This is a genomic window from Phenylobacterium glaciei, from assembly GCF_016772415.1.
GTDB lineage: Bacteria > Pseudomonadota > Alphaproteobacteria > Caulobacterales > Caulobacteraceae > Phenylobacterium > Phenylobacterium glaciei.
Genome location: NZ_JAGSGD010000001.1, coordinates 3,078,018 through 3,131,757, shown reverse-complemented (window position 1 = coordinate 3,131,757; position 53,740 = coordinate 3,078,018). Strand labels below are relative to the sequence as shown.

The 53,740-nt window shown below is 67.4% G+C and carries 58 protein-coding genes (2 of these 58 only partly in view); 26 read left to right on the top strand and 32 right to left on the bottom strand.

What is annotated here, in order from left to right; translation table 11 throughout:
- From JKL49_RS15435 to JKL49_RS15425, 3 genes are all read right to left on the bottom strand, one after another.
- Nucleotides 1–338, bottom strand: the beginning of a protein-coding gene (locus JKL49_RS15435) for a BaiN/RdsA family NAD(P)/FAD-dependent oxidoreductase (protein WP_215341510.1). 841 nt of this gene lie to the left of the window's left edge; 338 of the gene's 1,179 nt are visible here — the first part of the coding sequence; its start codon is at nt 336–338; the stop codon falls past the left edge of the window.
- A 2-nt stretch (nt 339–340) separates the two neighbouring features.
- Nucleotides 341–979: a DsbA family protein gene (locus JKL49_RS15430; protein WP_215341509.1), complete on the bottom strand. Its 639-nt coding sequence runs from the start codon at nt 977–979 to the stop codon at nt 341–343.
- A 216-nt stretch (nt 980–1,195) separates the two neighbouring features.
- Entirely contained in the window at nt 1,196–2,257 is a 1,062-nt protein-coding gene (locus JKL49_RS15425) for a S41 family peptidase (protein WP_215341508.1), read from the bottom strand.
- A gap of 174 nt (nt 2,258–2,431) precedes the next feature.
- Between JKL49_RS15425 and JKL49_RS15420 the strand changes: the two genes are divergently transcribed.
- Nucleotides 2,432–3,652 (top strand): glutamate carboxypeptidase, encoded by a 1,221-nt coding sequence (locus JKL49_RS15420; RefSeq protein WP_215341507.1) that lies wholly within the window; start codon nt 2,432–2,434, stop codon nt 3,650–3,652.
- 149 nt (nt 3,653–3,801) lie between these two features.
- Here the strand turns inward: JKL49_RS15420 and JKL49_RS15415 are convergent, their stop codons facing one another.
- Nucleotides 3,802–4,752 (bottom strand): cation diffusion facilitator family transporter, encoded by a 951-nt coding sequence (locus JKL49_RS15415; protein WP_215341506.1) that lies wholly within the window; start codon nt 4,750–4,752, stop codon nt 3,802–3,804.
- 188 nt (nt 4,753–4,940) lie between these two features.
- Between JKL49_RS15415 and JKL49_RS15410 the strand changes: the two genes are divergently transcribed.
- The gene (locus tag JKL49_RS15410; protein ID WP_215341505.1) at nt 4,941–5,360 is read left to right on the top strand and encodes a GNAT family N-acetyltransferase; all 420 of its coding nucleotides are present in this window, start codon (nt 4,941–4,943) and stop codon (nt 5,358–5,360) included.
- Nucleotides 5,361–5,495: 135 nt separating this feature from the next.
- On the opposite strand, the gene JKL49_RS15405 is transcribed toward JKL49_RS15410, so the two are convergent.
- Nucleotides 5,496–6,113: a hypothetical protein gene (locus tag JKL49_RS15405; protein WP_215341504.1), complete on the bottom strand. Its 618-nt coding sequence runs from the start codon at nt 6,111–6,113 to the stop codon at nt 5,496–5,498.
- 29 nt (nt 6,114–6,142) lie between these two features.
- On the bottom strand, nt 6,143–9,745 hold the full coding sequence (locus JKL49_RS15400) for a hydantoinase B/oxoprolinase family protein (RefSeq protein ID WP_215341503.1): 3,603 nt from the start codon (nt 9,743–9,745) through the stop codon (nt 6,143–6,145).
- Between the two features lie 71 nt (nt 9,746–9,816).
- Here JKL49_RS15400 and JKL49_RS15395 point away from each other — a divergent pair, with 71 nt between their 5' ends.
- The 5 genes from JKL49_RS15395 to JKL49_RS15375 all read left to right on the top strand — a co-directional run bounded on the left by JKL49_RS15395 (nt 9,817) and on the right by JKL49_RS15375 (nt 13,790).
- Nucleotides 9,817–10,515, top strand: a complete 699-nt coding sequence (locus JKL49_RS15395; RefSeq protein ID WP_215341502.1) for a J domain-containing protein — start codon at nt 9,817–9,819, stop codon at nt 10,513–10,515.
- Between the two features lie 102 nt (nt 10,516–10,617).
- Nucleotides 10,618–10,905, top strand: coding sequence for a hypothetical protein (locus tag JKL49_RS15390; protein ID WP_215341501.1), 288 nt, complete (start codon nt 10,618–10,620; stop codon nt 10,903–10,905).
- Nucleotides 10,906–11,123: 218 nt separating this feature from the next.
- Nucleotides 11,124–11,411, top strand: a complete 288-nt coding sequence (locus JKL49_RS15385; protein WP_215341500.1) for a putative quinol monooxygenase — start codon at nt 11,124–11,126, stop codon at nt 11,409–11,411.
- Nucleotides 11,412–11,421: 10 nt separating this feature from the next.
- Entirely contained in the window at nt 11,422–12,645 is a 1,224-nt protein-coding gene (locus tag JKL49_RS15380; protein ID WP_215341499.1) for an acyl-CoA dehydrogenase family protein, read from the top strand.
- The gene (locus JKL49_RS15375) at nt 12,642–13,790 is read left to right on the top strand and encodes a serine hydrolase domain-containing protein (RefSeq protein WP_215341498.1); all 1,149 of its coding nucleotides are present in this window, start codon (nt 12,642–12,644) and stop codon (nt 13,788–13,790) included. Before JKL49_RS15380 ends, JKL49_RS15375 begins: the two co-directional genes overlap by 4 nt.
- Before the next feature lie 32 nt (nt 13,791–13,822).
- Here the strand turns inward: JKL49_RS15375 and JKL49_RS15370 are convergent, their stop codons facing one another.
- Together JKL49_RS15370 and JKL49_RS15365 are read right to left on the bottom strand one after the other, a co-directional pair.
- Entirely contained in the window at nt 13,823–15,046 is a 1,224-nt protein-coding gene (locus JKL49_RS15370) for an aminotransferase-like domain-containing protein (protein WP_215341497.1), read from the bottom strand.
- 261 nt (nt 15,047–15,307) lie between these two features.
- On the bottom strand, nt 15,308–16,585 hold the full coding sequence (locus JKL49_RS15365; protein WP_215341496.1) for a cytochrome P450: 1,278 nt from the start codon (nt 16,583–16,585) through the stop codon (nt 15,308–15,310).
- 189 nt (nt 16,586–16,774) lie between these two features.
- Between JKL49_RS15365 and JKL49_RS15360 the strand changes: the two genes are divergently transcribed.
- Nucleotides 16,775–17,875 carry an NADH:flavin oxidoreductase gene (locus tag JKL49_RS15360; RefSeq protein WP_215341495.1) on the top strand — a complete coding sequence of 367 codons (1,101 nt, stop codon included), beginning with the start codon at nt 16,775–16,777 and terminating at the stop codon, nt 17,873–17,875.
- Nucleotides 17,876–18,033: 158 nt separating this feature from the next.
- On the opposite strand, the gene JKL49_RS15355 is transcribed toward JKL49_RS15360, so the two are convergent.
- From JKL49_RS15355 to JKL49_RS15340, 4 genes are all read right to left on the bottom strand, one after another.
- Nucleotides 18,034–19,638 carry an acyl-CoA synthetase gene (locus tag JKL49_RS15355; protein ID WP_215341494.1) on the bottom strand — a complete coding sequence of 535 codons (1,605 nt, stop codon included), beginning with the start codon at nt 19,636–19,638 and terminating at the stop codon, nt 18,034–18,036.
- Nucleotides 19,639–19,677: 39 nt separating this feature from the next.
- Complete coding sequence (locus JKL49_RS15350) at nt 19,678–20,589, bottom strand: SMP-30/gluconolactonase/LRE family protein (RefSeq protein WP_215341493.1); 912 nt, start codon at nt 20,587–20,589, stop codon at nt 19,678–19,680.
- A gap of 76 nt (nt 20,590–20,665) precedes the next feature.
- Nucleotides 20,666–21,181: a dihydrofolate reductase gene (locus JKL49_RS15345; protein ID WP_215341492.1), complete on the bottom strand. Its 516-nt coding sequence runs from the start codon at nt 21,179–21,181 to the stop codon at nt 20,666–20,668.
- 134 nt (nt 21,182–21,315) lie between these two features.
- The gene (locus tag JKL49_RS15340; RefSeq protein WP_215341491.1) at nt 21,316–22,164 is read right to left on the bottom strand and encodes a thymidylate synthase; all 849 of its coding nucleotides are present in this window, start codon (nt 22,162–22,164) and stop codon (nt 21,316–21,318) included.
- Between the two features lie 137 nt (nt 22,165–22,301).
- Between JKL49_RS15340 and JKL49_RS15335 the strand changes: the two genes are divergently transcribed.
- On the top strand, nt 22,302–22,574 hold the full coding sequence (locus tag JKL49_RS15335) for a hypothetical protein (protein ID WP_215341490.1): 273 nt from the start codon (nt 22,302–22,304) through the stop codon (nt 22,572–22,574).
- On the opposite strand, the gene JKL49_RS15330 is transcribed toward JKL49_RS15335, so the two are convergent.
- Complete coding sequence (locus JKL49_RS15330; RefSeq protein WP_215341489.1) at nt 22,571–23,113, bottom strand: DUF924 family protein; 543 nt, start codon at nt 23,111–23,113, stop codon at nt 22,571–22,573. The two genes, JKL49_RS15335 and JKL49_RS15330, sit on opposite strands and share 4 nt — an antisense overlap.
- A gap of 134 nt (nt 23,114–23,247) precedes the next feature.
- Here JKL49_RS15330 and JKL49_RS15325 point away from each other — a divergent pair, with 134 nt between their 5' ends.
- Both JKL49_RS15325 and ilvC read left to right on the top strand, forming a co-directional pair.
- A complete protein-coding gene (locus JKL49_RS15325) occupies nt 23,248–24,072 on the top strand; it encodes an RcnB family protein (RefSeq protein ID WP_215341488.1) in 825 nt (274 codons plus the stop codon).
- A gap of 289 nt (nt 24,073–24,361) precedes the next feature.
- Entirely contained in the window at nt 24,362–25,381 is a 1,020-nt protein-coding gene (ilvC, locus tag JKL49_RS15320) for a ketol-acid reductoisomerase (RefSeq protein ID WP_215341487.1), read from the top strand.
- A 57-nt stretch (nt 25,382–25,438) separates the two neighbouring features.
- Here the strand turns inward: ilvC and JKL49_RS15315 are convergent, their stop codons facing one another.
- Nucleotides 25,439–26,380, bottom strand: coding sequence for an isopenicillin N synthase family dioxygenase (locus JKL49_RS15315; RefSeq protein WP_215341486.1), 942 nt, complete (start codon nt 26,378–26,380; stop codon nt 25,439–25,441).
- A 64-nt stretch (nt 26,381–26,444) separates the two neighbouring features.
- The gene (locus JKL49_RS15310; protein ID WP_249778095.1) at nt 26,445–27,437 is read right to left on the bottom strand and encodes a sodium-dependent bicarbonate transport family permease; all 993 of its coding nucleotides are present in this window, start codon (nt 27,435–27,437) and stop codon (nt 26,445–26,447) included.
- Nucleotides 27,438–27,554: 117 nt separating this feature from the next.
- On the opposite strand from JKL49_RS15310, the gene JKL49_RS15305 reads away from it, so the two are divergent.
- Complete coding sequence (locus tag JKL49_RS15305) at nt 27,555–28,454, top strand: LysR substrate-binding domain-containing protein (protein ID WP_215341485.1); 900 nt, start codon at nt 27,555–27,557, stop codon at nt 28,452–28,454.
- 6 nt (nt 28,455–28,460) lie between these two features.
- Here JKL49_RS15305 and JKL49_RS15300 read toward each other — a convergent pair whose 3' ends face one another.
- Nucleotides 28,461–29,207 carry a retropepsin-like aspartic protease family protein gene (locus tag JKL49_RS15300; protein WP_215341484.1) on the bottom strand — a complete coding sequence of 249 codons (747 nt, stop codon included), beginning with the start codon at nt 29,205–29,207 and terminating at the stop codon, nt 28,461–28,463.
- A 321-nt stretch (nt 29,208–29,528) separates the two neighbouring features.
- Between JKL49_RS15300 and JKL49_RS15295 the strand changes: the two genes are divergently transcribed.
- Nucleotides 29,529–29,813, top strand: a complete 285-nt coding sequence (locus JKL49_RS15295; RefSeq protein WP_215341483.1) for a TFIIB-type zinc ribbon-containing protein — start codon at nt 29,529–29,531, stop codon at nt 29,811–29,813.
- Here the strand turns inward: JKL49_RS15295 and JKL49_RS15290 are convergent.
- The gene (locus JKL49_RS15290; protein ID WP_215341482.1) at nt 29,810–30,550 is read right to left on the bottom strand and encodes a tRNA1(Val) (adenine(37)-N6)-methyltransferase; all 741 of its coding nucleotides are present in this window, start codon (nt 30,548–30,550) and stop codon (nt 29,810–29,812) included. The genes JKL49_RS15295 and JKL49_RS15290 overlap by 4 nt on opposite strands.
- Before the next feature lie 178 nt (nt 30,551–30,728).
- On the opposite strand from JKL49_RS15290, the gene JKL49_RS15285 reads away from it, so the two are divergent.
- Complete coding sequence (locus JKL49_RS15285) at nt 30,729–31,700, top strand: polyprenyl synthetase family protein (RefSeq protein ID WP_347340420.1); 972 nt, start codon at nt 30,729–30,731, stop codon at nt 31,698–31,700.
- Nucleotides 31,701–31,802: 102 nt separating this feature from the next.
- Nucleotides 31,803–32,735 (top strand): iron-containing redox enzyme family protein, encoded by a 933-nt coding sequence (locus JKL49_RS15280; RefSeq protein WP_215341480.1) that lies wholly within the window; start codon nt 31,803–31,805, stop codon nt 32,733–32,735.
- A gap of 3 nt (nt 32,736–32,738) precedes the next feature.
- Here JKL49_RS15280 and JKL49_RS15275 read toward each other — a convergent pair whose 3' ends face one another.
- From JKL49_RS15275 to fumC, 3 genes are read right to left on the bottom strand one after another with little or no spacing between them, the layout of a single operon-like run.
- A complete protein-coding gene (locus JKL49_RS15275) occupies nt 32,739–33,050 on the bottom strand; it encodes a CcdB family protein (RefSeq protein WP_215341479.1) in 312 nt (103 codons plus the stop codon).
- Nucleotides 33,051–33,284, bottom strand: a complete 234-nt coding sequence (locus tag JKL49_RS15270; protein WP_215341478.1) for a type II toxin-antitoxin system CcdA family antitoxin — start codon at nt 33,282–33,284, stop codon at nt 33,051–33,053.
- A 37-nt stretch (nt 33,285–33,321) separates the two neighbouring features.
- Complete coding sequence (gene fumC, locus JKL49_RS15265) at nt 33,322–34,713, bottom strand: class II fumarate hydratase (protein ID WP_215341477.1); 1,392 nt, start codon at nt 34,711–34,713, stop codon at nt 33,322–33,324.
- 96 nt (nt 34,714–34,809) lie between these two features.
- Between fumC and JKL49_RS15260 the strand changes: the two genes are divergently transcribed.
- On the top strand, nt 34,810–35,190 hold the full coding sequence (locus tag JKL49_RS15260; RefSeq protein WP_215341476.1) for a RusA family crossover junction endodeoxyribonuclease: 381 nt from the start codon (nt 34,810–34,812) through the stop codon (nt 35,188–35,190).
- Nucleotides 35,191–35,198: 8 nt separating this feature from the next.
- On the opposite strand, the gene JKL49_RS21045 is transcribed toward JKL49_RS15260, so the two are convergent.
- The 5 genes from JKL49_RS21045 to JKL49_RS15235 form a co-directional block, all read right to left on the bottom strand.
- Nucleotides 35,199–35,597: a DUF5367 family protein gene (locus JKL49_RS21045; RefSeq protein WP_215341475.1), complete on the bottom strand. Its 399-nt coding sequence runs from the start codon at nt 35,595–35,597 to the stop codon at nt 35,199–35,201.
- A gap of 140 nt (nt 35,598–35,737) precedes the next feature.
- Nucleotides 35,738–36,028 carry a CtrA inhibitor SciP gene (sciP, locus tag JKL49_RS15250; protein WP_215341474.1) on the bottom strand — a complete coding sequence of 97 codons (291 nt, stop codon included), beginning with the start codon at nt 36,026–36,028 and terminating at the stop codon, nt 35,738–35,740.
- Between the two features lie 167 nt (nt 36,029–36,195).
- On the bottom strand, nt 36,196–37,587 hold the full coding sequence (locus JKL49_RS15245; protein WP_215341473.1) for a flagellar hook protein FlgE: 1,392 nt from the start codon (nt 37,585–37,587) through the stop codon (nt 36,196–36,198).
- A 57-nt stretch (nt 37,588–37,644) separates the two neighbouring features.
- Entirely contained in the window at nt 37,645–38,367 is a 723-nt protein-coding gene (locus tag JKL49_RS15240) for a flagellar hook assembly protein FlgD (protein WP_215341472.1), read from the bottom strand.
- Nucleotides 38,368–38,377: 10 nt separating this feature from the next.
- Nucleotides 38,378–39,949 carry a flagellar hook-length control protein FliK gene (locus JKL49_RS15235; protein WP_215341471.1) on the bottom strand — a complete coding sequence of 524 codons (1,572 nt, stop codon included), beginning with the start codon at nt 39,947–39,949 and terminating at the stop codon, nt 38,378–38,380.
- 422 nt (nt 39,950–40,371) lie between these two features.
- On the opposite strand from JKL49_RS15235, the gene flgK reads away from it, so the two are divergent.
- On the top strand, nt 40,372–42,459 hold the full coding sequence (flgK, locus tag JKL49_RS15230) for a flagellar hook-associated protein FlgK (RefSeq protein WP_215341470.1): 2,088 nt from the start codon (nt 40,372–40,374) through the stop codon (nt 42,457–42,459).
- 16 nt (nt 42,460–42,475) lie between these two features.
- Nucleotides 42,476–43,405 carry a flagellin gene (locus JKL49_RS15225; RefSeq protein WP_215341469.1) on the top strand — a complete coding sequence of 310 codons (930 nt, stop codon included), beginning with the start codon at nt 42,476–42,478 and terminating at the stop codon, nt 43,403–43,405.
- Nucleotides 43,406–43,535: 130 nt separating this feature from the next.
- Here JKL49_RS15225 and JKL49_RS15220 read toward each other — a convergent pair whose 3' ends face one another.
- The gene (locus JKL49_RS15220) at nt 43,536–43,721 is read right to left on the bottom strand and encodes a hypothetical protein (protein WP_215341468.1); all 186 of its coding nucleotides are present in this window, start codon (nt 43,719–43,721) and stop codon (nt 43,536–43,538) included.
- A 217-nt stretch (nt 43,722–43,938) separates the two neighbouring features.
- Between JKL49_RS15220 and mnmA the strand changes: the two genes are divergently transcribed.
- Complete coding sequence (gene mnmA, locus JKL49_RS15215; RefSeq protein WP_215341467.1) at nt 43,939–45,114, top strand: tRNA 2-thiouridine(34) synthase MnmA; 1,176 nt, start codon at nt 43,939–43,941, stop codon at nt 45,112–45,114.
- A 3-nt stretch (nt 45,115–45,117) separates the two neighbouring features.
- On the opposite strand, the gene JKL49_RS15210 is transcribed toward mnmA, so the two are convergent.
- Entirely contained in the window at nt 45,118–45,282 is a 165-nt protein-coding gene (locus JKL49_RS15210; protein ID WP_215341466.1) for a Flp family type IVb pilin, read from the bottom strand.
- 155 nt (nt 45,283–45,437) lie between these two features.
- Here JKL49_RS15210 and JKL49_RS15205 point away from each other — a divergent pair, with 155 nt between their 5' ends.
- Entirely contained in the window at nt 45,438–46,628 is a 1,191-nt protein-coding gene (locus JKL49_RS15205) for an acetyl-CoA C-acyltransferase (RefSeq protein ID WP_215341465.1), read from the top strand.
- 118 nt (nt 46,629–46,746) lie between these two features.
- Here the strand turns inward: JKL49_RS15205 and JKL49_RS15200 are convergent, their stop codons facing one another.
- Nucleotides 46,747–47,310: a DUF3617 domain-containing protein gene (locus JKL49_RS15200; RefSeq protein ID WP_215341464.1), complete on the bottom strand. Its 564-nt coding sequence runs from the start codon at nt 47,308–47,310 to the stop codon at nt 46,747–46,749.
- A gap of 74 nt (nt 47,311–47,384) precedes the next feature.
- Here JKL49_RS15200 and JKL49_RS15195 point away from each other — a divergent pair, with 74 nt between their 5' ends.
- A complete protein-coding gene (locus JKL49_RS15195; RefSeq protein WP_215341463.1) occupies nt 47,385–47,651 on the top strand; it encodes a GNAT family N-acetyltransferase in 267 nt (88 codons plus the stop codon).
- On the opposite strand, the gene JKL49_RS15190 is transcribed toward JKL49_RS15195, so the two are convergent.
- The 3 genes from JKL49_RS15190 to JKL49_RS15180 all read right to left on the bottom strand — a co-directional run bounded on the left by JKL49_RS15190 (nt 47,648) and on the right by JKL49_RS15180 (nt 48,609).
- Nucleotides 47,648–47,788 (bottom strand): hypothetical protein, encoded by a 141-nt coding sequence (locus tag JKL49_RS15190; protein WP_215341462.1) that lies wholly within the window; start codon nt 47,786–47,788, stop codon nt 47,648–47,650. The two genes, JKL49_RS15195 and JKL49_RS15190, sit on opposite strands and share 4 nt — an antisense overlap.
- Nucleotides 47,789–47,903: 115 nt before the next feature.
- Entirely contained in the window at nt 47,904–48,200 is a 297-nt protein-coding gene (locus JKL49_RS15185; protein WP_215341461.1) for a hypothetical protein, read from the bottom strand.
- Between the two features lie 124 nt (nt 48,201–48,324).
- The gene (locus JKL49_RS15180) at nt 48,325–48,609 is read right to left on the bottom strand and encodes a hypothetical protein (protein ID WP_215341460.1); all 285 of its coding nucleotides are present in this window, start codon (nt 48,607–48,609) and stop codon (nt 48,325–48,327) included.
- Nucleotides 48,610–48,839: 230 nt separating this feature from the next.
- On the opposite strand from JKL49_RS15180, the gene JKL49_RS15175 reads away from it, so the two are divergent.
- From JKL49_RS15175 to JKL49_RS15155, 5 genes are all read left to right on the top strand, one after another.
- The gene (locus JKL49_RS15175) at nt 48,840–50,246 is read left to right on the top strand and encodes an aldehyde dehydrogenase family protein (protein ID WP_215341459.1); all 1,407 of its coding nucleotides are present in this window, start codon (nt 48,840–48,842) and stop codon (nt 50,244–50,246) included.
- A 228-nt stretch (nt 50,247–50,474) separates the two neighbouring features.
- Entirely contained in the window at nt 50,475–50,855 is a 381-nt protein-coding gene (locus JKL49_RS15170) for a hypothetical protein (RefSeq protein WP_215341458.1), read from the top strand.
- Between the two features lie 49 nt (nt 50,856–50,904).
- Entirely contained in the window at nt 50,905–51,171 is a 267-nt protein-coding gene (locus tag JKL49_RS15165) for a BrnT family toxin (protein ID WP_215341457.1), read from the top strand.
- The gene (gene brnA / locus JKL49_RS15160; RefSeq protein ID WP_215341456.1) at nt 51,152–51,391 is read left to right on the top strand and encodes a type II toxin-antitoxin system BrnA family antitoxin; all 240 of its coding nucleotides are present in this window, start codon (nt 51,152–51,154) and stop codon (nt 51,389–51,391) included. Before JKL49_RS15165 ends, brnA begins: the two co-directional genes overlap by 20 nt.
- Nucleotides 51,392–51,400: 9 nt before the next feature.
- Nucleotides 51,401–52,093 (top strand): alpha/beta hydrolase family protein, encoded by a 693-nt coding sequence (locus tag JKL49_RS15155; RefSeq protein WP_215341455.1) that lies wholly within the window; start codon nt 51,401–51,403, stop codon nt 52,091–52,093.
- A gap of 49 nt (nt 52,094–52,142) precedes the next feature.
- Here the strand turns inward: JKL49_RS15155 and JKL49_RS15150 are convergent, their stop codons facing one another.
- On the bottom strand, nt 52,143–53,740 hold the 3' portion of the coding sequence (locus tag JKL49_RS15150) for an ATP-dependent nuclease (protein WP_215341454.1). 160 nt of this gene lie beyond the right edge of the window; 1,598 of the gene's 1,758 nt are visible here — the last part of the coding sequence; the start codon falls outside the window, past its right edge; its stop codon occupies nt 52,143–52,145.

Here is a 53,740-nt window from a genome sequence, read left to right as displayed (position 1 = left end):
ATCGCGATGATGTCCTTGGCGGTCTCGTCGCAGAACAGTTGGCCCAGGGTTTTTTCGTGCCAGGCGATGCCGTAGCTATCGACGAGCGCGACGAAGGCCTTTGCCGGATAGCGGCGCAGCGGCCCCTTGGCGAAGCGCGGGTTGGTCGAGATGAAGTTGGTGGGATTGGCGTTGATGTTGGTGAAGTTGCAGCGGCCGCCGCCGGAGATGCGGATCTTCTCGCCCGCCGCCTTGGCGTGATCCACCACCAGGACCGAGCGGCCGCGCTTGCCCGCCTCGATGGCGCACATCATCCCGGCGGCGCCTGCGCCCACCACCACGACGTCGAAGCTTTGCATGGCTAGTTGAGCGGGCCGGAGAGCCAGGCTTCGAGCATCGGCACGACCGCGGTCCCGGGCTGGTAGCCGCGGGTGACAACGCCATAGGCGCCGGCCTCGGTGGGCCCGGCGATCAGGGTCGGGAAGCCGGTGACCCCGGCCTGCTGCGAGGTCCCGTAGTCGCGCCAGGTCTCGTGCTTGAGGTCGTCGGTGTCGAAGATGTCGAGGAACCGCTGGCCGTCCATGTCGCGCTCGGTGATCAGCCGGGCCAGGACCTCGGGGTCGGCGATGTTGGTGTTCTGCGCATAGAAGGCGGCCTGCAGGTCGCCGAGGAAGGTCAGGGCCAGCTCGGTGTCGTGGCGGCGCACGAAGACCACGGCGCGGGCCGCCGGGTCGGTGTCATAGAGGAAGCCCGGGGTGTCGAGGACGGCGGGATCGAAGGGCAGGCCGGAGGCCTCGGTGACGTGGGTCCAGTGGCCGGCCAGTTCGGTCTTGGCCTTGTCGGTCATGGGCGTGTCGGTCCCCGGACGCAGGCCGCCCATGATCAGCTGGATCGGCAGCGCGCGGCCGAAGGTCTTGCGGATGTCGGCGATCACCGGCGAGAACCCGTAGCACCACGAGCACATGGCGTCGGCGAAGTAGATCAGGTGCGGGGTCTGCATGGTGGGCTGAGTGTAGCACCAGCGACGGGGGCGTCGTGAGTGGGTTTGTGCGCTCCTAACACTCCCCCCTGATCGTCATGGCCGGGCTTGTCCCGGCCACCCATGATCTCCGTGGTCCAGCAAGATGGATGTGGCGCCCGCCGCGTGACCTGCGGCTAGACGGAGATCATGGGTCCCCGGGACAAGCCCGGGGATGACGGAGGTTAGGTGGTTGGACTACCCCGGATGCGCGCCCGCGGCCTTGGCCAGCTTCAGGGCCTCGTCCAGGGCCTGGTCGGTGGGAACGGCGACGTTGGGGGTGACGCCCTTGCCTTCCCAGTCCCAGTTGGTGTCGGGGTCGTAGGAGCGGCCGACGGGGACGAAGGCGCCGAAGCGGTCGCCGACCTCAAGGACCCCGCCATAGTGGCCCGCGCCCCGCGTGGTCTCACCCACCAGAGTGGCGCGGTGGGTGCGTTTGAAGGCGAGCGCCAGATGTTCGGCCGCCGAGGCCGAGCGGCGCGAGGTGAGGTAGTAGACCGGGACCTTCTGCAGGCGCGTCTCACCCTTGTCGGGAGTCACGACGTGGTCGTGGCTGACCAGGGTCGGCGGGGAGGCCTGGCGGACCAGGGTCGGGCCGTCGGTCAGCGGGCCGCTATCCTCGATACCGGCGCGGGTGTCCATCCGCACCAGATGGGTGGTCTTGGCGTAGAGCAGGGGCAGGATGGCGTCCATCACGGCCAAGCCCCCGCCCCGATGCGGCCGGGCGTCGATGATGACGGCCTTGGCGTCCGCATGGGCCAGCAGGAAGGCCCGCGCCTTCTCCGGCTCGGGCGGCTCATCAACGAACTGATTGAAGCGCAGATAGGCGACGTCCCCGATCATCCGGGCGTCCTCCAGCCCGGGAGGGCCCGAGGCGCGCGCGCTCGCCGGAATGTCGGCGGCGGGCGGGCGCGGGGTGTTCCAGGCGCTCTCGGGGGCCAGGCGCAGGTGGCCGTCCTTCGCGAGCGCCTGGAGGTCGCTGGTCACCTTCTCTCCGAAGGCGGTCGGGTCGGTGAGGCCTTCATAGGCGCCCGCGGCCAGGTTGGCCCGCAGCTGGCCGGCGTACCTCGCGCCGATGTCTGGGAACAGGAAGTTGGCCTTGAGCGCCGTGGCCAGCTTCTCGATCACATCGCGGCGCTCGGCGGCGTCCATGGGCTTGGCCACGGCGGCGGCGGCCGGAGCGGTCTGGGCGTGCGTAACGCCGTTGAGACCGGTGACGAGGACGAGAGCCGCGCCGGCGGCCACCAGATGACGACGCATGAAAGGTCTCCAGGACTGGCGCGGTGATAGGCGGGGTCTCTGGACGACGGCAAGTTAAGCTCCGGTAAGCTTGGCCAAGCAGGTTCGCTGTTTCCCCTTGATCGTGTTCGTCGGACAGCCAAACTCCGCGCCTCGGTTTTGCGGAGTGATCGAATGCTTACGAGTCGGGTTGCTATGGCGGCTGTGGCGGCCCTGCTGGTGAGCACCGGTCCGGCCCTGGCGGCGGGCAAGGACGCCAAGGTGTGGGCGGCGGTCGAGAAGGCTCGGGAGGGCCAGCTCGAGCTGCTGAAGTCGGTGGTGAACATCGATAGCGGCACCGGTGACATCGAGGGCGGCCGCAAGGTCGCCGCCGTCCTGATCCCCCGGCTCAAGGCGCTGGGCATGACCATCGAGAGCGTGCCCGCCGAAATCCCCGGCCTGCCGGAGAACACGGTCGCGACGCTGACCGGGACCGGCAAGGCCAAGATCCTGATGATCGGCCATATCGACACGGTGTTCGGGCCGGGCACGACAGCCAAGTGGTCGTACTCGGTCGAGGGCGACCACGCCCGGGGGCCTGGCGTCGCCGACGAGAAGGGCGGGGTGATCGAGGGGCTCTACGCGCTGCAGATCCTGCACGACATGGGGTTCAAGAATTTCGCCAAGATCACCTTCCTGATCGAGACGAGTGAAGAGCGGGGCTCGCCGGGGACGCGGGCCCTGATCGACAGGCTGGTGAAATCCCACGACGTGGAGCTGAATCTGGAGCCCGGCGACGCGCCCGACGTGATCACGGTGTGGCGCAAGGGCTCATCGACCATGAACATCGACGTGAAGGGCCGCGCCGCCCACGCCGGCGTCGCGCCCCAGGACGGCCGCAACGCCGCTGTCGAGTTGATCCACCAGCTGGCGACCGTGGAGCCCATGCCGCACTCGGGCGACGGCCTGACGGTGAACCTGACGATCATCCAGGCCGGCTCGCGCTACAACATCATCCCCGAGGCCGCCCGGGCGCAGCTGAATGTGCGGGCCCGCAAGAAGAGCGAGTTCGACGACGTCGAGGCCGCCCTGCAGGCCGCCGCCAAGACCACGGTGGTGCCCGACACCACGGTGACGGTGACCCGGGAAGTGTCTTTCCCGCCGCTGGCCAGCAATCCGGCGACGGACGCCTTGGCGGTGCGCGCCCAGGCCATCTATGCCGGCCTCGGATTGAAGCTGGGCACCGGCGGCAATGGCGGGGCGTCGCAGTCGGCGTTAGCCTATGAGGCGGGCACGCCCGCGTTGGATGGGCTGGGTCCGGTGGGCGGCGGCTTCCACTCCGAGAAGGAGTTCATGGACCTGAAGTCGGTGACGCCGCGGCTGTATCTGCTGACCAAGCTGATCATGGATCTGAGCGCCAACCCGCCGAAGACTTGATCCATCCCCAACCTATGGATCGTCATGGTCGGGCTTGTCCCGGCCACCCATGATCTCAGAGATTCAGCAAGCATCCCTGGCGTCTGCCGCGCGATCTGCGGATGGGCGGAGATCATGGGTCCCCGGGACAAGCCCGGGGATGACGGTGGTTAGTTGGACAGTTCTGACGCGCGTTCTTCCACATCTGACCCCCAATGCCCCTCGAAGCTCTGGGCTTCGATGAAGATGCGGGTGACGTCGGGGTGGGCGGACTTGATGGCCTTCTCGATGCGGCTGACGGTGCGCTCCACCTCGCCGGCGGGCATGGCGTCGTCGAAGTCGAGGCTGAGGGCCACGAGGATGTCGCTGGGGCCGAAGTGCATGGTCAGCAGCTCGTTGACCCGCGCCACGCCCGGCTGGGCGTCGGCGATGGCCTTGATCTCGGTGCGGGTATGGGGGGCGGCGGCCTCGCCGGTGAGCAGGCTCTGGCTCTCGGCGGCCAGGAAGAAGGCGGTGAAGCCCAGGATCAGGCCGACGCCGACGGAGGCGACGCCATCCAACACCGGCATGTTCAGGGTCTGGGAGAAGAACACCCCCAGCAGGGCCACCAGCAGGCCCAGCAGGGCGGCGGTGTCCTCGAACAGCACGGTGAAGACGGTGGGGTCCTTGCTGGACTTCACGGCCTCCACCCAGCCGCGGCCGGCGCGCTCGGTGTTGAAGGACTTCAGCGCCACGATCCACACCGCGCCCTCGAAGATCACCCCGAAGGCCAGGACCGCGTAGTTGACCCAGGCGTTCTCGATGGGCTCGGGATTTCGGATGCGCTCAATGCCGTGCAGCACCGAGACCACGGCCCCGACCCCGAAGATCAGGACGGCCACCACGAAGGTGTAGAAGTAGAGCTGCAGGCCGTAGCCCAGGGGATGGCGCTCGGTGGGGTCCTTGGCGGCGCGGCGCAGGCCGTTGAGCAGCAGCAGCTGGTTGCCGGTGTCGACGACGGAGTGGATCGCCTCGCTCATCATGGCGCTGGAGCCGGTGAGGATCGCCGCGGCGAACTTGGTCACCGCGATGGCGGTGTTGCCGGCCAGGGCGGCGAAGATGACGGTGCGCGAGTGGGCCATGGGTCGTGGGGGAACGCGGCAGGGGCGAAATCGTCTGTCGCCATCGCGAGCGAGCTTGGCTAGCCTGTCGGCATGATGATCGGTTTCGTCGCGGTCTAGCCGCGCCTCCAGCCCCTTCGACCTGACCGTGCGGCCCTCTGGGTCGTGCTCCAGCGCCTGTGTGCGCGCATCATCTGAAAGACAAAAACATGGATCTGATCATCCGCGGGGCCGCGCGCCCCGACGACGCCTACATGCCTATCTGGGCTCCGCTGCTGGCCTTCAACCAGAAGACCGTGGGGGACGCGCAAGGGGAGCCCTTCGCGCTGACCATCTCCGAAGCCGACAGCGATGAGGTGCTGGGCGGGCTCTGGGCGCTGTCGCTTTGGGGCTCCTTCTATATCGGCCTGGTGGTGACGCCGGAGGGCGCTCGCGGCGAGGGGCTGGGGACGCGGCTGATGGGGAAGGCGGAGGCCGAGGCGGTCGCCCGGGGCTGTCACAATATGTGGCTCGACACCTACGCCTTCCAGGCGCGAGCCTTCTATGAGCGGCTGGGGTTTGAAGTGTTTGGCCAGATCGACGGCCCGGCGCCGATGTTCCCCCGCTGGTTCATGCGCAAGGACCTGTAGTCGCGCGCAGAACCGACGTCCCACGTCGGCGCGGAAGGGTTGTCAGCCGGCCAGTGTCGTCCGCGCGACGCCTGGCGGCTGGCGCACGGGGTCGGCGCGTTGGCTTTCGGGGTCACAAGATCGGGCGGTGTCGGGTTACCGAGTCGGGGCCACGGCGCCGGCGGTTTCCGGGGTGGGCTCGGCAGGCGCCGGCTCGGGCGCGACGTCGGCGGGGTCAGTGTTCGCCTGGAAGGTCTTGCCCATCAGCTTGGCGCGTTCCTCCAGGGCGTGGGCCGTGGGGACGCAGCGGACCGGCAGGGTCCAGCCCATCCAGTTCTGGGCGACCTGGCGCTTGGGCATGGCGCTGGCGGCGTTCCAGGTGGCGTGGCCCTTCTTCACCGCGGCGGCGCCGACGATGTTGATCGGCTTGAGGCTGGCGCGCTCGGCGGTCTCCATGGCGCGGCCGAAAAGCTTCATGTCCTTCTGCGCCTGCGCCTGGATGGTGGAATAGGCCGCCATCTTCTCGGCCAGGGTGGTGGCGGGGTTCACCGGCGGGGTTTTCTCGATCTCGGTGACGTCAGGCATCATCTGATCGTGCAGGTCGACGTAGCCGCGCAGGGCCCCGTAGCACCAGCCCACCAGGCCGTAGTCGTCGTGGGGAGCACCGGCGGGATAGGGCATGTCCTCGGTGAGGGTGCGGTCGTTATAGGCGGGCGCGGAACCGGCGGGCTCGGCGGCGGCGAACAGGGCGAGGGCGGCGATGAGTGCGGACATGGAGCCTTGGAACCTTGAAACTGTGTCGATCAGGAGGCGGCGCGTGATCCGAACCCACCGCCCCCCGGGGTTTTGATCTCGATCACGTCGCCAAGCTGGACCGTAACGGAGAAGCAGCCCGGCAGTTCCTTTACCGCGCCATCGGCGCTGATCAAACGCTGCTCGCCCATCAAGGCCGGGCCGCCGCCGGCGATACCTTGGGGGGCATGGTCGCGGCGGGTGGAGAGCAGGGCGGCCTCCATGGGCGCCAGGAAGCGGACGCGCCGCACCGCCCCGTCCCCGCCGCGGTGCGCGCCGTCGCCGCCTGAGCCCTCGCGGATGGCGTAGGTCTCGACGCGGACCGGGAAGCGGCGCTCCAGGATCTCCGGGTCGGTCAGACGCGAGTTGGTCATGTGGGTGTGGACGGCGCTGGCGCCATCGGCGTCCGCGGTGGCGCCGGCGCCGCCGCAGAGGGTTTCGTAGTACTGGCGGGTCTCGTCGCCGAAGGTGAAGTTGTTCATCGACCCTTGGGCGTTGGCCATCACGCCCAGCGCCGCATAGAGGGCGTCCACCACGTGCTGGCTGGTCTCGACATTGCCGGCCACCACGGCGGCGGGCGGGGCGGGGGCCAGCATGGAGCCGGGGCGGGTCAGGATGTTGAGCGGCGCCAGGCACCCGGAGTTCAGCGGGATGTCGTCGTCCACCAGGGTGCGGAAGACATAGAGGGCCGCGGCGTCGACGATGGCCGAGGGGGCGTTGAAATTGGATGGCAGCTGGTCGGCGGACTGACGGAAGTCGAGCGTCGCCTCGCCGGCGACGGCGTCCACCGTGGTGACCACGACGATCTGGCCGCCGCCGTCCATGGGCACGCGGGCCTCGCCGTTGGAGAGCCTGCCGATGGCGCGGCGCACGCTGGCCGTGGCGTTGCGCTGTACGAAGGTCATGTAGGCGGCCACGACGTCGCCGCCGAAGCCCTCGATCATGCCCGCCACAGCCGACGCGCCGGCCTGGCAGGCGGCGATCTGGGCCTTGAGGTCGGCGATGTTGCGGTCCGGGGCGCGGGATGGCCAGCGTCCAGCCCCCAGGGCTATCCGCGCATCGGCTTCAAGAAAGCCGCCGCCGCGCATGATCGGGATGGCGTCCAGCATGACACCCTCCTCGTCGATGGTCCTTGAGAAGGGCGGCATGGAGCCCGGCTGCACCCCGCCGACATCGGCATGGTGGCCGCGGGCGGCGACGTAGAAGGCGGCCGTCTGGGACCCGGGCATGAACACCGGCATGACCACGGTGATGTCGGGCAGGTGGGTGCCGCCGGCATAGGGGTTGTTCAGCGCGAAGGCGTCGCCGGGCGCGAGCGTCGGGTGGCGGTCGCGGACGGCCCGGACGCTGGCGCCCATGGAGCCCAGGTGGACCGGCATGTGCGGGGCGTTGGCCACCAGGCCGCCGTCGGCGTCGAACAGGGCGCAGGAGAAGTCCAGCCGCTCCTTGATGTTCACCGAGTGGGCGGTGCGCTCCAGGGCCGCGCCCATGGCCTCGGCGACCCCCATGAAGCGGCGGTTGAACAGTTCCAGCGTGACCGGGTCGGGGCGGTCCAGGGCGATGGCGCGGAGCTGCACGCCGCCGGCACGGGTCAAGCGGATCAGGCCGCCCTCTTCGGCGGTGGCCCGCCAGCCCAGCGGCAGGGCGATCTGGGTGTCGGGGCGGACGATGAGGGCCGGGCCGTCCAGGGTGGTGAGCGTCTCGGCGGCGACGATGGGGGCGGGAGTGGCTTCGCCGTGGGCGAACATCTCTATCCGCTCATCCCCGCGAAAGCGGGGACCCAGGCTCTTTTCGGAAGGCTCGGCGCGCTTGGATAAACCACCTGGGTCCCCGCTTGCGCAGGGATGAGCGGTGTCTTGGATGGCCTCGGCTTCGACGCTGGCGATGATGATCGTCCGGTCGGGCTCAACGAAACCGAACAGACGGCGGTGGGCGGTTTCGAAGGCGGCCTTGACCTCGGCCAGGGGGCCGAGCGCCGTGGGCAGTTCGGCGTCGGCGTCGTCGTAGCGCAGGCGTAGGGTGCGGGTGAGCTGGCCGTCGTCGGCGCCCTGGTCGGCCAACGCCTGGCGGGCCTCAGCTTCGACGCCCTCCAGCAGGGTCGCGGCGCGGGCGAGGCCGGCGTCGTCGAGGGTGGCGTCGAGCCCGGCCTGCTTCAGGGCGGTGACCCGGGCCTGGCCGATGCCCCAGGCCGAGAGCACGCTGCCGTAGCGGGGGCAGAGCACCTCATCGACGCCCAGCGCCTGCGCCACCTGGCAGCCGACCTGGCCCGCCGCGCCACCGAAGGCCACCAGCGCATGCCCGCGCGGGTCGAAGCCCCGCTCGGTGGAGATGCGGCGCACGGCCTGGGCGGTCTGTTCAACCGCGATGGCCACGAAGCCCTCGGCGGCGGCCTCGACGCTGGCCGCGCCCATGGCCTCGGCGAGTTCGGCGAGGCGGGCGCGGGCGGCGTCCACGTCCAGGGGCGCGTCGGCGGTAGGCCCGAAGATGGCCGGGAAGAAGCGCGGATCTAGGCGGCCCAGCACCAGGTTGGCGTCGGTCACCGTCGCGGGACCGCCGCGGCCATAGGCGGCGGGGCCGGGATTGGCGCCGGCGCTATGGGGACCGACCCGGGCGCGCAGGCCATCGAAGAACAGGATCGAGCCCCCGCCCGCCGCAACGGTCTCCACGTCCAGCATCGGGCTGCGCAGTTTCACGCCGGCGATCGTCGCGGTGTCGCGGCGCTCCAGGCGTCCGGCATAACGGCAGACATCGGTGGAGGTGCCGCCCATGTCGAAGCCCAGGGCCTGCTCGGCCCGGGCGGCGTCGGCGGTGTTGGCCACCCCCACCACGCCGCCGGCCGGGCCCGACACCACGGCGTCGCGGCCCCGGAAGGCGCTGGCCCGCACCAGACCGCCGGCTGAGGTCATGAAATAGAGCGGGGCGCCGGGCACCGCGCCGGCCACCTTCTCGACGTAGGCGCGCAGCACCGGGGTCAGATAGGCGTCGGCCACGGTGGTCTCGGCGCGGGGAATGTAGCGGGGCAGGGGGGAGACCTCGTGGCTCAGGGCCACGAACTCGAAGCCCGCGGCGCGGGCCAGGTCGCCCGCCGCGACCTCGTGGGCCGGGTTGAGGTCAGCGTGCAGGAAGGCGATGGCGGCGGCGGTGTAGCCCTGCGCGACGGCGGCCTTCAGTTTGGCGGCGAGGTCGTCGCGGTCCAGGGTTTCCACCACGGCGCCGTCAGCGGCGAGGCGTTCCCTGGCCTCGACGACGCCGGAATAGAGCGGCTCGGGGCGGACGATGTTGAGGGCGAACAGGTCGGGGCGGGACTGGTCGCCGATCATCAGGGCGTCGGCGAAGCCCTGGGTGGCCACGAAAAGGGTCTTGGCGCCGCGCCGCTCCAGCAGGGCGTTGGTGGCCACGGTGGTGCCCATCTTGATGGCCTCCACCCGCTCGGCCGGGAAGCGGGATCCGGGACCCGCGCCCAGCACCCGGCGCATCGCCTCGACGGCGGCGTCCTCATAGGCCGGCGAACTGGACAGCAGCTTGCGCGAGACCTCCTCGCCGTCGCTCGCCCTGCCGATCACGTCGGTGAAGGTGCCGCCGCGGTCGATCCAGAAACTCCAGAGTCTGTCCAAAACTTAACCTGCCTGCGGGATCATGCGCGTTGTGTTTGCTGCGTTGCGGAAGTAGCCTTGTCGATACTCCCATGAGTTTCTGGCGCAACATTGCTGGGCTCGCCGTCCGCCGCCCCGATGGTTGCGAAGACTGCGACGAGTGTCCTCCGGGCCTGCCCGGCGAGGATCCCACCTTCACGACTGCCGTCACGGCGCTCGGCGCCAAGCTCGCCAAGGCCGATGGCCGGGCCAGCGTGGGCGAGTTCGACGCCTTCGCCCAGGTGTTCCACACCGACGCGGCGTCGGAGCGCAACATCCACCGCCTGTACGACCTGGCCCGGCAGACCACCCGGGGCTACGAGAGCTATGCGATCCGGCTGGCCAAGCGCTATCGCAACTGCCCGGCTCTGCTGGAGGACGTCCTGGACGGCCTGTTCCACATCGCTGGCTCGGACGGGGCGGTGACCTATGACGAGTTGGTCTATCTGGAGCATGTGGCGGTGCTGTTCGGCTTCTCGCCCCTGGTGTTCCGCCGGCTGAAGGCCACCCATCTGGGCCTCAGCGCCGAGGACCCCTATGGCGTGCTGGGGGTGCCCCATGACGCCCCCGACGAAGAGGTCCGCAGCGCCTGGAAGGGCGCGCTGATCGTCGCCCACCCGGACCGCGCCCGGGCGCGTGGCCTGCCCAACGAATTCATCGAGGTGGCGGAGGCCAAGGCCGCCGCCATCAACTCAGCCTTCGACACCATCATGCGCGAACGCCGGGAAATGGCGCTCGAAGGGGTGGCATAACGCTGGTTTCGTTGTTTTTTGCGTCTTGAAGCGTTGACGGCGCGTATCGCCGGAACAACATAGTCGTTGAAGCCACCGGAAGAGGTGGCGCCAGAGGAAGCCATGGTCAGGGAATTCGCCCGCAAACACGGTTCGGCGCTTCGCAGTTTCGCGGTGCTGGGCGGCGCTTTGGCCACCACGGCTGCGGTCGTCATCGCCGCGGTCCTGGCCCTGTTCGCCGCCGCCACGGTGGTGGTGATCGCGGTGATGTCCTCGGCCCTGCTGGCGCTGGCCGGCCTCGCCCTGCGCGCCAAGCGCACGGCCCATGCCCGTCGCGACGACGGCGTCCTCGAAGCCCGCAACCTGGGCGGCCACCACTGGGTCGCCTACGGCTGGAACGACCGGCGGTAATTTAGATCCGCTCATCCCGGCGAAGGCCGGGACCCAGATACATCCGCAGCATTCAGGGCTCTTGGCCCAGGCCATGACCTACGACCTGGATCCCGGCCTTCGCCGGGACGAGCGGGTGATGGGCAGTTCTCCTCCTCTCACGCTGACGCTGCGTAGGGCTTGCCCGGCTGCATCACCCCCTCTACCGTCGCTTCAAACAAGCGTTGGGAGAGAACGGCATGATTGGTGTGATCGCGGTCCTGAAGGTCGCTGAAGGCAAGAACGCGGAATTCGAGGCGATCTTCACCGACCTCGCCAAGCAGGTGCGGGCCAATGAGCCCGGAAACCTCGCCTATCAGCTCACCAAGAGCCGCACCGATCCCCAGACCTACAAGGTCCTGGAGCTCTACAAGGATCAGGACTCCCTGACCGCCCACGGCGGCACGGACTACTTCAAGGCCGCCGGCGCCAAGATGGGGCCCTGCATGGGCGGCCGTCCCGAAATCGAATACCTCGACGGCGTTTAGGAGCCAGAACGTGGACCTCGATTTCTCGCAAGGTGACCTCGCCTTCCGCGACGAGGTCCGCGCCTTCATCGCCCAGGCCTTCGACGACGACATGCGGGCCCATATGGGCCAGTCGAAGAACGCCCATATCGACAAGACCGGCCAGGTTCGCTGGTGGAAACGCCTGAACGAAAAGGGCTGGATGGCGACTGACTGGCCCGCCGAGTATGGCGGGACCGGCTGGACCCATGCCCAGAAGTACATCTTCGACATGGAGATGGCCCTGGCCGGGGCGCCCGACACCTCCAACATGGGGGTGCGGATGTGCGCCCCCGTGGTGATGGCCTTCGGGACCGACGAACAGAAGAAACAGCACCTGCCCAAGATCCTCTCAAGCGAGGTGTGGTGGTGCCAGGGCTATTCCGAACCGGGCTCCGGATCTGACCTCGCCTCGCTCTCCATGAAGGCCGAGCGGGATGGTGACCATTATGTGCTGAATGGTTCAAAAATCTGGACGACCTACGCCCAGCACGCCGACTGGATGTTCTGCCTGGTGCGGACCGCCAACGAGGCGATCAAGCAGATGGGGATCAGCTTCCTGCTGCTGGACATGACGACGCCGGGGATCAGCATCGTCCCCCTGCCGACCCTGGACGGGCCGCCGGATGGCGAGCAGGAGATCAACCAGGTGTTCTTCGAGAACGTCCGGGTGCCGGTGGCCAACCGGATCGGCGAGGAGAACCAGGGCTGGACCTACGCCAAGTACCTGCTGCAGTTCGAGCGCGGCAACGCCTATGCGCCGGGCCTGACCAACATGCTGGCCAAGGTGAAGATGATCGCCGGGGCCGAGCGCTCCGACGGCGGCCAGCGGATGCTGGATGACACCGATTTCCGCCGCAAGCTGACCGAGACCCAGATCAAGGTCGACGCCTTGAACGCCACCGAACTGCGGATGTTCGCGGCGCGCACGGCGGGCGAGGCGATGGGGGCGGCGTCCTCGATGTTTAAGCTGGAGGGCAGCCAGGCCCAGCAGGCGATCACCGAACTGGCCCTGGAGGCCGCGGGCCTCTACGCTCAGCCCTTCGTGCGCGACACCTTCGCCGAGATCCGCGGCGAGCGGAACGAGCCTCGCGCCGGCCCCGACTACGCGGCCACCGTGGCGCCGATGTACTTCAACTACCGCAAGACCTCGATCTATGCGGGCTCCAACGAGATCCAGCACAACATCATCGCCAAGATGGTGCTGGGGCTGTGAGCTTCGGCGCCTTCGAAGCGGCGCTGGCTCAGGCGGTCGCCGACGGCAAGATCGCCGGGGCCGTGGCCCTGGTCACCGACCGGGACGGGGTGACCTACGAACATGCCGCCGGCGTCCGCGCGGCCGGGCAGCCGGCGGCGATGGATGCGGCGACCGTGTTCTGGATCGCCTCGATGACCAAGGCGGTGGTGTCGGTGGCGGCCCTGCAACTGGTGGAGCAGGGCAAGCTGACCCTGGACGGCGACCTGGGCGACCTTTGTCCGGACCTGAAGGACCTCCAGGTTCTGGAGGGCGTTGCTGACGGCAAGGCCAGCCTGCGGCCCGCCAAGGGGTTCGTGACCCTGCGCCAGCTGCTGAGCCACACCTCGGGCTTCGCCTATACCTTCACCCACCCGGAATTCCTGGCCTTCTCCCAGACGCAGGGTGCTCTCGACCCCAACTCCGGCAGCCGCGCGGCGCATCGCCAGCCGCTGATGTTCGACCCCGGCCAGGGCTGGATTTACGGCATCGGCATCGACTGGGCGGGTATCGTCATCGAGGCGGCCAGCGGCGAGCGGCTGGACGCCTATCTGATACGGCACATCTTCGGACCGCTGGGGATGAGCGACACAGGTTTCGCCCTGTCGGACGGTCAGGCTGCGCGCAAGGCCAGCGTCCATGTCCGCGGCCCGGACGGGGCGCTGATCCCCATTCCCTTTGGCCTGCCGGCCAACCCTGAGGTGCTCTCGGGCGGTGGCGGGCTCTACTCGACGGCGGCCGACTACGCCAAGTTCCTGCGCATGCTGCTGGGGGAGGGCGGCGGCGTGCTGTCGGCCAGGACCCTGCGCAGCCTGTCGGAGAGCCACAGCGGGAGCCACAAGGCGGGCTTCATCAAGTCGGCCGCGGCCAGCCTGTCCAACGACTTCGACCTTTATCCGCACATGGCCACCGGCCACGGCCTGGCGACCATGATCACGCCCGAGCCCACCGGCGACGGTCGCTCGGCGGGCAGCCTCGCCTGGGCCGGCCTGGCCAACACCTACTACTGGGCCGATCCGGAGGCAGGGCAAGGCGGAGTGCTGATGACCCAGCTGCTGCCGTTTGCTGATCCTGAGGTGCTCACCCTGCTGCGGGCCCTGGAACGCGGGGCGTACGGGCTGGATTAACGAAAGCCTTCCCCCATCGAGGGGGAAGGGGGTCAGGACCGTGCTATCAACCCCGCCAGCCGCGTCACCCCGTCCTCGATCTCGGCGTCGGTGGGCAGCGAATAGCTGAGGCGGATCGCGTTGGCCGTCGGGACCTCGGCGAAGAAGGGTTCGCCCGGCACGAAGGCGACGCGCTCCTCGGCAAGCGACCGCTCCAGGAGCAGCTTGCCGTCCATCCCCTCCGGCAGCCACAGCCAGACGAACATGCCGCCCTCGGGCTTGGTCCAGGTGACGCCGGCCGGCATGTGGCGCTCCAGGGCGGACAGGGTGGTGGCGGCCTTGGCGCCGTAGGCGGTGCGCAGGGCGCCGAGGTGCTGCTCGTAGCCCTGGCTGACCGTGGCGTGCAGGGCCATCTGGTTGATGGTGGAGACGTGCAGGTCGCAGCCCTGCTTCAGCAGGACCAGCTTCTCGATCACCGCCTTGGGCCCGCAGACCCAGCCTATGCGCAGGGCCGGCGAGATGGTCTTGGAGAAGGTGCCGCAGAACAGGGTGCGGGCCTCTTCGATGGAGCCGGAGCGGGCGATGTCGAGGGCCAGCAGGGTGGGCAGGGGCTCGCCGTCGAAGCGCAGCTCGCGATAGGCGGCGTCCTCGATCAGGGTCATGTCCAGTTCGGCGGCCAGGTCCAGCAGTGCCTCGCGCTCGGCCAGCGTCAGGCTCTCGCCGGTGGGATTGGCGAAGTCGGGGACGAAATAGCCCAGAGGATGGGGCTCGCGGCCCGCCATCAGGGCCTCAGTATCGACGCCGGCGCGCAGGGCGTTCGCCGGCAGGTCCAGGTAGGCCGGCTCGTAGGCGTTGAAGGCCTGCAGTGCGCCCAGATAGGTGGGCCGGGCCACCATCACCGTGTCGCCCCGGGTCAGGAACAGCTTGCCCAGCAGGTCGAGCGCCTGCTGCGAGCCGGCCGTCAGGATGATGTTGTGCTCGTCGCACTCCACGCCATCCAGGGCCATGCGCTGCGCGATCCAGCGGCGCAGGGGCAGGTAGCCCTCGCTCACCGAATACTGCAGGGCGGCGCGCGATTGGTCGGGGTCGGCCAGGATGGCGTCGTAGGCGGCCTGGATCTGGTCGGCGGGGAACAGGCCGGGATCGGGAATACCGCCGGCGAAGGAGAGGATGTCGGGCTGATCCAACAGCTTCAGGAGCTCGCGGATCTCGCTGGCGCGGACGCGGGTCATCCGCTGCGAAAAGCGCGCGGCCCAGTCGGGGGTCGGGGTGGTCATGAGCTTGGTCTCTAGTTCGTATCGCCGACGCCGCAAAGGCGTCCAAGGACCGCGCGGGCGCGCGGCGTTTCACCTGATCAGTTCAGGGGCGTCATACGAGGCGGGGCGAGATAGAGCTCATGGGGGGAACCTAGTGAGGTGGGGGCGTTTTGAAAACCCCCACGTCATCCCGGCCGCAGCGCAGCGGCGAGCCGGGATCCAGGGACGGTGCGCTTTGCCCCTGAGTCCCGGATCGCCTATCTGCGTCCGGGATGACGGTGGTTAGTTCTTCGAGGGGATGATCACCGTCATGCTCTCGTAGCCCTTCACGAAGGCCGAGGGCACGCGCTTGGGTTCCTCCACCACCTTGATGGTGGGGAAGCGGACCAGAATCTCTTCCCAGAGGATCTTCAGCTGCAGCTCGGCCAGCCGGTTGCCCACGCAGCGGTGGATGCCGAAGCCGAAGGAGAGGTGCTGACGGGGGCGTTCGCGGTCGATGATGTAGTCGTTGGGGTTCTCGATCACCTCTTCGTCCCGGTTGCCCGAGGCGTACCACATGATGACCTTGTCGCCCTTCTTGATGGTCTTGCCGCCCAGCTCGACGTCCCGCGTCGCGGTGCGGCGCATGTGGGCCAGCGGGGTCTGCCAGCGGATGGTCTCCGACACCATGGAGGGCACCAGTTCCGGGTGCTCGCGCAGCTTGGCGTATTGATCGGGGTTCTGGTTCAGGGCCAGGACCGAGCCGGTCATGGAGTTGCGGGTGGTGTCGTTGCCGCCGACGATCAGCAGGATCAGGTTGCCCAGATACTCCATGCGATCCATGTCCTTGGTGGCCTCGCCGTGGGCCAGCATGGAGATCAGGTCGCCCTTGGGCGGTTGCGCGACGCGCTCGGCCCACAGGCGGCTGAAATAGTCCACGCACTCGAACAGCTCCATCTTTTGCTCGGCCTCGACGATCTCGGGATCCTCGGAGCTGAACAGGCCCGATTCGGGCCCCGCCGTTGCGACATCCGACCAGCGAGTCAACTTGCGGCGGTCTTCCCAGGGGAAGTCGAACAGGGTCGCCAGCATCTGGGTGGTGAGCTCGATGGAGACGCGGTCCACCCAGTCGAAGGGCTCGTTGATGGGCAGGTTGTCCAGGGTGTTCTGGATGCGCTCGCGGATCAGCGGCTCAAGAATCTGCAGGTTATGGGGCGAGACGATGGGGCTGACCGTCTTGCGCTGCACGTCGTGCTTGGGCGGGTCCATCGCGATGAACATCGGAAGCGTGAAGTCTTCCTTGGGGTCGAAGATCGTGATCGCCGGCTCCGACGAGAAGGCCTCGTGATTGGTGTCGACGGCCATGATGTCGTTGTACTTGGTCACCGACCAGAAGGCGCCGTCCTCGTGGTGCTCGGCGGGGTGCAGGTGGACCGGGTCCTCGTTCCGCAGCCGCTCGAAGTAGGGCCACATGGTCTCGGTGCGCCACAGTTCGATGTCGGTGGGGTTGATGTCCTCCAGCGGCATGGAATAGGCCCGCGCCCGGGCTTCCGCCTTCAGGTCGATGTTGCCGTCGCTCATCAGGTGTCCTCCGAAGCCGTCTGGAGCGGCTATCTTATCACTGTTCAGACGAGAATGCTTGACGCCGCGCCGCATGGCAAGGGGCCGGCCCCGTCCAGCGACCCCCGGTCGCAGAAAAACTGTACAGACGAAAGCGCACGACCGTGCTGTAACGGGCGCCTCTCGAACAACTGTTTGACCGGAGCGCCCATGGCCGCCGACGCCCTCTTCAAGCCCTTCGACTACAAGGGCCTGCACCTCAAGAACCGTATCGTCATGGCCCCGATGACCCGGTCGTTCTCGCCGGGCGGCGTCGTCACCGATGACGTGGTGGCCTACTACCGCCGCCGCGCCGAGGGCGAGGTCGGCCTTATCGTTTCTGAGGGCACGGGCGTCGACCGGCCGATCTCGGTGAACGACGCCAATGTGCCGCGCTTCCATGGCGACAAGGCCCTGGCCGGCTGGCAGCGGGTGATCGACGCCGTGCACCAGGCCGGCGGCGCGATGGCGCCCCAGCTCTGGCACGTCGGCGCCGTGCGCGCCCGCGATCCGCAATTCCTGCCCGCGGGCCCCTATGACAGCCCGTCTGGCCTGTCGCGTCCCGACAAGCAGTTCGGCGAGGGGATGACGCAAGAAGAGGTGGCCGACACCATCGCCGCCTTCGCCAAGGCCGCCGCCGAGGCCAAGCGGCTGGGCTTCGAGGCGGTCGAGCTGCACGGCGCCCACGGCTACCTGATCGACCAGTTCTTCTGGGACGGCACCAATGTCCGCGAGGACGCCTACGGTTCAAAAGAGCTGACCGGCCGCGCCCGCTTCGCCGCCGACATCCTGAAGGAGGTCCGCAAGGCCGTCGGCCCCGACTATCCGATCATCATCCGCATCAGCCAGTGGAAGCAGCAGGACTACGCCGTGAAGCTGGCCCACGACACCAAGTCGATGGAGGCCTGGCTGGGCGCGCTCGTCGACGCCGGCGCCGACATCCTGCACTGCTCGCAGCGCCGCATCTGGGAGCCGGAGTTCGAGGGCTCCGACCTCAACTTCGCCGGCTGGGCCAAGAAGCTGACCGGCGTGCCGACCATCTCGGTGGGCTCGGTGGGCCTGTCGGGGGAGTTCATCGCGGCCTATGGCGGCGAAGCCTCGCAGCCGGCCTCGCTGGACGAGCTGGAACGCCGCATGGACCGCGGCGACTTCGACCTGGTGGCCGTCGGCCGCGCCCTGCTGCAGGACCCCGAGTGGGTGCTGAAGATCAAGGAGGGCCGCAACGACGAGCTGAAGAGCTTCGAGCGCTCGGCCATGGGGGTTCTGTACTAAATACCCAAGCCCGTCATGGCCGGGCTTGTCCCGGCCACCCATGATCTCCATGGTTCAGCAAGCATCTGCGGCGGCGTCGCGCGACCTGCGGAAGGGCGGAGATCATGGGTCCCCGGGACAAGCCCGGGGATGACGATTTTGGATGGGTTTGAGCGCCGTTAAGCCAGCGCCGTTTCCGCGACCTGTTTGGCCGTCGGGTAGTCGGCCTTGCCGTTGCTGGCGCGGAGGCTTGCGGTGGTGGCGACGATGCGCTTGGGGGTCTTGTAGCCGGCGAGCGCCTGGCGGACGTGGGCGCGCAGGGTGTCCTCGTCCAGGCTGGCGCCCTCGGCCAGGCGGACCACGCCGGTGACCGACTGGCCCCACTTCTCGTCGGGCAGGCCGATGACCAGGGCGTCCTCGACCGAGGGGTGGGTCTTCAGCGCCTCTTCGACTTCTTCCGGGAAGACCTTCTCGCCGGCGGTGTTGATGCAGGCGCTGCCGCGGCCCAGCAGGGTGAGCGTGCCGTCGGCCTCCACCAGGCACCAGTCGCCGGGGATCGAATAGCGCTCGCCGTCAATGACGCGGAAGGTGCGCGCGGTCTTCTCGTCGTCCTTGTAGTAGCCCAGCGGGTTGGGGCCCTTGATGGCGATCATGCCCGACACGCCCGAGCCTGGCTCCACCGGCTGGTCGTTCTCGTCGAACACCTTGCAGCGGCCGCCCAGCATGAACTTGGCGGTGGGCGCCTCGACGCCCTTCATCATCACCGAGGCGCCCATGCCGAGCGCTTCGGAGGAGGAGAAGGCGTCGTTGAGCATGGCGCCGGGCATGTGTTCCAGCAGGCCCTGCTTGACCTCCAGGCTCCACATCACGCCGGAGGAGACCACCACGGCGACGCTGGAAAGATCATAGGCGCCCGGATTGGCGTTGAGGGTGTTGAGCAGGGGCTTGGCGAAGCTGTCGCCCACCAGCACCAGCGTCTGGGGCTTGTGTCGGTCGATGACCCGCAGGAGCTCCAAGGGATCGAAGCTGGGCGCCTCAAGCGTGATCACACATCCGCCCGACAGCATCGCCCCCATGCCGGTCAAGAGACCGGTGCCGTGCATCAGGGGCGGAGCGGGCAGGGCGCGCCCGCCGGGGCCGGCCGCGCGGGTGGCGGCGGCGAGCTCCTCCAGGGTCTCGGGGACCGGGCCCATCATGCGTGCGGGCGCAAGCGTGATCTCACGCAGGTCGTGGTGGGTCCAGATCACGCCCTTGGGCATGCCGGTGGTGCCGCCGGTATAGATGAAGAACTGGTCGTCGCCGGAGCGCGCGATATCCAGCGGCCCACCATTGCCCTCGGCGGCCAGGGTGTCGAAGTTTTCGGCGAAGGGGGCGACGTCACCGCCTTCGCTGACCTCGATCCAGGTCTTCACATTGGGCAGGCGGGGGCGGATCTCGGTGATGGCGTCGCGAAATTCCGACGAATAGACCACGGTCTGGGCGTCGGAATTGTCGAAGATGTACCAGACCTCCTGGGGCGTGTAGCGGTAGTTGACGTTGACGTGGGTCAGGCGCGCCTTCCACCCGGCGGCCACCGCCAGCAGGTATTCGGGCCGGTTGCGCATGTAGATGGCGATCTTGTCGCCGGGCTTGGAGCCGCGGGCGATCAGGCCGCGCGCCAGGCTGTTGGTGATCTGGTTGGCCTGCCCCCAGTTGATCACCCGGTCGCCATGGATGAAGGCCGGCGCCTCGGTGGGCACCGCCCCGCCGACCGCGTCCAGGATGTCCCCGAAATTCCAGCCCATGATCTCTCTCCCAGTACTGTCTTGGTCTTGCGGCCGTGCCTAGGCGTTGAAGTTGAGCTTCAGGCCCGGCCGCGGCCAGCGGGCCTTGAAGAGCTTGCCGGTGGCCGAGCAGGTCACCCAGGCGTCGCGCATGTCCGCGCCGCCGAAGCAGATGTTGGTGACGATCAGGTCGGGGAAGGCGAAGTGCTCGTAGCTGCCGTCCGGGTCGATCGCGGTGATACCGCCATTGATGATGGTGGCCACGCAGACCTTGCCCGAGGCCTCGACGGCGAGGCTGTCGAACAGCTGGTAGCCCGGCATGTTGGCCACCACCCGACCGGGGGCGAAGCCGGGAGCCGGCGCCAGGACGCCCACCTCGGCGATGTCGAAGGCCCAGAGGCGGCCCAGGTTGGTGTCGGCGAGATAGACCACGCTCTCGTCGGGTGAGAGGCCCACGCCATTGGGAGAGATCAGGTGGTCGCGCTGGCGGCTGATGTGGCTGCCGTCGGTCCTGGCGTAGTAGAGGCCGCCAAACTTGCGGCCCTCCGGGGTGGAGCAGCCGTGGTCGGAGAACCAGAAGCCGCCCTGTTTGTCGAAGACGATGTCGTTGGGGCCGATCAGCTTCTTGCCGTCGCAGGAGTCGTAGAGGGTGGTGAGCTTGCCGGTCGCCAGGTCAAAGCGCTGGATCATGCCGCCGGTGTGGCTCGCGGGCGTGGGGCCCGGGATGGTGAGGCCGCCGTTGTCGAGCCACTCGAACGAGCCGCCGTTGTTGGTGATGTAGATGGCGCCGTCGGGCCCGATGGCCGCGCCGTTGGGGCCGCCGCCGGTATCGACCACGGTGGTCTTCTGGCCGTCCGGGGTGACGCGGGTGAGGCGCTGGGCCTTGATCTCGGTGAGGATCACCGAGCCGTCGTCCATGGCGATCGGGCCTTCGGGGAATTCGAATCCCTCAGCGACCAGCTGCATGTCCATTGTTTCGTCTCCCCAACGAATTTTCGGACACTATGGGTCGGTTCCGCCGCGTGAGGCCAGCCCCCTCAGTGCAATCTCAGCGGCGTTCGAGCACCCGGATCGTAACGGGGTGGTCGTCGTCGGGGCCGGCCGGGTAGTCCCTGGCGCTGACCTCAACCCATTTGTCCTCGTCGAAGCCCTTGAGGAAGATGTCGCCGTCCACCTCCGCATGAACCTCGGTGAGGTAGATGCGCTTGGCGCGGGGCAGGACCAGTTCGAAGAGCGAGGCGCCGCCGATCACGCAGTATTCGTCCTGGCCGTCCTCCTCGGCCTGCTCGCGGGCGATGGCGAGAGCCTCGCTCAGCTCCTCGCAGACCAGCCCGCCCTTGGCCTCGAAGGAGCCGTCGCGGGAGACCACGATATTGGTGCGGCCGGGCAGGGGCGCCTTGGGCAGGCTCTCCCAGGTCTTGCGGCCCATGATCACCGGCTTGCCCATGGTGACAGCGCGGAAGTTGGCCAGGTCGGTCTTCAGCCGCCAGGGCAGCTCGCCGCCCCGGCCGATGACGCCATTGGAGGCGCGCGCGATGGGGCCGGCGGTGAGGATTGCGGTCATGGGCGATACATTACGCTGACTTTCCACCGCTCGTCCCGGCGAAGGCCGGGATCCAGATCGTAAGTCACGACCTGAGCCATGAATCCGGAATGCGTGGATGAATCTGGGTCCCGGCCTTCGCCGGGATGAGCGGATTATACGGAAATCGGCGCGGCGATCTTCTCGTGGGCCTTGTAGCCGCGCAGCTTGAAGTCCTCGTAGTCGTAGGAGAACAGGTCGGCCTTGTCGGCGATCTCCAGGCGCGGGAGGGGCAGGGGATCGCGGGCCAGCTGCTCGCGGGCCTGGTCCAGGTGGTTCAGGTAGAGGTGGGCGTCGCCGAGCGTATGGACGAACTCGCCGGGCTCCAGGCCCACGACCTTGGCCATCATCATGGTCAGCAGGGCGTAGCTGGCGATGTTGTAGGGCACGCCCAGGAAGACGTCGGCCGAACGCTGGTAGAGCTGGCAGGACAGCTTGCCGTCGGCGACGAAGAACTGGAACAGGCAGTGGCAGGGCGGCAGGGCCATGTCCTCGATCTCGGCCGGGTTCCAGGCCGAGACGATGTGGCGACGGCTGTCGGGGTTGGACTTCAGGCTGTCCACCACGGCGGTGATCTGGTCGATCACCCGGCCGTCCGGCGCAGTCCAGGAGCGCCACTGCTTGCCATAGACCGGGCCGAGCTCGCCATCTTCGGCCGCCCATTCGTCCCAGATGCTGACGCCGCGCTCCTGAAGCCAGCGGACATTGGTGTCGCCACGCAGGAACCACAGCAGCTCCACGAAGATCGACTTGCGGTGCAGCTTCTTGGTGGTCAGCAGGGGGAAACCCTGGGCGAGATCAAACCGCATCTGGCGGCCGAAGACGCCGAGCGTGCCGGTGCCGGTGCGGTCGCCGCGCTGGACGCCGTTCTCCAGGATGTCGGCCAGCAGGTCGAGGTACTGCCGCTCCGGATGTTCCGGGGCGGTCACGGCTTGCGGCAGGCGAAGGGCGGAAAGCGCGTTCATCAGGATCAGCCGGTGGAAACGTTCGGAGGTGATTCGCGACCGATTCGGTAGCCTCGTGAATGCGCGTTTCTGTCATCGTAGTTGCGAAGGCCGCGTGAACGTAGAAAACTGTGCGCAAATCCAGTTTGGAGCCGACGATGATCCTTGCTCTCCTGATGGCCGCGGCGCTGGGCGGCGACCAGCCGGCTGCCGCGACCCCGCCCGCCGAAACCGTTCCGGTCTCCGCGCCCCTGGAAAAGGGGCAGCAGCGGATCAAGATGATCTGCCGCGAGGATGCCCCCACCGGCACCCGTCTGGCCAAGCGCACCTGCATGTCGCTCGAGGACTGGAAGCGCCGTCAGGCCGAAGACCAGGAAGCCATGCGTGAGATTGCGATGAAGTCGGCCTTCTCGGACGTCCGCGGCCGCTAGCCCGCAAACCCGCCCTGATCCAGGAATTCTTGCTCGTCGGTCGTCGTCGTGCGTCCGAGGCTGGCGTTCCTGTGTGGGAAGCGTCCGAACCGCCTGATAATGTCACGGTGGAGCTCGGCGAACTTCAGCGTCTCGGGATCACCCAGGGCGGCGCACAGCCGCACGGCCTCGTCCTGGTCGGCGATATCCTCGGAATGTTCGAAGGGCAGGTAGACGAAGGGCCGCAGCAGGGGCTCGATTTCCAGGTCCTGGCCGGTCGCCACCGCGTGGCGGGCGATGAAGCGGGCCTTGCCGTCGGTGGCGAAGGCGTGGCCGGTGCCCCGCCACAGGTTGCGCGGGAACTGGTCCAGCAGGATCAGCAGGGCCAGCGACCCCTCGGCGGTCTCCATCCATTTGTCGTGACGCCCCAGGGCGGCCATGTAGTGGACCGGCTCGAACTTGAGCTGGATGGCGGCGTCGAAGTTGGGGTTCTTGGCGAACCACTTCTTCGCGCCCGCGGCGCGCCAGAAGCCGGTGATGTCGTGCGGGGTGGCGGGCATCGCGCTCTCCGAAGCGGTGGGAGACCTATGTCGGGTCAGCGAGGATTCCGTTCAAGCGCGGTTCACACAGGCGGCGCCATTAACCTTTGCCAAAGGGACATACATCGGCCGCGCGCCGGCCAGGGGACAGCGACATGAAGACGGTTATCAAGGGCGCCCTGGCGCTGGTGCTGTTGGCCTCCACGGCCGGGGCGGCCCTGGCCCAGGACGATGGCGGCGAACACCGCCGAGCCAATAGCGACGACGGCGGCTACAATCCGGCCATGCGCGCTAGCTCGCGCAACGTGCCCCCCTCGCTGCGGGAACGGGCTCCGGAGGCCCAGACGCCTCAGCAGGCGCCACAACCTCAGCCGCAGGACTCGCAGGGCGGTCGCCGCAACGACCCCAACTGGCAGTCACGCCAGCCCGCCCAACCAGGTCAGCCGCCGTCTCAGCCCCGCTGGAACAACGGTCAGGGCCAGGACAACGACCACGGACAGCGGCACGACGACCGTCATGATCGCAACGACCGCAATCAGGGTTGGACCAACGGCTGGAATGGCTCCAACGGCTGGAACAACAACGGTTCCAATGGCTGGAACAACAACGGCTCAAACGGCTGGAACAACAACGGTTCCAACGGCTGGAACAACAACGGCCGCGACTGGCGGTCCGACCGCAACCAGCAGCATCGTCCGCGGTTCGACCGCCGCTACTACGGCCAGAACTACAGCAGCCAGCAGCGCTATCGCGGCTACGCCTATCGTCCGCCGTCGGGCTTCTACATCCGCAGTTGGGGCTATGGCGACCAGCTGCCGCGTTCCTGGTGGAGCAACCAGTACCGACTGAACGACTGGTGGTCCTACGGCCTGCCGATCCCGCCTATCGGCATTGAATATGTCCGGGTCGGCGAGGACGTCCTGCTGGTGGACATGTTCTCCGGCCGCGTGGTCCAGGTGATCCGCGACGTCTTCTGGTGATCCAGATCTGATCGTCTTGGCCGGGCTTGTCCCGGCCACCCATGATCTCCGTGACGAAGATGGCCCTCGGCGGCGACGCTTAAGGTCCTGAGGACAGACGGAGATCATGGGTCCCCGGGACAAGCCCGGGGATGACGATTGATGGATTAAGGCTCGCGTTGCGGGGACGAATTGTCCTGTAAGCGCCCGTTCGGCTTGACCTTCGCGCAAAATTCCGCTGCAAAGCCCCGCCTTTGCTGCGGCGCCGTTGCGCGACGTCGTGGCGACCTTCGTCTTCAGGAGAATGACCATGCGCGTCTACTACGACCGCGACGCCGACCTCGCCCGCATCCTGGACAAGAAGATCGCCATCGTAGGCTATGGCAGCCAGGGCCGCGCGCATGCGCTGAACCTGTCGGAATCCGGCGTGAAGAACGTCGTGGTGGCGCTTCGCCCCGACTCGGCCACCGCCAAGAAGGTGGAAGCCGACGGCCTGAAGGTCATGACGGTCGCCGAGGCTTCCAAGTGGGCCGACGCCATCATGGTGCTGGCGCCCGACGAACTGCAGCGCGGCATCTATAACGAAGAGATCGCCCCCAACATCCGCGACGGCGCGGCCCTGCTGTTCGCCCACGGCCTGAACGTGCACTTTAACCTGATCGAGCCGAAAGCCTCGATCGACGTGCTGATGATCGCCCCCAAGGGCCCTGGCCACACCGTGCGTGGCGAGTACCAGAAGGGCGGCGGCGTGCCCTGCCTGATCGCCATCCACCAGAACGCCACGGGCAACGCCCACGACTTCGGCCTGGCCTATGCCTCGGCCATCGGCGGCGGCCGTTCGGGCGTCATCGAGACCACCTTCCGCGAGGAATGCGAAACCGACCTGTTCGGCGAGCAGGCCGTGCTGTGCGGTGGCCTGGTGGAGCTGATCCGCGCCGGCTTCGAAACCCTGGTCGAGGCGGGCTACGCGCCTGAGATGGCCTATTTCGAGTGCCTGCACGAGGTGAAGCTGATCGTGGACCTCATCTACGAAGGCGGCATCGCCAACATGAACTACTCGATCTCCAACACCGCCGAGTACGGCGAGTACGTGACCGGCCCCCGCATCGTGACGCCCGACACCAAGGCCGAGATGAAGCGCGTGCTGGAGGACATCCAGTCGGGCCGCTTCGTGCGGGACTTCATGCAGGAAAACGCGGTCGGCGCGCCCAGCTTCAAGGCCACCCGCCGTCGTGGCGCCGAACACCAGATCGAGGAAGTCGGGGCTCGCCTGCGCGCCATGATGCCCTGGATCACCAAGAACAAGCTGGTGGACACCGCGCGCAACTAGTCGCGGGGTTCTTCAGAGGGACAGCAGGGGTCGGACCGCGAGGTCCGGCCCCTTTTGCTATGCGCGGTAGTCGCTGATCTGCACCTCGGCGCCATAGTCGGCGAAGTCGCCGTCGGCGCGACGGCGGCGGAACTCGCCCCAGGGCAGGTCGCGGTAACGCGGCGGCGTCTGCAGCGGACGGATGACGGCGGCGTAGGCCGGGTTGAAGAAGTAGGCGAGGCTGACCCGCTCGCCTTCCTCCATGGCCAGCACCTGGTGCAGGGGCGCCTGATAGGCGTCGTTGGACCAGACCTGCACCATGTCGCCCACATTGACGATCAGGCCGCCGGGGACCGGATCGACCGGACGCCAGGTCCCGTCCTTCAGGACCTGCAGGCCCGGGACGCCGTCGGTGAGCAGCAAGGTGATGGCGCCGGCGTCAGTGTGGTGATGAATGCCCAGGCCCGCGGGCGCGGCGGCCTCGTCGACCAAGGGGTCGCGGGTGGGATAGTGGTTGAGCCGCAGGAAACTTGTGTGGACGCCCTCGAAGGCCGGGGCCAGGGCCTGTGGGTCCGCGCCCAGGCCCGCCGAGATGGCGGCCAGCAGCCGCAGGCACAGGCCCTCGCAGACGGCCATATAGGCCCGCGCTGTGGGCTCGAAGCCGGCCTGCCAAGGCGGGAAGGGGGTGGCGCCGGTGAAGGCGTCGTCGGTGGGCGACAGGCCCGCGGCGTCCGGCCCGATGTCGAAGATCTCCTTCTTGTCGCGGCGGTTCTTGGTGAGCTCGCGGTCGTAATAGCCCCAGGGATTATCCCGGCTGCGGCTGAGCGCCCGCTTGTCGGCCGATGGCGCGGCGAAGAGGCTCCGCGCCGCCTGCATCGCCTGCGCCAGCAGGTCGGGATCAAGGCCGTGGCCGACGAGATGGAAGAACCCCCAGTCGGCGCAGGCGCGGGCCAGTTGCTCACGAACCTCCGCCGGCGGCGCGGCCAGGTCGATGACCGGCACAGTCGGGTCGGCGTCCATGGCGGTCTCCTCGGGCGTCGTGGGGCCGCTCCTTTAGCAGGCGGTCGCGAAAACGCGAGCCCGGCTATGGCGGCGGCGCGCCGGTCACCGCGGCGGCGGCGGCCCGGTACAGCGGGATGCCGAGGATCAGGTTGAAGGGGAAGGCCACCCCCAGCGCGAGGCTGAGATAGATCGCCGGCTGCGCCTGGGGGACCGCCAGCCGCATCGCCGCCGGCACGGCGATATAGGAGGCCGAGGCCGCCAGAAGGGTCAGCAGGGTGGCGTCCCCCGCGCCGAGGCCGGCCAGCCGGGCGGCGCCCAGTCCCAGGGTCGCGCCGGTGAGGGGCAGAAGGACGCCCAGGGCCAGGAGCGGGGCGGGCAACCGGGCGCCGAGACCAAGGCTGCGCGCCGCGGTCACCCCCATTTCCAGCAGGAACAGGCAAAGGACGCCCTGGAACAGCGGATTGACGAAGAGGTCGAGCTTGGCCAGGCCCCGCTCCCCGGTCAGGGCGCCGACCAGGAAGCTGCCGGCCAGCACCAGGGCGGGGCCGCCGAGCAGCACCTCGCGCAATACCGATCCGAAGCCGGAGGCCGAGCCCTTGGCCCTGGCCAGCAACAGCCCGGTCAGAATGGCGGGGGCCTCCATCAGGGCCAGCACCGCGGCCATGTAGCCGCCGAACGGCACGCCCTGCGCCTTCAGGAAGTCCGAGCCGGCGGCGAAGGTGACCACCGACACAGAGCCAAACGCCGCCGCCGTGGCCGCCGCCGTGGCCCGGTCGAGCTTCCCCACCCGACGCAGCAGCGCGAAGGCGAGAATGGGGAAGGTGAGGCTCAGGCCAAGTCCCGCCAGACCGGCGCGCAGGAAGTCCGGACTGAGCCCGGCGCGGGCGGCCTCAACCCCGCCTTTGAAGCCGATGCAGAGCATCAGATAGAGGGCGAAGGTCTTGACCGAGGCCTCCGGCAGCGCCAGGTCGGAGCGCGCGATGCCGGCGGTCATGCCAAGGATGAAAAACAGCACGGCGGGCGTGAGCAGATTCTGCAGCCCCAGCTGCCCAGCCGTCATCAATGCGTCGATCATCTGCGTTCCCCTGCCTGCGCGGCCCCGACCGCCGCCCGCTCATAGGCGCCCACAGCCGCCGCTGCGCGTTGAAATCTGTCATCGGCATGATTAGGGTATCGAATGATGGAGTGAATGATGACTCGACTTCTAAATCTTGACCTGGATCTCGTGCGGGCCTTCGTCACGGTGGCCGAGGCGCGCAGCTTCACGCGCGCCGGCGAGCGGCTGGGGCGCAGTCAGTCGGCCGTGAGCCTGCAGTTGCAGCGGCTGGAGGACAGGCTTTCCACGGCGCTGCTGTCTCGTGATCCGCGCCACGTGACCCTGACCGCGGCGGGGGAGGCCTTCCTTCCCCAGGCCCGCCGGTTGTTGCGGGTCAATGACGAGATCGTCGCGGACCTGAGAGGCGACGACCTGGAGGGCGAGGTCAGGCTTGGCGCCCCGGAGGATTTCGCCACCGTTCACCTGCCGGAAATCCTGGGTGAGTTCGCACGCGCCCACCCCCGGGTCGCCCTGTCGGTGACCTGTGACTTGACCCTGAACCTGCTCGACCGCCTGAGGGACGGCGCCCTCGACATCGCCCTGGTGAAGCGCGAGCCGCTGGGCCCCGATCTGGGGGTGCGGGTCTGGCGCGAGCCCCTGGTCTGGGCCGCGGCCGACGCGGCGGTGCTGAAACCTGACGAAGCGGCCCCGCTGGTGTTGGCGCCCGCCCCCTGCGTCTATCGCAAGCGGGCGGTCGCGGCCCTGGACGCCCAGGGCCGCACGTGGCGCGCGGCCTATACCAGTCCCTCCCTGGCCGGGCAGCACGCGGCCCTGCGCGCCGGGCTTGGACTGACTGTGCTCCCACGGGACATGATCCCGCCCGACCTGAAGGTGCTGGGCGCGGCGGAGGGACTGCCGCGCCTTGAGGACGCCGAAATCGCCCTGCTCAAGGCGCGCACCGCCATCCCCCTGGCGGCGGATCGGCTGGCGGAATTCATCCTGGGCTCCCTGGACCGTCGGCACGTCCTGGCCGACGTGGCCCGGCAGGCCCTATAGGGGGCGTCAGTCCTTGGACGTCAGGTAGAGCTTGTCGCCCTTGATCTGGAAGCTCTCCAGCCGGCGCAGGAAGGTCATGCCCAGCAGGGAGCTGCTCATCGGCGCCTGGTTGACCATGACCGGCATGTCGGCGAAGGCGATGTCGCCCACCGACAGGCTGTCGACCTTGTGGGCCGCGCCATACCCCACGCCATTGGCGGTCTCCGACGGGCGGTCGAAGGTCAGTGTGGCGGTGTCGATGCCGATCCGCTTGGCGTCGGCAGGGCTGAGGACGACGTCGCTGGCACCGGTGTCCACCAGGAAGCGGACCCGCTGGCCGTTGACCTCGCCCATCACCAGGAAGCCGCCGTCGTCGCCCTGGGTCACAACCAGTTCATGCGGGCTGAGCGCGACCGGATAGGAGGACGAGACCTGCATCCGGACCCGCTGGCCCACCCCGGCCAGCTCGTGGCGGTAGGTGACGCCCAGCAGCAGGACGGCGACGATCGCGGCCCAGATCCCCGCGTGCCGGGCGCTCTGACCCCAGCGGATGTTGCGCGACAGCAGCGAGGTGGAGAACAGGCCCATCATCAGCACGCCCCAGCCGACCCAGGCCCAGTCCTGCGGCGTGCTGATCGCGCCGGGGAAGGCCGCGTAGAGCAGCCGTACGCCGCCGAGGATCGCCAGCAGCGCGACGACCCAGAGCAGCAGCCGACGGCGCGGCGACGGCGGCTCGGAGGGCTCTGGCTCGGGGGCTTCCCAGGGACCGCTCATGGCTGAGCCGTTCGCCCGGCGTCATAGAACTTCGCGGTCATGCCCCACCCGGTGACGATTTGCGGTCCCCGTCCAGGTTAGATGGAGCGATCAAAAAAAGACACCGCCGACCCTTTTCAAAGCCTGGGCGGCTACCTAGCTCAGGTCCGCAGGCCGGGCCCCTCTGGCGATCCATAGCTCTCCTCCCCGAGCGGATCGTGATGTCGGACTGCATCGGGTGCGCTCGATGCTGGGTCCCTGTAGGTTTGGCCCCCCAGTCCTCGGTCCCGGAAATCGGGCGCACCCATCCCTTGAACCGGATGTCATGGAGCGCCCCATCCGATGCCGCTGCTGCTTTGCCCCAACTGCAACACCTCCATGTCCGCCGTCGCCCGGCAGGCGGTGGAGTTCGACATGTGCCCGGCCTGCCGCGGCGTCTGGCTGGACCGCGGCGAGCTTGAGAAGCTGATCGCCGCCGGACGTGGTGAGGCGCCGGCCCAGGAGGCCTCGGCGCCGCGCATGTGGCGCGAGCCCGAGCGGCCGCGCCGCGACTGGGACGACGATGACGACCGGCATCCGGCTCACCGGCGCAAGAAGCGCTTCGACCTGTTCGATATCTTCGACTAGAGCCAGCCGAGCGTAGCTTCGCCCCGCAGGATCGCCTCGGCCTCGACCGTGTGCTTGGCGCCTTCGCGGGGGTGCAGGACCAGCGGCGGCAGGAGCCGCAGCGGCGCCTTACCGGTCTTGATGGCGCGGACCAGCACCCGCTTGGCCGGCGCGTCGGCGTGGGCGTGGACCGGGCGGATCTGGAATGAGCCGGCCTTGGGCGCCAGCAGGGCCAGGATGTCGGCCAGGCGGTCGGCGCGGTGGATCAGGGTGATCGTGCCGCCCTCACGCGCGGCCTTTGAGAGGAAGCCGGTCCAGGCCGCCAGGCCACCGTCGGCCATCCAGGCGCCGGTCTTTGCGGGCGACGGCGCGCGCAGGGCGCCGGGATCGTCGAAGAACGGCGGATTGGCCATCACCGCGTCGAAGGTCGGAGAGCCGAGCGCCTTGAACGTCGTCGCCATGTCGCCCTCCCAGATCATGACGCGCCCATCCATGGCGTTCAGCGTGACGTTCTCACGCGCCAGGGCCACGGCGGCGAGATCCCGCTCCATGCCGACAAAGATCGCCCCGGGCCGCCGGGCCGCCGCGGCCAGCAAGGCTCCGCCTACGCCGCAGCCGGCTTCCAGCACCCGGGCCCCGTCGTGGGCGTCGCAGGCGGCCGCCAGCAAGGCCGCGTCCATCCCGGCGCGATAGCCGCCCAGGGCCTGGCGCAGGCGCACGCGGCCGTCCAGCAGACGATCTTCGGGTGTTGCGTCCATGTCGGGTTGGGGACTCGTAATCGCCATATCGGGACGGTGGGGCGTTGTGCTCTCCTTGACCGTGCCTTATCGCGTCACCATTGTCCCCGCAAACGACGTGACCCCCGTCTCGCCGTTCCCCAGACCAGGAGTCCTCGTGGACGCAGTCAGCGCCCCGGTCGCCCGAAAGTCCGTGTCGATCGACGGCCTTCTGGAGCTCGCGCGGCCCGACATGGCTGGCGTCGACGCCCTGATCCGCGACCGGATGCAGAGCCCGGTGGCGGTCATCCCCGCCCTGGCCGAACACCTGATCGGCGGGTCGGCCAAGCGGCTGCGTCCGCTGCTGACCATCGCCGCGGCGCGGTTGTCGGGCGCTAAGGACGATTCCTGCCTGAAGCTGGCGGCGGCCGTGGAGTTCATCCACACCGCGACCCTGCTGCACGACGATGTGGTGGATTCCTCGGAACTGCGGCGCGGCAAGGTCGCCGCCCACCTGATCTGGGGGGCCCCGGCCAGCGTGCTGGTGGGCGACTTCCTGTTTGCGCGCGCCTTCGAGCTGATGGTCGAGGCCGGCTCCATGCAGGCGCTTGAGATCCTGGCCCGCGCCAGCCGGGTGATCGCCGAGGGTGAGGTGCTGCAGCTGACCCGCGCCCATGACCTGAACCTGGCCCAGGACGTCTATCTGGAGATCATCAAGGCCAAGACCGCTGAGCTGTTCGCCGCCGCCGCCGAGGCCGGCGCGGTCTCCGCCGGCGCCAGCCCCGAGCAATGCCTGGCTCTGCGCAAGTACGGCCAGGACCTGGGGGTGGCCTTCCAGCTGGTGGACGACAGCCTGGACTACAGCGGCATCAGTAAGGACCTGGGCAAGAACCCCGGCGACGACTTCCGCGAAGGCAAGGCGACCCTGCCCCTGCTGCTGGCCATTGCCCGCACCGGGGCGGCGGAAAAGGCCTTCTGGGACCGCGCCGTGGCCCGCCTGGAACAGGCCGATGGCGACTTCGAGCGCGCGCGGGACCTGATCACCGGGGCCGGCGCCCTGGACGCCACCCTGGACCTGGCCGCCGACTATGCGGGCAAGGCCAAGGTCGAACTGGCCGAGTTCTCCGCCAGCAACAGCTGGCGTCCGGCCCTGGAAGACTTGGCTGACTTCGCGGTCAGCCGTCTGCGCTGACCTCTCCACCGAACGGTGATATGGCTGTTTTGTCGGGCTCTAGGCATAGGAACCTGCCCGCTATTCAAACGCTCCTACTGTCCAAGTTAGGGAGAGTGTTTCGTGTTTGGTGGTGAAAGACTGTCGCGCCTGGGCGCCTTCAATCCGCAGTTTCCGGACGCCGAGAGCCTGCACAAGGGCCTGGCCCACTGGAACCACCGCCGACTGGCGGTGGGCACGCCGTCCGCCGACTGGCGCGCCGAGGTGGCCGAAGAGGCGCGGATGAAGCATTTCGAAGGCTCGTTCATCGAGGCCTTCCGAGAGGACATCGCGCCGATGGTGGCCGGCGCGCCCACCGATCCCGATGGCTTCATCGCCTGGTTCGAAGAGTTGAAGACCTCCGGTCCCGGCCAGTGGGACCCGCTGTTCTCCTGGCTGGAAAACGAAGCCAGCATCCACGACATGCGCTGGTTCCTGACCCAGGAAGCGGCCGGCGAGGCGGGCTTCGACGACCTGGTCGCCCTGACCCAGGTGAAGCTGCCGGCGCGGCCGAAGCTGGAGTTGGCGCGCAACTACTGGGACGAGATGGGCCGAGGCAGTTATGGCGGCATGCACGGGCCGATGCTGGAGCGGACGACCAAGGGGCTGGAGCTCACGCCCACCATCGACTCTACCCTGTGGCAGTCCCTGTGCCTGGCCAATGTGATGACCGCCTTCGCCACGACCCGACGATATACCTACCAGTCGATCGGCGCCCTGGGTGTCGTGGAGCTGACCGCGCCGACCCGAGTGGGGGCCGTGGACGCCGGCCTGAAGCGCCTGGGGGTCAGCCCCGAGGGCCGCAAGTACTTCGCCCTGCACGCCCACCTGGACGTCGAGCACTCCAGGGCCTGGAACGCCGAGGCCCTGGTTCCCCTGGTGACCGAGACGCCCGAGTGCGCCCGCCACATCGCCGAAGGCGCGGTCATGCGCCTGATCTGCGGCGAGCAGTGCTTCGACACCTACCGCGCCCACCTCTGGGCCCACGCCCACCCGCTGGTCTACGCGGCGGAGTAAAGCTCAGAAGCCGGTCAGCAAGCGGTCGATGGCGCGACGGATAGCGTCTTCATACTCGCGAACCTCGCCCGCTGGGTTGCGCAACAGCGCGGGGTCGATGGCGCCCAGTTCACCAATCTGGGCGATATAGTGCGCGCCGCCAAACTCCACGAGCGCGCTGATTTCTGTGTAGCCGGACCGGCCGTCGTTTAGCAGGAGGGGCGCCACGAGAACTGTCGGCGCAGCCACCAAGTGGTGCGACTGAACGACGACGACATAGGGCGCCTTGGCTCGCGACCGGGTTGACGGATTTGGGTAGACGTCGAACTGGCGCAATCACCAGCTCCGAAGATCCTCACCGAATATGCCGTATTCGGCGATCCGCTCGCGGTTCGCCTTTATAGCCTCGGCGTTGTCTTCAGCCCATCGTTGGGCCTTATCCTTATCGGTCTTGGCTGGGAGCTTGGCGCGCACCGCGGCTTCCGTGATCTCGACGATGCTCAATCCCGCCGCCCTGGCCTCCGCAAGGAGGTCAGCGTCGATCTCGATCTTGAGTTCGATCTTGCCCATGGGCTGAGCGTAACGCCGATTGCCTCAAGCGCCAATATCACCCCGGGTGGATCATGTTCTCGGGCCGCACGACCTCGTCGAACTCGGCGTCGGTGACATAGCCGCCGCCGACGGCTTCCTCACGCAGGGTGGTGCCGTTCTTGTGGGCGGTCTTGGCGATCTTGGCCGCGGCGTCGTAGCCGATCTTGGGCGCCAGCGCGGTGACCAGCATCAGGGAGCGGTCGAGGGCGGCCTTGATGTTGTCCTCGCGGGCCTCGATGCCCACCACGCAGTTGTCGGTGAAGCTGATGGCGGCGTCGGCGATCAGGCGGCAGGACTGCAGGAAATTGTAGGCCATCACCGGGTTGAAGACGTTTAGCTCGAAGTGCCCCGAGGCGCCGGCGAAGGTCATGGTGGCGTTGTTGCCGAACACCTGGGTGCAGACCATGGTCAGGGCCTCGCACTGGGTCGGATTGACCTTGCCCGGCATGATCGAGGAGCCCGGCTCGTTCTCCGGCAGGGACAGTTCACCCAGGCCCGACCGCGGGCCGGAGCCCAGGAAGCGGATGTCGTTGGCGATCTTGAACAGGCTGCCGGCCATGGTGTTGAGCGCGCCGTGACTGAAGACCATGGCGTCGTGTGCGGCCAGGGCTTCGAACTTGTTGGGCGCGCTGACGAAGGGCAGGCGGGTGATGGCGGCGATCTTGGCGGCCACCAGGTCGGCGAAGCCGACGGGCGCGTTGAGTCCGGTGCCGACGGCCGTGCCGCCCTGGGCCAGTTCATAGAGCCCTGAGAGCGTGTCCTTGATACGCCGCACGCCGTTGGCCACTTGCTGGGTGTAGCCGGAGAATTCCTGGCCCAATGTGAGCGGGGTGGCGTCCTGGGTGTGGGTGCGGCCGATCTTGATGATGTGGTCGAAGGCCTTGGTCTTCACCTTCAGCGCGGCGTGCAGGTGTTCGAGCGCCGGCATGACCTCCTTGGCCACCTGCTCGGCGCAGGCGATGTGCATGGCGGTCGGATAGGTGTCGTTGGAAGACTGGCTCATATTGACGTGGTCGTTGGGGTGGACCGGGCTCTTAGAGCCCATCACCCCGCCCAGCATCTCGATGGCGCGGTTTGAGATCACCTCGTTGGCGTTCATGTTGGACTGGGTGCCGGAGCCGGTCTGCCAGACCGAGAGCGGGAAGTGGTCGTTCAACTTGCCGTCGATCACTTCCTGGGCGGCGGCGATAATGGCCGCGCCGATCTTTGGATCCAGCCGGCCGAGCTCCATATTGGCCTCGGCGGCGGCGCGCTTGACGATGCCGAGCGCGCGGACGACGGGGAGGGGCTGCTTCTCCCAGCCGATCTTGAAGTTCTGGATGCTGCGCTGGGCCTGGGCGCCCCAATAGACGTCGGAGGCGACCTCGATCGGGCCGAAGGTGTCGGTTTCGGTGCGGTTCGTGGTCATGGTCTAGCCTCCTGTCAGATCGCTGCGCCGGTTTAAACGGGCGAGGCGGGAGCGCAAGGGTTCTGGCGCCGCCTAAAGCTGTCTAAGAGGAGCTGTATGGATGACGGCTGGACCCATCACGCCAAGGTGCGCGCCCGCGAGAGCGAAGGGGTGATGGAGGTCATGGTCGATGGCCTGTCGACCCAGGCCAAGATCTACAAGCCGCTGATCCACGAGTTCTTCCGCAAGGCCTGGCGCGGGTCGCGGCCGGCCTGGGGCGAGTTCTCGGTGGAGATCGTCATGGAATACGTCGGCGATCCGCCCTGGATGGACCTGGACAACCTGGCCAAGGCGATCCTGGATTCCATCAAGGGCTACGCCTTCCACGACGACGCCCAGGTGGCCCGCCTGCTGGTGGAGCGCCGGGCGGGGGAACGGGAGCGGATCGCCGTGACAATCCGCAAGCTGTCGGACCTCAGCCCCTGGCCCAAGGGCTAACGGCGACGTCAGGTCCTGGCGAGGGCCTTCTTCGGCTTGGGCTCCAGCGCCTGGACCATCATCATGGCGTAGGCGACCAGGACCAGCGCGATATAGCGGCCGTGGCTCTCGGGCGGCAGCTGGGGGACGAGTTTGCTGAAGTTCAGCCCTACCAGCATGGCGCCCACCAGGCCTGGCGCGGTGAAGATCAGGGCCGCCAGCCGGCGCTGACGCCGCGGCGTGGCCAGGAAACGCGCGGTGATGTGGAAGAACAGGCCCAGCGCCATGGCCACCAGGGCGGCGTTGACGACGTAGAACCAGAAGGCGTGCTCGATCACCCCCTTGGCGAAGACCACGTAGAAGAGGGTCGCCGCGCCCCAGACCAGGGCGCCCGCCAACCCGAACCACATTCCGTCCTGTTTCGACACGTCCAACCCCTCCAACGGCCTTGCTGGAGCTGACGCGTGCGACAGTCATGCCATCGGAGAACATGGATCTGAAACGGGTGCGGCCGCCCTGGTTGCCCGGGGCGGCCGCATCGCGAACGTCAATCTGGGGGGAGTTGAGTTCAGCGATACTGTTGCAGACGCGTGGTCCGCAGGCCCGCCAGACCATGGCGGTCGATCGATTTCTGCCAGGCGAGGAATTCCTCGTTGGTCAGAGAGTAACGTTCACAGGCCTCGTCGAGCGTCAGCAGCCCGCCGCGCACCGCAGCGACCACCTCGGCCTTCCGCCGGATGACCCAGCGCCCGGTATCCACCGGAGGCAGATCGGCGATCGTCAGGGGAACCCCCGTCGGACCGATCACATAGGGCTCGCCGCGGCTGTTCGTCCGGGTCTGCTGTTGTTGTTGCAACATGGCTTTACGCCTTTCCCACCATCACAATTCGGAGGGACTATACGACGCAGGCCATAACAGCCGGTGAATCGCAATAGTAAAGAAAGACCTAATCATGCACTCCCCCATGTACTAAAACGGTACAGTCTAAGTTGTCATCGCCAGTTAAAGCTGATTAACGCCAAGACTTATCTCTTAATGTTGATCAATTCTTCTAGCATCTGGTCGGCAGTGGTGATGATCTTCGAGGATGCGGAGTAAGCTTTCTGCGTCGAGATCAGTCCCGTGAACTCCGCCGACAAGTCGACAGTGGAGGCTTCCAGGGTAGAGGAGGCGATCTGACCGGCGCCGGCGACGGTGGGCTCCTTCAGGACGAACTCGCCGCTCTGGATCGTGGGGCGGTAGGCGTTGCCGCTGACCGGGGTCAGGCCGTCCGGGTTCGGGAAGGTGGCCAGGGCGATCTTGGCGACCTGGCGGATTTCGGAGTTGTCGAAGATGGCCGAGACCACGCCGTTCTCGTCGACTTCGACGCCCACCACGTTGCCGACGCTGGCGCCGTCGGAGTTCACCTGGGTCACCGAGGAGGTGTCGGGGCGCGAGGCCAGCCGGTCGAGGTCGAAGTTGATGGTCTGGCCGGTGATGCCCAGCGCGGTCGCCCAAGCTGGCGAGGCGCCGCCCGCGGAGTCGCCGATCACGATCTTCGGGGTGGCGTTCAAGGCCCCGAACACGGTGGAGTTGGCTTTGTCGAACGCGCCGGTGGCGGTGAACCGCACGGTGCCCGAAGAAATCAGGCCCGAGGTGGTGCCCGTGTCGATGTCGGAGCCCGGGACCGTGTAGATCTCGGCCTTGAACTCGTTGGTCACCGCCGGGTCGTGGATGAACGACATGGCGACCTTGTGCGCGCCGCCCACGGAGTCGATGATGTTCATCTCGATGGTGAAGTCGGGCTTGTAAACGGTGTTCTGCCCGTCGGCGTAGCCGGCCATGCTGGTCGCCTGGGCGGTGGGGTCATAGGCCGTCAGATCCACCTGGGCGGTGGGCAGGCGCTTGTCGACGTTGGCGTTGACCACGATGTTGCCGGTCGGCCGGACCGCGGCGCCCAGGTTCTTGACGTTGATCGGCTCCAGCTTGGTCAGGTCCGACGGATTGATGTCCATCGTGCCGTCATCCTTCACCTTCCAGCCCTGCAAGTAGAGCTTGGCGTCATTGACCATGAAGCCGTCGGCGTCGACGCTGAACGAGCCCGAGCGGGTGAAGGAGCGGTTGTCGGCGGCGGTCAGGCCCGTGGCCTTCTGGGTGACGACGAAGAAGCCGTCGCCGGAAATGCCGAGGTCGGTGGGCGACGATGCGCTGGTGATCAGGCCCTGCTGGCCAACGAACTGGCGGGTCACCGCCTGCACGCCGCCGGCCGAATAGCGGCCCTTCACGGCCTGGGCGGTCACCACGTTGGCGAAGTTCACCTGGTTGCGCTTGTAGGCGGTGGTGTTGACGTTGGCGATGTTGTCGGAGATCGCGGCCAGGGCCGACGAGTTCGACACCAGGCCCGAGACGCCGGCGAGCATGGCACTGTTGATGCTCATGGGATTTGCCTTCTTTCGTACTGCGGAGGCCGCAAAGGATGGGGGAGCTGAGCCGCCTTAGGCGGCCGCTTCGGTGTCCGGGACTGGGGTGTTGTCGTTTTGGGTCTTGGTGATCGGGGCGACGACGTTGTTGATCGAGGTCACCGTCTCCCAGGGAATCTTGGCGCCGTTGAGGGTGATCAGGGTCTTGCCGTCGACCTGCTCGACGCCGGTGACGACCCCCTGGATGCTGATCTTGGAGATGACCGCTGTCCCGGCGCTGTCCTTGGCCGTGACCTTCAGGGTGTAGGGGCCACCGTCGTCCAGCTGCTTGCCGCTGTTGTCCTTGCCGTTCCAGTTGAAGGCGTGGTCCCCGGCCTTCATGTCGCTGGGGGCTTCGCTGTAGACCGTGCGGCCCTTGGAATCGACGACCTCGAGCTTCAGGTCATTGGCGGCGCGGTTGAGGTTGTAGTTCCAGGTCGCTTTGCCGTCCTTGATGGCGTTGTCGGCTGTGCCGGCCTGGACATCCTTGCCGATCAGGGCCACGGCGGTGGAGATGCCGCTGCCGGTGTTGGCCACCAGCTTCTCCATCAGCTGGTTGCCGTAGAGCTGCTGCTCCACGCCGGTCATCTGGACGAGCTGCTGGGTGAACTGGTTGGAGTCCAGGGGCGAGAGCGGGTCCTGGTTCTTCAACTGCGTGGTCAGCAGGTTGAGGAAGGTGTCGAAGCTCTCGGCAAGGCGCTTGGTCCCTGTCTGGGTGGTGGTCTGGGTTGCGGCGGCGCCGGCGACTGCATCTACCATCTGACGCTCCCTAAATTCGCACGTCGACGCCGGACACCAGGGTCCGGCGCTGGAGGTTGAGGGCGCCCGAGAGCGCCGCGTCGGCCGTCTGGTCGGCGCTGTCGAGCGCCGCCTGGAAGGCCCGGCCGCGCGAGGCGCCGCCGTTGTTGGAATTGTCCTGGCCGAACTGGCCCTGACCAGCCTGGCCCTGGCCGCGGTCGGCGGCGACGTCGAAGCGGATGCCGCCGCTGATGTCGAAGCCGGCCTGTTCCAGCGCCTTCTGGAGTTCGCCCGCCCGGGTGCGCAGCTCGGCCGCGGCCTGGGGGTTCTCGAAGGACATGGAGGCGGTCAGCCGACCCTGGGCGCCGATCTCGATGCGGACGTCCACGCGGCCGAGGCCCTCGGGGTTGAGGGCCACATCGAACTGGGTGGAGCGGCCCTCCAGCTTCTTGACGATCTGGGCGGCGAGGTGGGCGACGGTCTGCGGGCCTGCGCGCATCTCGGCAGGGGCCGCGGTGGACGCGGCGGCCGCGGCGTCGGCGACATTGGGGGCGGCGGGCTGGCCGGTGTCGACGTCGGCCTTGGCCTCTACCGCCACCGCGACCTCTTCGCGCTTGCCCTCCGATCCGGAGTCGAAGGTCGCGGCGGTCTCGGTGTGGGCGACGGCCTTGGCGGTCAGCGGATCGGCGCTGGACACCGTCGCTGTGGCGGCGGCGTCGGTGTGGACACCGGCTTCGTTGCGGGCGGCGCGCGCGGTGGTCTTGGCCTTCGGCGCGGCGGTTGGGGTCGCGGGGGCGGTGTCGGTCGGGGTCGCGGCGGCCTCGGCGGCTTCCGCGACGAGAGAGGTGTTGGCGGCGACCGCGACTTCGGCGGCCTCGGTGACCGGCGCTGGCGGCGGTGCGGCGACGGCGGCGGCTGCGGCGAGGGCGGCGGGCGGCGGGGCCGAGGTGCGGGGCGTGGGGGCTTCCGGAGAGGCCGGTGCGGCGGCGGTGGCCGCCTGGCGAGCGGCGGCGGGTTTGCTGGCGTCGAAGGCGGCGGCGGCCGCCGTCGCGGCCGTGTCATCCGCAGGCGCAGTCGCGGCGGCGTCGTCGAGAGCCTTGGCGGTCTCGGTCTCGGCGGCGGCGGCCTTTGCGGTCTTGGTGTCGGCGGTCTTCGCGGCCGGTCCGGCTTGCGCCTGGGCCAGCGCGGCGTCAGCCGCGGGAAGTTGCGGGGCAAAGGCCGAGGGGGCGGGCGCGCCGCCGCCGGTGGCCGCATCATCGGCGACAACGGTGGCCGCGACGGGGATCGGCGCGGTGATGGGCTGGGCCAGCAGGGCGGCCAGGATCTGGGCGTCGGTGGAGGGCGTGGCGGTGTCGGTGGCCTCGGGGGCGGCCTTGCCGTCCTTCGCCGTCTTGGCCTCCTTGGCCGCGCCGGCGGCGGTCTTGGAGACCGGCTTGCCGTCGGCGCCCAGGATGGGCTCGCCCGCGCCCTGGTTTCCAAAGAAAGCGGTGAGCAGGGCCTCGAAGCCCGCCATCGGACCCTGAGACGCGGCGCCGAACAGGCCGGTCACCGCGCCGGTGGCGGCGGCGGGCTGAAGGGTCGAGGCGTTGAGCGGCGCGGTCATGAGGTCGGGGTGTCCAGGGGACGATCTGTGAGGAAGCGCCTGCTGCGCCGCGTTCATTCCGAACCTGCTCAGCAACCTCCGCGCCATTTTGGAAAAAAGGCTTTAGGGTATTGTTTTCAAAAGACTTTGTGATCGGTCGCCGCAGGGCGCCGACAGGCTGTCGCGGCGCTTTTTGCCGAGCCTTGCCGGGTTGATAGGTCGTCCCTGCCGCCCCCCTCCTGCCGGCCTCGCCGGGCGTCTCTGGCCAGCGTTAACCAAAACTGGCGCCGGTCTTGCGCCCCAGATTGCAAGCTGATCGGGACCCCAAAGGGACCACATTGAAAATGTTGAACAAATTTCGGCCCTACGCGCGGGCGTTCCCCAGACTACCGGCAGATTTGGCCGGGTCGGGCGACAGGCTTTGCCGGGTGGAGGGCTAAGAGATGTCTCTGACGATTTCCCTGAAGACCGCGGCCTCGGGCCTGCAGGCCGCGCAGGCGGGCCTGCGGACCACCTCGGACAACATCGCCAACGTCAACACGCCGGGCTACGTCCGCAAGACCATCGACCAGAAGCCCCTGGTGGTCGGCGGCATGGGGATGGGCGTCGAGGTTTCCGGCGTCAAGCGGATCACCGACCAGTACCTGCAGATGGCCACCCTGTCGGCCACCTCGGACTCCAAGCGCTGGGGCACGATGTCGGAATATCTCGACAACGCCCAGAGCCTGTTCGGCGACCCCTCCAGCGCGAACTTCTTCTTCTCGCGCATGGACAAAATCTACTCTGCCTTTTCCGCGGCCTCCGACGACCCGTCCTCAAGCCTGCTGCGCAGTCAGGCGATTTCCAACGTCAGCGATTTCCTGAGCGAAGCCAGCCGTATCAACACCCATATCAATGACCTCGGGAGCACCGTCGACGCCCAGGCCAAGGCCGACATTGACCGCGCCAATGACCTGCTGGCGCAGATCAACCGCCTGAACTCCGATGTCAGCCGCGCCAACCTGGCCAATGCCGACGCCTCGGGCTCGGAAAACATCCAGAGCCAGCTGATCGACGAACTGTCGACCATCATGAATGTGCAGGTTCAGCAGCGGACCCAGGGCGGCGTCACCCTCCGCTCGGCGGAGGGCTATCTGCTGGCCGGCGATAACGCCGCCAAGCTCAGCTACAACCGCACCGACACCACCTCTTCCTATGTCGCCATCGAACCGACCGGCGGCGTCGGCCAGCCTCAGCCCATCACCATCAGCAGCGGCGACCTGCGCGGGCTGATGGATCTGCGTGATGAGACCCTGCCGGGCCTGTCGGACCAGCTGGGCGAGTTCGTCAGCCGGGTGACGGAAAAGCTCAACGCGGCGCACAACGCCAACGCCGCCATGCCGCCGCCCACCACCCTGACCGGGCGCAACATCGGCACCGACCTGCAGTCGGGCATCGCCAACTTCACCGGGACCTCCACCATCGCCATCGTCGATCAGACGACCGGCGTCGTGCAGGGCACCGTGGCCATCGACTTCGATGCTCAGACCATGACGCCGGGCGGCTCGTTCACCGGCGACTTCCTGGCCGACCTGAACAACGCCCTCGGCGGGGCGGCGACGGCCAGCTTCAGCGGCGGCCAGCTCAGCATCACCGCGGCCTCGGGCTCCGGGGTCGCCATCGACGAAGGCACCTCGATGAAGGCCGGCCGGGCCTTCTCCCACTTCTTCGGCCTCAACGACCTTGTTCGCTCCAGCGGGGTGACCAACTACGAGACGGGCCTGAAGGTCTCCGACGACCACGGCTTCACGCCGGGCGACGTGATCAAGTTCAGCCTCTCCCAGGCCGACGGCCGTCCGCTGCGCGACATCTCCATCGCCATGCCGCCGGCCGGCACGATGCAGGACCTGCTGGACACCCTGAACGCCAGCTCCACCGGCGTCGGGCTCTATGGGACCTTCGCCCTCGACGCCAACGGCAAGCTGAGCTTCAGCGGCAACGGCGGCGGCGACGTCCGTCTGGCCATCGCCAAGGACGACACCAAGCGGGGAACCGACGGCGCCTCGCTCAGCCAGTTGTTCGGCCTGGGCGTCAGCGAGCGGTCCTCGCGGGCCGGGCGTTTCACCGTCGATCAGGCGCTGATCTCCAACCCGATGAAACTGGCGCTGGGCAAGCTCGATCTGACCGTGACCCCGCCGGCGGCCTCCCTGCGCCCCGGCGATGGACGGGGCGCCCTGGCCATCGCCGACTCCGGCGACGTCGCCACCGGCTTCAACGCCGCCGGCGAACTGGGGGCGGTGACCATGACCGTCTCGCGGTACGCCGCGGAGTTCGGCGGCTCCATCGGCCGCCGCTCCCAGGCCGCCGACACCCGCAAGCAGTCCGCCGATTCGGTGTCCACTGAGGCCACGGCGCGGCGCCAGTCGGTGGAAGGCGTCAACCTCGATGAGGAGCTCGTGCGCCTCACCACCTACCAACAGGCGTTCAACGCTTCGGCCCGCATGGTGCAGGCCGCCAAGGAGCTGTTCGACGTCCTTACCCAGATGATCTGACCGAAGGCCAACCGCGATGAACCGCGTCTCCTCCAACGGCAACTACAGCGCCGTCCTCGCCAACATCCAGGCCGCCCAGCAGCGGCAGATGGAGGCCGGCGCCCGCGTGGCGACCCAGAAGCAGGGCACCGACCTGAAGGGCTACGCCCGCAACGCCGAGATGCTCACGGCGATGAAGTCGATCGACGCCCGCATCGGCGGCTATCTCGAGCAGAGCAAGCTGATCACCGACAAGCTGACCACCCAGGACTTCGCCCTGAACCAGATCACGTCTTCGGCCGACGGCACCCGCGAGACCATCGCCCAGGCGCTGGCCAGCGGCCGCGCCGACACCCTGATGCAGGACATCGGGGGCTTCTTCCGCAACGCGGTCGACGGGATGAACGCGCGCTACGGCGGCAAGTACGTCTTCGCCGGCGGCCAGATCGACACCCTGCCGGTGTCGGCCACCGCGCTGGGCGACCTGACCGATCCTTCCAAGACGATCCCGGACTTCTTCCACAACGACGAGTTCCTCACCGAGGCCAAGGTGGACGACTCCACCACCGTGCGGACCGGTCTGCTGGCCGACAGTCTCGGGACCGATCTGCTGACCGCCTTCAAGGACGTGCAGGCTTTCCAGGAAGGTTCCGACGGGCCGTTCCAGGGCAACCTGACCGATCCCCAGCGCGCCTATCTGGAGGGCGTCTTGGCCACCTGGGACAGCGTGCACAAGAACCTGGTCAACGACACCGCCAAGAACGGCATGGTGCAGACCCGGGTGGAGTCAGTGAAATCCGACCTGAACAGCCGTCAGATCAGCTTGGCCGGCATGATGGGGGATATCACCGACGCCGATCCGGCCGAGGCGGCCACGGCCCTGCAACAGGCCGGCGTGGCGGTGCAGGCCGCGGCCCAGGTGTTCCTGTCGCTGCAGAACTCGTCCCTGCTGAACGTCCTGAGATAATTGCAGCCGCGCCCTGCATCCCCTCACCCCGGCGGAGGCCGCGGCCTAGATCATAGGTCGCGACCTGAGACGGGGTCCTGAACGCGATCGCTGAACCTGGGGCCCGGCCTTCGCCGGGATGAGCCGGTTCTTAAAGCGAGAACTCGGCGCCGATGCGGCCGACCAGGCGCTCGCCGGTCCAGACCTCGACGGCGAACTGGTCGGCGCGAATCTCACAGGCCTCCTTAAGCGCGGAGATGTCGTCCGGGAACTGCGCCTCGCGCGTGGCCGCGATGTGTTCTTCCGGGTTCAGCACATAAAGCCGGTACTGGTTCATTGGGGGTCTCCCCCAATCCGAGAGGCAGGGACTGAGCCTTGGACTCAATGTCTCCTGGTCTCCGTGGTCGGATGGATACTTCACGGTGGCAAGCCAAGCTTACACCACTCGCCTCAAAGGCGAGATCACTGTTTCGCGATTATTTGCGGCGACTTCCCGACGCCTGTAATCTGGCGGCGATCTCGCAAATCCCCGCGCGACCCGCTACATAGCCCCCATGAACGCGCCTGTTCTCTTTGCCGATCACGCCGTCGAGGCCGCCCGCGCCGCCGTGGGGCTGCCGGTGGGCGCCCGCGTGGTGGCCGCTATGTCCGGCGGCGTCGATTCCACCGTAACCGCCGCCCTGCTGGCCCGCGCCGGCTATGACGTGATCGGGGTGACCCTGCAGCTCTACGACCACGGGGCGGCGATCCAGAAGAAGGGCGCCTGTTGCGCCGGCCAGGATATCCACGACGCCCGCTCTGCCGCCGACGCCATCGGCATCCCCCACTACGTCCTCGACTATGAGAGCCGCTTCAAGGAACAGGTGATCGAGGAGTTCGCCGACGCCTATCTGCGCGGCGAGACGCCGGTCCCCTGCATCCGCTGCAACCAGACCGTGAAGTTCCGCGACCTGCTGGACGTGGCCCGCGACCTGGGCGCCGTGGCCATGGCCACCGGCCACTATGTCCGCCGCGAGATGGGGCCTGCGGGTGCGCAACTGCGCCGCGCCGCCGATCCAGCCCGTGACCAGAGTTATTTCCTGTTCGCCACAACGGCCGAACAGCTGGACTATCTGCGCTTCCCGCTGGGCGACCTGCCCAAGAGCGAGGTGCGCCGCGCGGCTGCTGAGCTGGGCCTGGCCATCGCCGAGAAGCCCGACAGTCAGGACATCTGCTTCGTCCCCGAGGGCCGCTACACCACGGTGATCGACCGCCTGCGCCCGCATGGCGCCGAGCCCGGCGACATCGTCCATCTGGATGGCCGCGTGCTGGGCCGCCACGAGGGGGTCACCCGCTACACCATCGGCCAACGCCGGGGACTGAACGTGGCCGTCGGCGATCCGCTGTTCGTGGTCAAGATCGACGCCGACAGCCGCCAGGTGATTGTGGGGCCGCGCGAGGCCCTGCTGACGGCTGGCTGCGTGCTGAAGGAGACCAATTGGCTGGGCGACCAGGCCACGATCGAGGCGGCCTGCGAAGACGGGATCGCGGTGCTGGCCCGGGTGCGCTCCACCGCCGAGCCTCTGCCGGCGAAGCTGGCCCTGCGCGATGGCGCGGCGGCCGTGATGTTCGACGTCCCCGACCACGGCGTCTCGCCGGGCCAGGCCTGCGTGCTCTACGATCCGCAGACGCCGGCGCGGGTCCTGGGCGGCGGCTTCATCGACCGGACGATCAGCGCCGCGCCGCTCTAGTCCCTATTGGGGCATCTTGGTGGAAACCTTGACCAGCGTTCCGCTGATCTTCGGGGCCAGCGCGTTCATCGCGGTAATCAGCACGATGGAGATCAGCGCCGCGATCAGGCCGTACTCGATGGCGGTGGCCCCACGCTCGCAGGCGATGAACTTCTTGAGAAACGTCAAGGGAACCTCGGGAACGTCGGCGCGGGATCACGCTCGACGAGGAAGATCTCACATCGGACTTAAGGTTGGCCTAATCGGGCGCGGCTTCTTTGCGTCAACCCGGCGAATTGGGGCCAGCCCTCCCCATGAGAGCCGCGGAGGTCTATATCTCGGCCATGACCCAAGCTTCCGATCCCGTCGTCATCGCGTCCTATGCCCGCACGCCCATGGGCGGCTTCCAGGGCGACCTGTCGCCCGTGAAGGCCACGGCCCTGGGCGCGGCCGCCGTGCGCGCGGCGGTGGAGCGGGCGGGGCTCGATCCCGCCGCTGTCGAGCAAATCATCATGGGCTGCGTGCTGCCGGCGGGCCTGGGCCAGGCGCCGGCCCGGCAGGCTGGGCTGGGGGCGGGGCTGCCGCTCTCGGTGGAGGCCGTGACGGTCAACAAGATGTGCGGCTCGGGGATGCAGGCCGCGATCCTGGCCCATGACGCCCTGGCCGCCGGCTCCGCCGAGATCGTCATCGCCGGCGGGATGGAGAGCATGTCCAACGCCCCCTACCTGATGGCCAAGCACCGGGGCGGCGCCCGGATCGGCCACGATGTGATCTCCGACAGCATGTACCTGGACGGGCTGGAGGACGCCTATGAGCCCGGCCGCCTGATGGGCTCCTTCGCGGAAGAGAGCGCCAAGACCTACCAGTTCACCCGCCAGGCGATGGACGACTACGCCATCGAGAGCCTGTCCCGCGCGAAGAGGGCCACCGAGACCGGCGCCTTCGCCCGCGAGATCGTCCCGGTCGAGGTGGTGAGCCGCAAGGGCGCGGTGCTGATCGAGGCCGACGAACAGCCGATGAAGGCCGACCCGGCCAAGATCCCGACCCTGAAGCCCGCCTTCGCCAAGGACGGGGCGATCACCGCAGCCAACGCCAGCTCCATCAGCGACGGCGCCGCGGCCCTGGTGATGACCCGGGAGTCTGTGGCCCGGCGCCTCGGCCTGAAGATCGTCGCCCGCGTGGCCGGTCACGCCGCCCATGCCCACGAGCCTGGCCTGTTCACCACCGCGCCCGTGCCGGCCATGCGCAAGGTGCTGAAGAAGGCCGGCTGGTCAGTCGCCGACGTCGATCTGTGGGAGGTCAACGAGGCCTTCGCCGTTGTCGCCATGATCGCCGAGCAGGAGCTGGGCCTCGACCGCGCCAAGCTCAACGTCAACGGCGGGGCCTGCGCGCTCGGTCACCCCATCGGGGCCAGCGGCGCCCGCATCCTGGCGACCCTGCTCTCGGCCCTGGAAGCCCGGGGCGGCAAGCGGGGCGTCGCCAGCCTCTGTATCGGCGGCGGCGAGGCCACGGCCATGGCGGTGGAGCTCATTTAAAAACGCCGCTCATCCCGGCGAAGGCCGGGACCCAGGTCGTAGGTCGCGGCCTGAACCAGGAATCCTGGATGCGGCGGATGTATCTGCGCCCCGGCCTTCGCCCAATTGAGCGGAGGGGTTAGCCCGCCTTCCCCGGAACCGGCAGGTCCAGGATGTTGATCTTGATCCCGCCGGGCAGGGACATGTCGCCGGGCTTGTAGCCCTCGGGGCAGGCGCCCTGCCAGGCGGCCTCGACGGTGATCTTGTGCGGGCCGTTCATCTGCGGCGCGGCGGCGCCCACCGTCGAGCTTTCGGCCTGGATCAGGTACTTGGAACTGAAATCGCCGGTGGCCACGCCGCTGGTGGTGGTCTTGCCGCCCGAGCCCATGTCGCAGACGGAGCTGAACTGATAGCCGCCGGCCACGCGACTGGAGAAGACGTTCTGCTCGCACATGTCGCGGGTCGCCTGGGAGCCCCAGAAGCTGATCTTGGCGTCGGTGGCCTCGTCCAGGCAGATGCGGCTGACCTGCAGGACGTCGCCGTTGGAGACCCGCTGCTCCCAAAGGCCCGGCTTGCGCTTCGGCGGGGTCTGGGAGGGAACGAAAGCCGAGGCGGTCTCGCCGTCGGTCTTCTCCGCGGGCTTGTTGCAGGCGCTGACGCCCAGGACCGCTATGCCAGCCAGCACCGCTAAACCGAAACGCATCGCTCTCTCCCGCTCACGAACTCGGGAAGGCTAATGGGGATCGATCTCGCAGGCGAGGGGGTTATGATCAGACCATGACCGACCTTCGCGACACCGGCGACCGCTACGAGATGGACGAACAGGGCCAGACCTCCTGGGCCGACTATCGTCTGAGCGGGGAGCGCCTCTATCTCGACCATGTGGAAAGCCCGACCGCATTGCGCGGCACGGGAGCAGCCGGCCGGCTGATGGCCGCGCTCAGCGCCGATGTCCGGGCCAAGGGCCTGAAGATCACCCCGATCTGCGGCTACGCGGCCGCCTGGCTGCGGCGCAGCAAGGAATTCGGCGACCTGGTGGGCTAGCCCTGGCTGTCCTGGCTCAGGCCCTGGCCGAAGGCCACGGGCTGGGAGGCCGCGACCATGGTGCCGGCCATGGCGACGGTGGTCATGAGGGCGGCGGCGAAGGCCCCGATCAGGACGCGCGTGAAGGTGTCGGACATCGAATTCAATCCCCTGGTCGGCCGCCGGGGAGGGCGACCATCTTGAACAACCGGGGTGCTAACGCCGCGCTTTGAAAATGGATGCGACCGCCAGCTAAGTTACTGAAAGTTTGTCTTAAGTCCGGGCGACGATGGCCATAAGCGCCTGAACCTTGGTGTCGGTCTCGCTGGCGAAGCGGCGCGCCAGTTCGCGGACGCCGGTGGGATAGACGTCGCCGCCGGCTCCGATCTCCTCGGCCAGGCGCTCGACCTCGATGAGGGCCAGCCGCAGGGCGTCCACATGGCTGCGGGCCAGGCTCTTGGCCTCGGCCTGCAGCCGGCGGATCTGTTCGGCCAGGGTCTCGGTGGCCGGGGCCGGCTTTTCAGCCGTCTCCGGCGCCGGCGCGAGCGCCTGCAGGGCCACGACGTTCATCTTGGGCGCCTCCGCGACGAGGCGGGGGCGGGTACGCGCAACACGACTGACCATAGCTGTCGCTCCAAACCGGGACGGTTGAAGCGCTACGGTGCAGGAGGCAGGCCAAAGTCCTTGGAGACCGCTAGTTCCGCGCGTTGATCGCCTCGATGGTGGCCACCTTGCTCTCGACCTCCTCGGCCAGGCGTCGCGCGATGTCGCGGATGCCGGCGGGATAGGCCTCTCCACCCTCGGCGATCTCCGCCGAAAGGGCTTCGGCCTCGTGCAGGGCGGCGACCAGGGCGGCGATGTGCTCGCGGGCCAGGCCCTTGGCCTCGGCCTGCAGGCGGCGCACGCGGGTGGACAGGGCTTCGGAACGCGGGAGGGCGCCGACCTTGTTGTCGGAAACCACGGAAAGCGACGGCGACATGTTTGCTATACCCAGCAAAAGGTTCTGGAGGCGCCGTCCGAAGTCCGTTCCTGGACCGCCGGTTCGGCGCTCCCCCATGGCGAAGTCTACGCCCAACCGGCGCCGTGGTTCCGGGGCGTGTGCGCTCAGCCTGGGCGCCTGAGGCTTTTGGGTGACAGGCGCGGGCGGCTTGCCTCGCCCTACGTCAGGCGCCCATTCTCCGCCCCAACCATAAATGTCGGGAGGGACCCATGGGCCCGTTCAAGCTTCTCATCGACGGCCAACTCGTGGACGGCGCGTCCACCATGTCGGTCATCAACCCGGCCACCGAGCAGGAGCTGGCGGTCTGCGCCCGGGCGTCGAAGGCCCAGCTGGACCAGGCCGTCGCGGCCGCCAAGCGCGCCTTCCCCGCCTGGCGCGACACCCCCATCGACGAACGCCGCAAGGCGTTGAACGCCATGGCCGACGCCATCCAGGGGGATCTGCAGAACCTCGCCCGCCTGCTGACCCAGGAACAGGGCAAGCCGCTGGCCGACGCCATGGGCGAGGTGTTCGGGGCCGCCGCCTTCTTCCGTTACTTCGCCAGCCTCGATTTGCCCGAGAAGGTGATCGAGGACAGCGACGCCCGCCGGGTGGTCTCCCGCCGCCGCCCGCTGGGCGTGGTGGCCGCCATCGTGCCGTGGAACTTCCCGCTGATCCTGATGGCCTTCAAGGTCCCGGCCGCCCTGCTGTCGGGCAACACCGTGGTGCTGAAGCCCGCGGCCACGACGCCGCTCTCCACCCTGCGCATCGCCGAGCTGGTGAAGGACCTCCTGCCCCCCGGCGTGCTCAACGTCATCGCCGACGCCAACGACCTGGGCGCCGCCATCACCGCCCATCCCGACATCCGCAAGGTCTCCTTCACCGGCTCCACCGAGACCGGCAAGAAGGTGATGGCCGGCGCCGCCGAGGCGCTGAAGCGCGTCACCCTGGAACTGGGGGGCAATGACGCCGCCATCGTGCTTGAGGGCAATGACCCCAAGGCGACGGCGGGCAAGATCTTTGCCGGCGCCTTCCAGAACTCCGGCCAGGTCTGCATCGCCATCAAGCGGGCCTATGTGCACGAGAGCCTCTACGACGCTGTATGCGACGAGCTGGCCATCCTGGCCGACGCCGCCGTGGTGGGGGACGGCCTGGAGCAGGGCACCACCATGGGCCCGCTGCAGAACAAGACCCAGTTCGAGAAGGTGCTGGGGATCATCGAAGAGGCCCGCGGCCAGGGCAAGGTCATCGCCGGCGGCCTGCCCCACGAGGGCAAGGGCTACTTCATCCGTCCGACCATCGTGCGCGACATCAGCGATGGCACGCGCCTGGTGGACGAGGAGCAGTTCGGCCCGGTCCTGCCGGTGATCAAGATCTCCGACGGCGAGGACGCGCTCTCCCGCGCCAATGCCAGCGACTACGGCCTGGGGGGCTCCATCTGGAGCAAGGACCTGGACCGCGCCATGGACCTGGCCGGCCGCATGGACACCGGCACCGTCTGGATCAACAAACACGCCGAACTCGCCCCCAACATCCCCTTCGGCGGCGCCAAGCTCTCGGGCATGGGCACGGAACTGGGGGAGGAGGGGCTCTCGGAGTTCACCCAGATGCACGTGATCAACATGGCGAAGGGGTAGTCGCGCGCTTTCAAATTCAAGATCGTCATCCTCGGGCTTGTCCCGAGGATCCATGATCTCCGTTCCTCGGCAGGGCGCGCGAGCGTCGCCGCCGGGCGACTTGCGGCGCCACGGTGTCTATGGATCCTCGGGACAAGCCCGAGGATGACGGTCAGATGAGGGTGGCGCCCCGCCCTTGCCCCCATCACCACAACCGCTAGTCTCAAGCTTCAGCCTGGGAGAACAACCATGCGTGCCCACATCCTCGCCGCCGCGGTCCTCGCCACCCTGGCGCTGGCCGCCCCGGCCCAGGCCCAGCCGCAGTCCGGCCAGACGGTCGGCGAGATCCCCTACACCACCTGCGACGGCTCCCGCTGGAGCGTGAGCTGGCAAGGCGACAACTTCTACCATCGGCCGGAAACCGGCGCGGGCCATGCCGACGACCACATGGACTACCGCACCTGGGGCGGGGCCTGCTGGTCGGCCAAGTGGGTGGACGGCCAGTTCTTCCACACGCCCAAGGTCGGCGACTACGGCCACCCCGACACCATCCTCAACTTCACCGACTGGGACGGCGTCCCCTGGACCGCCACCCGCGCCCCTGGCGGCTGGAAGGTCACGCGGAAGTAGCTCGTCCCAGAGGGTAGAAATTATACCGTTTTGGTGATAGTCCTATCGCATGTTCGAGTTCGACCCGGACAAGAGCGCCAGCAATCTCGCCAAGCACGGGATCGACTTCGAGGCGGCCCAGGCCCTGTGGGGCGACGACCGGAGGCTGGTGGTCGACACCCAATTCGTGGCCGAGCCGCGGCGGCTGGTGGTCGGAAGGATAGGCGAGCGCCTTTGGACGGCGGTCGTCACCCAGCGTGAGGAGGCGATCCGGATCATTTCGGTCCGTCGATCCCGGGACGATGAGGTGAGCGCATATGACAGCCAAGACTATTAGCGGCGAGGCGTTTGACGCGAAGTTCGACGCCGGTGAGGACATCGGCGACCACATCGACTGGTCAACCGCCCGTCGTCCGGGCCTGGAGAAGCGGCGCGTCAATGTCGACTTCACCGACCAGATGGTCCGTCGCCTTGACATCGAGGCCCAGAGGCGCGGCGTGACCCGTCAGTCCCTGATCAAGATCTGGATCGCCGACCGGCTCGACGGCGTGAGCTGAGGCGGCGGCTTGGGGAAAGGGCCGCATCCGACCCTGGTCATCCTCCACGGCCTGCCCGGCAACGAAAAGAACCTGGACCTGGCCCAGGCCGTGCGCCGCGCCGGCTGGAACGCGGTGACCTTCAACTATCGCGGCTCCTGGGGCAGCCCGGGGACCTTCAGCTTCGGCGGCAACCTGACCGACGCGCGGGCCGTGCTGGCCTATATCCGCGACCCGGCTAATGCGGCCAAGCTGGGGATCGACCCAAGGCGCATCGCCATCGCCGGCCACAGCATGGGCGGCTGGGTCACCGCCGAGACCGCCGCCGTGGAGCCGGACCTGCTGGGCGCCGTGCTGATCTCGGCGGCCGACATGGGCCTGCGGGGCGTGCAGGGGAAGTACAGCCCGCCCGCCATCACCAAGGCCATGGACGGCAACCGCGAGGCCCTGGCCGGCGTCTCCGGCGAGAGCATGGGCGCCGAGCTGATCGCCAATGGCGAGGCCTGGCGGCTGGACAGGCTCGGCCCCTGCCTGAAGGACACCCGCCTCCTGGTCCTCCACAGCGACGACGGCCTGCGCCCCGACGCCGACCGCCTGATCGCCGCGATCCACGCCGCCGGCGGGACCAAGGTGCAGGACGTCCACGTGGCCACGGACCACGGCTGGTCGGACAAGCGGCTGACGCTTCAGGCGCTGGTGATCAACTGGTTGGCGGGGTTGTAGGGCGGGTGGAGATTTTTTCGTTTCAATTAATCAGAGAAGGGGCGGCTGATCATCTGCGGCAAAATTCTTCTACCTGATTGAGTACAGAGAGGAGTTGAGGGTCTAAGTCCGATATTTTCAAGTCGTCTATCATCATATTTATAGTTATCGTGCATGAGTAATTATCTTGCAAGTGCCGAGAGAGATCCGCGATGAATTGCTTGCCGGGAATTATCTTCAGCCGATCCTCAATTGAGGACCAATTTCTCTCAAATTCCTTTAAACATTCCTTGGTTATTTGCGAAACGTCCCGACCGGTGGCAATGCGGCGCTCATAGGTTGTTGCGTTGGACACGATTTGGGAAATCACATCGTGCCTATATTCTTCAGAAACAATAGAAATGATTTCAAGCGCGCCCGTAGCTGATAGGGTTGATTTTGGATTTCTCTCTCGTACGCGCCGAATAATTGTATCCTGCAAAACAGTGCTATTCAGCGCGTAATTTTCAATTTCCTTACGATTCCAAACGGAACAAGAAACCTCTGCGGAGGAGATTTCCGTGATCAAATCATTTATCTCCCGCAAATCTCTGTAGTCTCTATCAAATAACGAAAGTATAGAAACTTCTATCTGCAGGATGTTTTTAAAGGTCCATGCTGTTTCTAGGACTTTCCGCCATTGGCCAAATCCTCCAACGCCAATGATAATGGTTTCTTTGTCCTCTAAAAGACCTGACAAATTGGCTTTTTGACAAAACTTTCCAAGTATCGACTTATCCTTTCCTTCAAAGAAGATAACTCTCTTCGCCCGAGAGAGTCTGGAAAGTTCTACGTTTTCGATCGAGCCGATATAAGCGAAGACTTCGTTGTAGTCTTCGTCGGATTTTATTCGCTTCGAAGTTCGATAGTTTGAATTTATGCTCGCAATATCTCCTGGAGACGACCTATTGATAATTTCGGAAGAGTGCGTTGCAATGAAGAACTGCTTAAATGAGTTCTTTATCAGCTGAAGAAGTTGAAATTGAAGGTCCGGATGAAGATAAATATCAGGTTCATCTAATACGAAGATTGCATCTTCATCGCCACGTTGAGCGTGCGTTAGAATTTGAAGCCACACCTGAAAGCCGAATCCTGCCCATGAAATCTCTCTGTCTATGCGGCGTTCGCTGTAGAACATCTCGAGAGATTTTGGTGACTCAGGTGGGCGATTAGGTCTCTTTATAGAAATTCCCGGCCAAGTATTTTCGATCAGATTGGAAAAATCTTCGAATTCTTCTTTGCTGCTCCGATACCAAATATTGCGAAAATATCGAGATGCGAGACGATTGGCGCGATTTCTGTCGACCGTATCATCTGTAACATATAATTCTTCTTGCTCGAACGGGGATAGCGTCGGAACGATAACTACCGTGACTGGAAAAAGACTAAAATACGACTTTCCAGACGATGTGTGTTTGTTCGCATCTCGGATATATAGACGAGTTAGGTGGTCCGGGTGTAATTCGACGATCAACTTTCGCCCATTGCTATGGGTAAACTCGATAATTGCGTCGTCGTCCCCGTAGTTCCTTACGACGTTCGCAACGCCGATGAGGATGGAAGAATCAGGGATTTCATATCCCCAGTCTTCGCCGGCGGTCGTTCGTATGAGCCGTGGTTTCAGTCGCT

Bases quoted from the DNA above. Each gene is read 5' to 3' on its own strand.
- fumC (WP_215341477.1), bottom strand. From the start codon at position 34,713: ATGACCACGAACCGCACCGAAACCGACACCTTCGGCCCGATCGAGGTC.
- ilvC (WP_215341487.1), top strand. From the start codon at position 24,362: ATGCGCGTCTACTACGACCGCGACGCCGACCTCGCCCGCATCCTGGAC.
- JKL49_RS15335 (WP_215341490.1), top strand. From the start codon at position 22,302: ATGATCCTTGCTCTCCTGATGGCCGCGGCGCTGGGCGGCGACCAGCCG.
- JKL49_RS15345 (WP_215341492.1), bottom strand. From the start codon at position 21,181: ATGACCGCAATCCTCACCGCCGGCCCCATCGCGCGCGCCTCCAATGGC.
- JKL49_RS15220 (WP_215341468.1), bottom strand. From the start codon at position 43,721: ATGAACCAGTACCGGCTTTATGTGCTGAACCCGGAAGAACACATCGCG.
- JKL49_RS15240 (WP_215341472.1), bottom strand. From the start codon at position 38,367: ATGGTAGATGCAGTCGCCGGCGCCGCCGCAACCCAGACCACCACCCAG.
- JKL49_RS15410 (WP_215341505.1), top strand. From the start codon at position 4,941: ATGGATCTGATCATCCGCGGGGCCGCGCGCCCCGACGACGCCTACATG.
- JKL49_RS15415 (WP_215341506.1), bottom strand. From the start codon at position 4,752: ATGGCCCACTCGCGCACCGTCATCTTCGCCGCCCTGGCCGGCAACACC.
- JKL49_RS15185 (WP_215341461.1), bottom strand. From the start codon at position 48,200: ATGAACGTCGTGGCCCTGCAGGCGCTCGCGCCGGCGCCGGAGACGGCT.
- JKL49_RS15310 (WP_249778095.1), bottom strand. From the start codon at position 27,437: ATGATCGACGCATTGATGACGGCTGGGCAGCTGGGGCTGCAGAATCTG.
- JKL49_RS15300 (WP_215341484.1), bottom strand. From the start codon at position 29,207: ATGAGCGGTCCCTGGGAAGCCCCCGAGCCAGAGCCCTCCGAGCCGCCG.
- JKL49_RS15270 (WP_215341478.1), bottom strand. From the start codon at position 33,284: ATGGGCAAGATCGAACTCAAGATCGAGATCGACGCTGACCTCCTTGCG.
- JKL49_RS15225 (WP_215341469.1), top strand. From the start codon at position 42,476: ATGAACCGCGTCTCCTCCAACGGCAACTACAGCGCCGTCCTCGCCAAC.
- JKL49_RS15290 (WP_215341482.1), bottom strand. From the start codon at position 30,550: ATGGACGCAACACCCGAAGATCGTCTGCTGGACGGCCGCGTGCGCCTG.
- JKL49_RS15325 (WP_215341488.1), top strand. From the start codon at position 23,248: ATGAAGACGGTTATCAAGGGCGCCCTGGCGCTGGTGCTGTTGGCCTCC.
- JKL49_RS15315 (WP_215341486.1), bottom strand. From the start codon at position 26,380: ATGGACGCCGACCCGACTGTGCCGGTCATCGACCTGGCCGCGCCGCCG.
- JKL49_RS15395 (WP_215341502.1), top strand. From the start codon at position 9,817: ATGAGTTTCTGGCGCAACATTGCTGGGCTCGCCGTCCGCCGCCCCGAT.
- JKL49_RS15405 (WP_215341504.1), bottom strand. From the start codon at position 6,113: ATGTCCGCACTCATCGCCGCCCTCGCCCTGTTCGCCGCCGCCGAGCCC.
- JKL49_RS15305 (WP_215341485.1), top strand. From the start codon at position 27,555: ATGACTCGACTTCTAAATCTTGACCTGGATCTCGTGCGGGCCTTCGTC.
- JKL49_RS15355 (WP_215341494.1), bottom strand. From the start codon at position 19,638: ATGGGCTGGAATTTCGGGGACATCCTGGACGCGGTCGGCGGGGCGGTG.
- JKL49_RS15420 (WP_215341507.1), top strand. From the start codon at position 2,432: ATGGCGGCTGTGGCGGCCCTGCTGGTGAGCACCGGTCCGGCCCTGGCG.
- JKL49_RS15365 (WP_215341496.1), bottom strand. From the start codon at position 16,585: ATGAGCGACGGCAACATCGACCTGAAGGCGGAAGCCCGGGCGCGGGCC.
- JKL49_RS15205 (WP_215341465.1), top strand. From the start codon at position 45,438: ATGACCCAAGCTTCCGATCCCGTCGTCATCGCGTCCTATGCCCGCACG.
- JKL49_RS15340 (WP_215341491.1), bottom strand. From the start codon at position 22,164: ATGAACGCGCTTTCCGCCCTTCGCCTGCCGCAAGCCGTGACCGCCCCG.
- sciP (WP_215341474.1), bottom strand. From the start codon at position 36,028: ATGTTGCAACAACAACAGCAGACCCGGACGAACAGCCGCGGCGAGCCC.
- JKL49_RS15245 (WP_215341473.1), bottom strand. From the start codon at position 37,587: ATGAGCATCAACAGTGCCATGCTCGCCGGCGTCTCGGGCCTGGTGTCG.
- flgK (WP_215341470.1), top strand. From the start codon at position 40,372: ATGTCTCTGACGATTTCCCTGAAGACCGCGGCCTCGGGCCTGCAGGCC.
- JKL49_RS15390 (WP_215341501.1), top strand. From the start codon at position 10,618: ATGGTCAGGGAATTCGCCCGCAAACACGGTTCGGCGCTTCGCAGTTTC.
- JKL49_RS15170 (WP_215341458.1), top strand. From the start codon at position 50,475: ATGCGTGCCCACATCCTCGCCGCCGCGGTCCTCGCCACCCTGGCGCTG.
- mnmA (WP_215341467.1), top strand. From the start codon at position 43,939: ATGAACGCGCCTGTTCTCTTTGCCGATCACGCCGTCGAGGCCGCCCGC.
- JKL49_RS15430 (WP_215341509.1), bottom strand. From the start codon at position 979: ATGCAGACCCCGCACCTGATCTACTTCGCCGACGCCATGTGCTCGTGG.
- JKL49_RS15295 (WP_215341483.1), top strand. From the start codon at position 29,529: ATGCCGCTGCTGCTTTGCCCCAACTGCAACACCTCCATGTCCGCCGTC.
- JKL49_RS15165 (WP_215341457.1), top strand. From the start codon at position 50,905: ATGTTCGAGTTCGACCCGGACAAGAGCGCCAGCAATCTCGCCAAGCAC.
- JKL49_RS15360 (WP_215341495.1), top strand. From the start codon at position 16,775: ATGGCCGCCGACGCCCTCTTCAAGCCCTTCGACTACAAGGGCCTGCAC.
- JKL49_RS15175 (WP_215341459.1), top strand. From the start codon at position 48,840: ATGGGCCCGTTCAAGCTTCTCATCGACGGCCAACTCGTGGACGGCGCG.
- JKL49_RS15190 (WP_215341462.1), bottom strand. From the start codon at position 47,788: ATGTCCGACACCTTCACGCGCGTCCTGATCGGGGCCTTCGCCGCCGCC.
- JKL49_RS15350 (WP_215341493.1), bottom strand. From the start codon at position 20,589: ATGGACATGCAGCTGGTCGCTGAGGGATTCGAATTCCCCGAAGGCCCG.
- brnA (WP_215341456.1), top strand. From the start codon at position 51,152: ATGACAGCCAAGACTATTAGCGGCGAGGCGTTTGACGCGAAGTTCGAC.
- JKL49_RS15235 (WP_215341471.1), bottom strand. From the start codon at position 39,949: ATGACCGCGCCGCTCAACGCCTCGACCCTTCAGCCCGCCGCCGCCACC.
- JKL49_RS15425 (WP_215341508.1), bottom strand. From the start codon at position 2,257: ATGCGTCGTCATCTGGTGGCCGCCGGCGCGGCTCTCGTCCTCGTCACC.
- JKL49_RS15195 (WP_215341463.1), top strand. From the start codon at position 47,385: ATGACCGACCTTCGCGACACCGGCGACCGCTACGAGATGGACGAACAG.
- JKL49_RS15180 (WP_215341460.1), bottom strand. From the start codon at position 48,609: ATGTCGCCGTCGCTTTCCGTGGTTTCCGACAACAAGGTCGGCGCCCTC.
- JKL49_RS15260 (WP_215341476.1), top strand. From the start codon at position 34,810: ATGGATGACGGCTGGACCCATCACGCCAAGGTGCGCGCCCGCGAGAGC.
- JKL49_RS15385 (WP_215341500.1), top strand. From the start codon at position 11,124: ATGATTGGTGTGATCGCGGTCCTGAAGGTCGCTGAAGGCAAGAACGCG.
- JKL49_RS15330 (WP_215341489.1), bottom strand. From the start codon at position 23,113: ATGCCCGCCACCCCGCACGACATCACCGGCTTCTGGCGCGCCGCGGGC.
- JKL49_RS15370 (WP_215341497.1), bottom strand. From the start codon at position 15,046: ATGACCACCCCGACCCCCGACTGGGCCGCGCGCTTTTCGCAGCGGATG.
- JKL49_RS15200 (WP_215341464.1), bottom strand. From the start codon at position 47,310: ATGCGTTTCGGTTTAGCGGTGCTGGCTGGCATAGCGGTCCTGGGCGTC.